We start from the raw sequence: 56984 nt of genomic DNA on the forward strand, positions 1-56984 counted from the left end.
CGCCCACGCAAAACGCTCGGCTGGAAAACTCCAGCCGAGCGTCTGCTAGAACTTGTCTAGTTCAATCGGTGTTGCGACCACCCCTTGAATCCGCCTGATGGATGCCGGGGCCTCAGTTCGTCCTCCTCGTTTCCCAGGGATGCAATGTCGCAGCGGCGCGATACAGTTAGCCGAACCATCGCTCGCCCGCTGTTCTCACGGCGAACGATGGCCATCGATACCGGCAACGACGCACGCAATGGGAATGCATCATGGCGCAGTTGAACACTGAAGCCGTCGCAGCGATCGGCGACGATCCGCGCGAGCACGGCACCGGCCTCAAGCGGGTCATCGGACCGAAGCTGCTCCTGCTCCTCATCATCGGCGACATCATCGGAGCCGGCATCTTCGCCATCACCGGTCGCGTCGCCGGCCAGGTCGGCGGTGTCGCGTGGCTCCCGTTCCTCCTCGCTTTCGTGATCGCAACGCTGACCGCGTTCTCGTACTTGGAGCTCGTGACGAAGTATCCGCAGGCTGCCGGGGCGGCTCTGTACGCGCACAAGGCGTTCCGAGTGCACTTCGTCACCTTCATCATCGCCTTCGCGGTGGCGTCCTCGGGCATCACCAGCGCCGCGACGTCGGCCACGCTGGTCGGCAAGAATCTCCTCATCGGCATGGGGCAGTTCTTCGATGGCGTGCCGCAAGACGCGACGGCGACCATGTTCGCAGCGATCGCCATCATCCTCGTCCTCGCGCTCATCAATCTGCGCGGCGTCGGCGAGAGCGTGAAGTTCAATCTCGTGCTCACGCTGGTGACGATCGCGATCATGGCGGTCATCATCCTCATCGGAATCATTGCGATCGTGCAGGGCAACGGCGACGTCTCGCGTCTCGTCGTCTTCGAGACTCCTGAGGACCGCGGCGCGTTCGCGGCCGTGACGATGGCGACCGCGATCGCCTTCTTCGCGATGGTCGGATTCGAGGACTCGGTGAACCTCGTCGAGGAGTGCAAGAATCCCCAGCGCGACTTCCCCAGAATCATGCTGACGGGCCTCGGCATCTGCGCGATCGTCTACATGCTCGTCGCGGTCACCGTCATCATGGTCATTCCGCCCGGTGACCTGCTCAACCCGAAGAACCCCGACGCCGGCATTCTTCTCGACGTGGTGCGCATCGGCGCGCCGGGTATCCCGGTCGACGCGATCTTCCCCTTCCTGACCGTGTTCGCAGTAGTCAACACGGCGCTCATCAACATGCTCATGGCCAGCCGTCTCCTGTACGGCATGGCCAAGCAGGACGTGTTGCCGAGGGTGCTCAGCAAGGTGCTGCCGAAGCGTCGCTCGCCCTGGGTGGCAATCCTCTTCAGCACACTGCTCGCCGTCGGCCTGGTCGTCTACGTGAACCTGAACTCGGACGACGGAATCGTCGGCGCGCTCGGCGGCACCACCGGCCTCCTACTGCTGTGCGTCTTCGCCGTCGTCAATATCGCGCTCCTGGTGCTGCGACGGGAACCGCGGGTCGAGGGCGGCTTCCGTGCACCGACCCTGATCCCGATCCTCGGCGCTGCACTCTCGCTCTTCCTCGTCGGGCCTTGGGCGAGGAGCGTCGAGGACTGGATCCAGTACGAGATCGCCGGTTTGCTCCTCGCCATCGGGGTCGGGCTGTGGCTCGTCACCTGGGTGGTGACCGCGATCAACCGGAAGCGAAAGCGAGCGCGTCAGGTCTGAGGCAGAAACACTCCGCTCAAGAACTCGGTCAATTCGCCGGTCGCCGTCAGCGGCAGGATCGCCGAGACGTACTGATCGGGTCGCACGACGACGAGGGCGCCATCGCGATTGATGCCGCGCGCGTCGAAGATGTCGTCGCTCGGATGCGCCGCGTAGATCTTCTCGTAGTCCGTCAGCCCGAATGGGCCGGATGCGGGCAGGAAGAGTCGCGAGACCCGAGCGATATCGACGTCGTGATGATGCTGCTGGAACACCGCTTTCACGTCGAACACGGAGTCGAGATCGCCCCCCTGCGGCGTGAAACGGGCAAGCGGTGACTCTGCAGACTCGAGCATCCACTGCGCCCACGCATCGAGGCGCGAACCGTCCGCATCCGCGAACGCGTAGATGCGAAAGCGACCGTCGGCACGGTGGTGGTGGCCGAGGTGCACGTCGACGGCGTCTGCCACGCGAGTCGTGAGCACCGACTTGAAACGCTTGCCGAGCGTGAAGCCGCTCGCCAGATCCTGATGCTCATCTGAACCGGTCAGAACGGAATCGGTGTACTGCGTCATGAATCCGGCCGGGAACTCGGCCGTCTGCACGTAGAACTCGGCGACCTCATCGGGAGAGGCGAACTCCTCGGGCTTTTTCGCCATGAGCGTCGACCACTGATGATCGAAGTCGATGAGGTTCTTCGAGGTCACCCACCGCTCGTCGGAATAGGTCTTCAGCAGCGTCTCCGGGCTGCGGCTCTCGAGCACATAGCCCAGCTTCCAGCCCAGATTCCAGCCGTCCTGCATCGAGACGTTCATCCCCTGACCCGCCTTGGCGCTGTGCGTATGGCAGGCGTCACCCATCAAGAAGACGCGACCCTTTCCGTCGGGCGATGACGCGGCGTCGTCGAAGCGATCCGTGAGCCGGTGCGCCACCTCGTAGACGCTGTGCCAGGGCACGTCGCGCACGTCGATCGTGTACGGGTGCAGAATCGCGTTCGCCCGAGCGATGACGTCTTCGAGCGACGTGCCGCGCACCTGGCCGGCATCGTGCTCATCGGTCTCACCCAGGTCGACGTAGATGCGCGCCAGGTGGTTGCCTTCACGCGGGATGTGGAGAATGCTGCCGGCTGCCGAATGGATGATGCACTTCTTACGGAAGTCAGGGAAGTCGGTCACGGCGAGCACGTCCATGACGCCCCAGGCGTGCAGTGATGACGTGCCGGCGAGCGATCCGCCGATCGAGCGCCGCACCGAGGAGCGCGCGCCGTCCGCCCCGACGACGTACTTGGCTCGCACGACGACGGTCTCCCCCTCGTCGTCACCCGACTTCGCGGCGTTGATCCCGGCGCCGGAGAAGCCGGAGATCTTGCGCAGCGTCACAGTAACCGGGTACTCCCCTTCGCCCGTCACTTCAAGATCGACGAACTCGTAGCCGTAATCGATGTCACCGCGAGCGGGAGCGCGCCGTGCGTACTCCGCGAAGTAGTCGATGACGCGCGCCTGATTGACGATGAGGTGGGGAAACTCGCTGATGCCCTTCGGATCATCGGGCGTGATGGAACTGCGCACGATGTTCGCCGGATTCTCGGGGTCGGGGCTCCAGAAGTCGGTCTCGGTGATCTGGTACGCCTCTTCGGTGATCTGCCGAGCGAAGCCGAACGCTTGGAAGGTTTCCACGCTGCGGGCCTGGATTCCGTCGGCCTGCCCGAGCACGAGTCGCCCGTCGCGGCGCTCCACGACGCGGGTCACCACGTTCGGGAACTGTGCCAGTTGCGCTGCGGTGACGATACCGGCCGGCCCCGATCCCACGATCAGTACGTCGATCTCCTCGGGCAGGTCAACGGGACGGTCGATGCCGACACCTGCCGCCGGAAGGATGCGCGGATCGGTTGAGACGTACCCGTGGTGATGGAACTGCACTGTTTCTCCTCACTGCCCGCAGCCTGCACCGTGGGCAATGTTCAATATATGAACATCAAGTCTGAATACTGCACAGCAAGAATATGTCGAGCATCGCTCGCGCGCAACACGCAAGCATCGAGGAATCCGACAGAATAGGAGCCATGACCCCCGCGAGCGAAGCCGGCACGACCACCGGCACTAACGCCGGTTCCCAGACGCTGTCCCGTGGCCTGCGCGCGCTCGAACTGCTCGCCGAGGCCGAATCGCCCATGTCCATCGCAGATCTCGCAACCGGGCTCGAGGTGCACCGATCGAACGCGTACCGGATCCTGCGCACGCTCGAGCAGCACCGCTTCGTCGCTCGCGATGAGGCGGGTCTGATTCGCCTCGGCCCCAAACTCACCGTGCTCGCCCGCGGGGTCGCGCCGGCGCTGCACACCGCCGCCATGCCCGTGATCACCGAGCTCGCCTATGAACTCGGCATGACGACGTTCGTCACGGTGCTCGACGCTGATGAGGTTGTCACACTGGTGACCGCCGAACCGTCGAACGTCGCCGCGACCATCGCCCGAAACCCCGGAGTGCGCCACCCGCTGCATCGCGGAGCCCCCGGCCACGCCATCGAATCGTCGCTCACCCGGGCTGAGCGGAAGGCCTACCTCGGTGATCCCGAGATGAGCCGAGCCGGCAGCGAAGCGCGACGCAAGGGGTACGCGCTCAGTCGAGCCGAAGTCATCGACGATGTGACCGGCATCGCGGTGCCGCTGCGCATCGCCGGCGAGCCGCCGGCAGCGATCGCAGTCGTGCATTTCAAAGTGCCCGAGACGATCGGCGAGGTGGTCGACGCGCTGCAGGAGGCGGCAGAGCGCATCGCGCAGAGCTACCGGTGATCTGGTAGCCGCTCCTCTCCGCTATCGACACCGCGGCGCCGCTCACTAAGATAGAGGGGTCCAGCTCGGTCGAGGTTCTTCCGGCCCTGCCGGGGAAGGCGCTCGAAAAAGGGGCGCTGCTGCCGGAGCGATGCCGCCCGGCGAGACATACACGGTTCCCTGTATTTCGAGTACTCTCCCGAAGGACCTGTGATGTCTGATACCACCCTGGTGCGCGCGCTCGCGAACGCACTCGCCCCCCATTCCCGACTCATGTTCGGCCTGATGGGCAACGGCAACGCCCATCTCATCGAGCAGCTCGGCGACCTCGGCCTGAAGTACGTCGCCGTGCGCCACGAAGCGGGCACCGTCGCGGCCGCCGATGCCTACACGCGCGTCAGCGGCGAGCTCGCCATCGCCACGACCACGTACGGGGCCGGTTTCACCAACGCGCTCACGGCCCTCGCCGAAGCGGCCCAGGCGCGCACCCCCATGCTCGTCGTCGTCGGCGACGCCCCGAGCACCGGCCCTCGACCGTGGGACGTGGATCAGGAGATGCTGGCGGCGGCCCTCGGTATCCGCACGCACACGCTGTCAGTCACGAACATCTCGCGCACGGTCGAACGCGCTGCGGCCTATGCGCTGCGCGTTCGGCGCCCCGTCGTGCTGGCGATTCCCTACGACCTCGTGAACGCGGAGATCGTCGGGGCGGGCAGGTCGCAGACCGAGGCCGCGTCGACGGGGGCAGTTGCGGCGCCGGGGATCGACCTCGCCGACCCCGCCGTGCTGGCCGCCCTCTCTGCGTCGGTCTCGGGCGTCGAGCCCACCGCAGAGTCGGCGGATCACGGTAGCGGCGGATCCTCTATGGCCTCCTCGTCGATCTCCGCCCCGCACGCCCGCCCAGCGGACCACCAGATCGAGGCCGCCGTCGTCGCCCTCCTCGAAGCCGAGCGCCCCCTCGTCATCGCGGGCCACGGCGCGCATGTGTCAGGAGCATCTGCGGAGCTCGGCCGTATCGCCTCAGCGCTCGGAGCACTGACCTCCTCAACCGCGCTCGGCCGCGGGATCTTCGCCGACGCCGAGTTCGACCTCGGTGTGACCGGCGGATTCGGTCAGCACCGCGCCATGGCGCTCGTTGAGACGGCAGACGTCGTACTCGTCGTCGGAGCGAGCCTGAACCAGTTCACCATGCGGTTCGGCGATCTTTTCGGCGCCGGCACCACCGTGATCCGCGTCGATGCCGAGCAGGTCGCCCCTCCGAAGACGAATCGCCCCATCTCGCATCAGCTGCTGCAGGGCGATGCTCGCGACGTTCTGGACCGGTTGCTCGCGGGAATCGCGGCGGTGCGCGACGTGTCGGGAAGCCCGGCGGGCGGATGGCGCACGATGGTCGCGGGGCTCGAACCGGGAGGCGCACTGCGCGAGCGCAGCACCGGCGTCGCCGACGGGGTGTGTGCCGATGGCAGGCTCGATCCTCGCGCCGTCGCCGCACGCATCGGCGCGCTGCTGCCGGCCGAGCGTCACGTGACCACCGACGGCGGCCATTTTCTCGGCTGGGCGAACATGTACTGGCCGGTCGCCTCGCCCGAGCGGATGATCATGGTCGGCACCGCCTATCAGACCATCGGCCTCGGCTTCTCGACGGTGGCGGGCGTCGCTGCGGCGGTTCCGGGCACGACGACGGTGCTCAGCACCGGCGACGGCGGCGGGCTCATGGCCCTCGCCGACCTCGAGACCGCGATTCGCACCGCGTCCAGCTGCGTCATCGTGGTGTGGAACGACGGCGCGTACGGCGCGGAGGTGCATCTCTACGGCGAGCTCGGCCTCGATCAGGAGCCGATGCTGATCCCCGACGTGGACTTCGCGGGGGTCGCCTCCGCGCTCGGCGCGACGGGGGTACGGGTGCGCACGCTGGCCGACATCGACGCTCTGCGCACGTGGACCGAAGCGGGCGCCTATGGAACGATCCTGCTCGACTGCCGCGTCTCACGCAGCGTCGTCGCCGAGTATCAGCGGGAGATTCAGCGCGTGAACGGCATCGACGTTCCGGCTGAGACCGAATAGGTCGGACGCCAGACGCACGGGGGCCGCCCGCGGCCCCCGGTGCGTGGACTACGGCGCGAGCTCGAAGACGACCTCGCCGGCTACCACCGTGAGCGCGGTGCGGGTCGCGATCACAGCCTCCGTCGGCCCGGTGAACGGATCGCCCGTCGCCACGGCGATGTCGGCGCGCTCGCCCACACTGATGCGTCCGGGAACGTCGAGCACCAGGGATGCGGAACCGCTCGTGTAGGCCGCGAGGCTCTCCGCAAGGGTCAGGGCCTGAGCCGCATCGAGCACCTCCGGGCTCCCGTCGGTCGCAGCAGCGGCCTCGGGCGGGGCCGGGAGCGACCGGTTGACCGCGACGTGCATCGCGAGCCAGGGATCCGGTGGCGATACCGGCCAGTCGGAACCCATCGCCAGATCCGCTCCGCCGTCAGCGAGGGAGCGGAACGGGTACCCGCGGCGCATGCGCTCCTCGCCGATCATCGTCACCACGTACGGGTCGGGTGCGGCCCAGAGCGCCTGCATGTTCGCGGTCAGCCCGAGCGGGCCGAACCGGATCGCATCGTCGGGGTGGATCATCGACAGGTGCGCGACGTGGTGCCTCGGCCCGCTCCCGTTCGCGGCGCGCGCCGCTTCCACCGCGTCGAGCGCCACCCGAATGCCGCGGTCTCCCATGATGTGCAGGTGCAGTGCGAATCCCGCGGCGTCGAGCTGTTGCACGAACGCGCGCACCGCCGCTTCGCTGAAGTGCAGCTCGCCCGCATCGCCGTCGCCCGCGCCATCGCCGTGGGAGCAGTACGGCTCGAGCAGTGCGGCGGTACCGCCGTGCGGCACGCCGTCGATCATGGCCTTTGCCGTCGACGTCGCGAAGCCGGCCGTGGCGTTCTCGGCGCGCAGGCGCACGAAGCGCTCGACCAGGGTGGGCACATCCGCCTCCTCGAGTCCGGGCGCGATCCAGAGGGCACCCGAAACGCGACTCGGCATCGAGCCGTCTCCGATCACGCGCAGGTACGCCGCGGTGCAATCGGCCTTGCCGTTGTACTCCCCGAGAATCGCCTCGTGCCAGCCGGTGATGCCGAGCGACCACAGGTACTGCTGCGCGTTGAGCAGGCCAGCAGCGATCTCGTCGTTCGTGGCCGGCGGGATGACGCGCCCGACGAGCTCGGCAGCGGTCTCGTTCAGGTACCCCGTCGGCGCACCGTCGGCGTCGACCACGATGCGACCGTTGGGCGGCTGCGGCGTCTCGCGCGTCACTCCGGCGAGCTCGAGCGCCCGCGAGTTCACCCACAGCGTGTGATGGCCGGCATCGGAGAGGGCGACGGGGCGATCGGAGACGATCGCATCGAGCATCTGACGCGTGGGCTCTGGAAACAGCTCGTGACTCCACCCGCCACCGGTGATCCAGGCATGAGGATCGGCCCCGGCTGCATCGGCCGCGTCGACTGCCTCGCGGATGAGCGCGAAGGTCTCGTCGGCAGTGCGTGCACTGGTCAAGTCGCAACTCAGCCGCTCGACACCGGCGAAGGCGGCGTGGACGTGCGCGTCAACGAACCCCGGAGTGATCAGGCCGCCTCGCGCGTCCACGATGCGGGTGCCGAGTCCACGCAGCGCGAGCACGCGAGCGTCGTCGCCCACGGCTACGACGCGGTCGCCTCGCACCGCGACGGCGGTGTGGTCGGTTCGCACTCGGCCGTCGAAGACGCGCCCCGATACGATGCACAGGTCTGCGAAGTCGGTCATGTCATCTCGTCTCTGTTGTGCACGCCGCGTCGCGTGCGAATCTTGATCAGTCGTCGAACGGTGCTAGATCAGTCGGAACACGCGAATCACCACATGACCGGGCTCTGGCCGGGCATAGCCCACGAACTGCGACGAGGTGAGCCACTCCAGCGCGGGGTGCTCCGTCTGAAACACGAAGGCGGTGCGGTAGTAGAGCTCCCGCTCGTCGAGCTCCTCGCCGGCTTCGAGTCGCGCGATGCCGGCCTCGTCCGTGCGCCAGGTACCGCGGTTGACCACGTCGATGGCAGCCGTCGTGCCGTCATCGAGCTCGGCCTCGATGACGTACCTCGCGTCGAGGCGCACCGTGAGCCCGTGCCCCGTCCACCAGTCACCGCCGCCCGCGAGAATGCGGCCCCGTAGCCGCGGCCCCGCGAAGGCGCCTCCCGAGATCGGCGCGAAGTGCAGACCTTCTCCGGGCGCCGAGCCGCCGATCGGGAAGGCGTCGTCGACGGCGACGCGCAGTTCGAAGCAGAACTCGAAATCGGGGGTGAGAAGTGCGGAGGTCATGAGCGGCCTTTCGATTCGAAGCGCGCGTCGGTCGACGCGGTTGCGGCGATGGGTCCGGTCATCGTCGGGATCGCCGAGGTACGTCCGAGCCTACGACGCCGTGGGATCCACCCCTCCCGCGGGATCGAATCGAGCAGCAGCCGCGTGTACTCGGCACGGGGCGCGTCGAGCAGTTCCGACGTCGGCCCCGCCTCCTCCACTCGACCGGAGCGCATCACCACAACGCCATCGCAGAGCCGGCGAATCACCGTGAGGTCGTGCGTGATCATGAGGAGCGCGACACCGGTCTCCCGGCGAATCGCATCGAGCAGGGTGAGAATCTCCACCTGCGTGGTGACATCGAGCGCGGAGACCGCCTCGTCGAGCACGAGGATCTCGGGCTCCGCGGCGAGCGCGCGCGCAATCGCGACCCGTTGCCGTTGGCCGCCCGAGAGCGCACGCGGTCTGACATCGAGCAGCGCCGTGTCGAGTCTTGCCTGGCCCGCGAGCTCCCCGATGCGGGCGTCGACGACCGCTTGTGGTGCTCGCTTCTGATGCACGCGGATCGCCTCGGTGAGGCACTGCCGCACGGTCTGCCGTCGATCGAGCGACTGATACGGATCCTGGAACACCATTTGCACCGTTTTCGCTCTCACGCGTCTCGCTGCACCGCCCCGTGCTGGTCGGCTCCAATCGTCGCCACCCACCATCACCGACCCCGCGTCTGCGCGTTCGAGCCCGCAAATGATGCGCGCGGTCGTCGACTTGCCCGATCCCGATTCTCCGACGATGCCCAGGCATCCTCCCGGAGCGAGTTCGAAGGCGACATCTTCGACGGCCACGAACGTCTCCCGGCCTCCGCCCGAGGCGCTGCGCACCTGGAACGTCTTGCGCAGCCCGGCTACCGACAGGATCGGGGCCGCGAGCTCCGCGGCTGCATGTAGCTTCAGCTCCGGCTCCGGCTCCAGCTCCGGCTCCGGCTCCGGCGAGTCGCCTGCCGGCTGGAGCGAGGCGGTCGTGCCGTCGCCGAGCGCGGCCGACATGAGCACCCGCGTGTACTCCTCCCGCGCATCGCGGCGCATGGTCGCGGCATTGAGCGTCTCGACGGTGCGCCCCTGCTGCATGACCGCGACGCGATCGCATACGGCGCCCGCAAGCGCAAGGTCGTGCGTGATGAAGAGGAGCGACAGCTGCCGCTCGCGGCGCAGGTCGCCGATCAGCGCCATGACCTCCTCCTGCGTCGTGACGTCGAGCGCGGTGGTGATCTCGTCGGCGAGCAGAATCTCGGGGTCCATCGCCAGCGTTGCGGCGATCATCACGCGCTGCAGCAGTCCGCCCGAGAGTTCGGCCGGGAACTGCTTGAGCCGTCGCGCGGCGTCGGTGATGCCGACCTCGTCGAGCAGTTCCTGCGCGCGCCGAGTCGCCGCTTCCGGGCTCACGCCGTCGACGGCGACCTGGGCTTCGGTGAGGAAGTCGCCGATGGTGCGCAGCGGGTTGAGGTGGGCGCGGGGCGTCTGGAAGATCATGCCGACGCGCCTCGCCCGCAGGTCTCGAAGCACGGCCGGCGGAGTCGCGGAGATGTCTTGGCCCAGGACACGGATCGTTCCGCCAGTGGTGAAATGCCCCGGAAGCAGGCCTGCGACGGCCCGCACCGACAGCGTCTTCCCCGATCCGGATTCGCCGACGAGTCCGACGGCCTCGCCTGCGCTGATGGTCAGCGTGCAGTCGTGCACGAGCGTGCGGTCGGGGGTGGCGATGGAGAGCCCATCGAGTTCGAGTACGGGAGCGGTCATCGTTCTTTCTCCTCTGCCCAGGTGGTGATGCGCGCGCCGATGACGCTGACGGAGAGCACAGTGACGACGACGAACAGCGCCGGGTAGAGCGCCTGCTCGGGCGCGCCAGCCAGGATGCCGGCCTGGCCGCCTGCGATCATGGAGCCCCAATCGGCGGCGGGCGGCTGCTCGCCGAGCCCGAGGAACGAGATCGCTGCGAGATCGAGCATCGCGTATCCGAAGCCGACGGCCACCTGGGCGGCGATCACCGGGATCAACGCCGGCACGAGGTGCCGGAAGCAGATGGCTGGTCCCGACACTCCTTGCACCCGCAGCGCGGCGATATAGGGTTTGCCGAGTTCGCGAGATGCCGCGGTCTGCGTGAGCCGCGCCACGACCGGCACGTACGCGATCGACAGCGCGATCACGGGAGCCAGCACGCCCTTGCCGAACATCGCCACGGCGAGCACGGCGAGCACCAGCCCGGGGATCGCAAAGATCACGTCGACGATGCGCGCGATCGCACCGCGCAGCACTCCCCCGAACCAGGCGGCCGCGATGGCGAGGGCCGAGCCGAGCACCGTCGACAGCACCACGACCGCAATCGGTGCGATGACGCTCGTACGGGCCCCGGCGAGCACGCGCGACAGGATGTCGCGGCCGACGTCGTCGGTGCCGAACGGGTGTGCGAGCGAACCGATGCCGTTGACGTCGCCGGTGTAGAGTTCGGCGGGATCGTAGGGCGCGATCCACGGACCTGCCAGCGCGGCAAGCGCGACCAGGCCGAAGACGACGAGCGCGCTTCTGAAGAGCCAGTCCTTGCGCGCGACCCGAGTGATGGCTTGCGGGGACCTGCCCCCCGCGAGTTGTGCGACGCTCATGCTGCCCTCCCGGCATTGATGCTGTCGGGGTCGATGAGTGCGCTCACGATGTCGGCGACGGCGTTGAGTACGACGAAGATCGTCACGAGCAGCAGTGAGACCAGCTGCACGACGGGGAGATCCTTGCGAGCGGCGGCCTCAGTCAACAATGAACCGATGCCGCCGAGGCCGAACGCCTGCTCGGCGATCGCGGCGGCGGCGAAGAGCCCGGCGACCGTGGTGCCCGAGATGGCGAGAATCTGCGGCGCCGCGTTGCGGAACACATGGACGCGGAAGATGCGGCCACGCGGGATGCCCCGCACACGAGCCGTCTCGACGTGCTCCGAGTGCAGTTGTGCGACCAGCGAACTGCGCGTCACCCGACTGATGTACGCGATGAAGAGCACCGCGAGCGAGCAGGCGGGCAGGGTCAGATGCCAGAGGCGATCCCAGCCCCCCGATCCTTCGCCGTATACGGGGAACCACCCGAGTGTCTTCGCGAAGATCCAGATGAGCAGGATCGCGACGACGAAGGTGGGCAGCGCCATGCCCAGGGCGGTGAGCAGACCGACCGCTCGATCGACCCGGGGGCCGCGCGTCGCGGCGAGGATGCCCGATCCGACTCCCGCGATGAGAATGATGGCGACGGTGAGCAATACGAGTTGCAGGGTCACGCCGAAGCGCGGAGCCACCAGATTGAGCACGTCGGTCTTGTAGACGAAGGATCGGCCGAAGTCGCCCGAGAAGACCCCGCCGAGCCATTGCAGGTAGCGCGACCAGATCGGATCGTCGAGGTGGTACTCGGCACGGATCTGGACGATGAGTTCCGGGGTGGGCTTCGCCCCACCGGCGAGCGCGGCGATCGGGTCGCCCGGAGTCAGGAGCAGCGCGGCGTAGATCACGACGCTCGCCAGGAAGAGCGTCAGCAGGAGACCGCCGAGCCTCCCCACGAGGGTGCGTATGAGAAGAGAGTTCACGTTGTCATTCCGTTCCGCGCTGCTCCGCCGCCTACTGTCCGCCGAGGTGCAGCGCCCAGGGGCTGCTGTACACGGCGACCGAAGTGGTGATACCGGTGAGATCGTCGTTCACGTAGCTCAGCTGATATGCCCCGGCCAGAGTGACCTGGAGCATGTCGGGCGCGAAGATCTGCTGCGCCGCGACGAACTCCTCAGCCGCGGTCTGCTCGTCCGTCGCAGTGCGCGCCGCCTGCATGTGGGCGGTGACTTCGTCGTTCGCGTAACCGCTCCAATTGAAGACGCCGCCGAGCTCCTCTGGCAGCATGAACAGCGACGGGTAGCCGAGCACTCCGGGGGTCTCGAGGTACCCCTGGGTCGCGACGAAGTCGATTCCCTCGCGAGCGGCGGGGTCGTAGAACATGGCCCCGAAATCGGACGCCTGCATCTCGTTGATCTCGATCTCAATGCCGATCTGCTTCGCGGCGCTCTGCACGATCTGCGCGGTGTTCTTGAACTCGGTCGCGCCGGCGGGCACGGCGAGCACCAGCGGGGCGCTCAGGTCCTCACCGCTCTCGTCGACGAGCTGCTTCGCCGCCTCGAGATCGACTTCGGGCGCCTCGAGCGCGTCGTACCCGGCCTGGTACACGTCTGCGGCCGCCAGCTCGTGGAAGGTGAACGGCGGCACGATCGTGCGCTGGGGCTCCCCGAGCCCGTTCAGCACCGTGTCGATGTACTGCTGCCGGTCGATGGCGAGGCTCAGCGCACGGCGGATCTCGGGATTGGCCGCAGGCCCATCGGGCGTGGCGGGCCCGAAGCTGTACGACGCCGTCGACGGCCCGACGATGAGGCTGCCGGCGCCATCGCCCTCGAAGGCAGCACGCGAGCTCGGGGAGACGTTGAGCGCCCCGTCGATCTCCCCCTGCGTCAGTGCCGTGGCGAGCGTCGACGCGTCCGACACGAAGACGTAGGTGAGGCTCGAGACGAGCGGCGACCCGTTCCAGTAGTCGGGGTTCGCCGTGGTCACGATTTCATTGCCCGGCGTCCAGCCATCAGCGGCGAGCTCGTACGGTCCGGTGCACATGAGTCCGCCGTCGGACGTGCCGAGGTTGTCTCCGGCCTCGGCACCGAAGGCGGCGCTCATGACCGCTCCGCCGCCGCCCGCGAGCGCATCGCGGAATGTGGAGTCGGGCGCGTTGAAGGTGACCGTGACCTCATGGTCTCCCGTCGCCTCGATGCCGTTGACGAGCGCGAAGGCCGCGAACCACTGCGACTCTGGCGAGCGATTGCGCTCGAGGCTGTAGACGACATCTGCCGCAGTGAGAGGCGTGCCGTCCCAGAAGGTCACGTCATCGCGCAGTTCGATGACGAAGGTGGTCGGGTCGGTCCACTCGGCTCGTGTTGCGACGCCGGGCTCGACCGAGAAGTCGGGCTGCAGTGCGAGCAAATTGTCGCACAGGTTCGGGATGATGAGGTTCGCCGAGGAGGCGGGGTCGAGCGTCGCGGGTTCACCCTCGACGATCGACCAGGTGACCGTGTCGACGGGAGCTGTTCCTGCCGATGTCGACGTGACGAGTTCGGCGGTCTCGACGCCAGCCGGGGCTCCGGCAGACGAGCTGTCGCGCGGGGCGCACGCGGTCAGCGCGAGCAGGGCGACGGCGCCGACGGCGGCACCGGTGATCAAGCGGGTACGAAGCATGGTGTGTCCTTTCGATGACGCGAGCGGATCATCGATGATCCGGCGCGGTACTGCGGAGGCAGAAGGGAAGGTTTACTGGAGCACGAAGACGCGGATGCACACCTGCCCCGCGTCGTCGCGAGCGAGTCCGATGAACTGGTGCTCCGCGAGCCAGCGGTGGGCGGGAGCATCGGTCTGGAACACGGGGGCGGTGCGAAAGTAGAGACCCTCGGTCGATTCGGGCAGGTCTTCCCCGGATTCCATACGCGCGATCAGCTCGGGGGTCGCTCTGAAGTAGCCGCGATTGAGCACGTCGATGGCCGCACCGTCGGCGGCGCGGATCAGATACCGCGCTTCGAGCTGCGCGGTTCCGGATCGCGTCACCGCCCAGTCGCCTCCCCCGTTCAGCACCTCGCCCGTGAGGGCGGGACCGTGCACGCTGCCTCCGGTCACCGGCGTGAAGCTGAGCTCCTCATCGACGCCGCGACCGATATGCACGTCGGGGGCGGTCGTCGCACGGATCTCGAATACGAACTCGAGCCGGGGCTCGGGCAGTGCTGCGAGGCGCTGCGGATCGGTTCGTCGCGAGCCTTCTGGGGCGGCGTTCATGCGAGCGCTCCCTTCACGACGGGGAGCTCGATTGCGAGTGCATCGCTTCCCCCGATGATCAGCGCCTGCGTGTTCGGCACGGTCTCGACGCCATCCGTCCACGGGTCGCGGCCCGTTCCGGGCTGCGGCAGGAACTCGGGGTAGTCGCTGCTCGAGACGTGCACACGGAGACGGTGCCCCGATCGAAGCCGATAGCCGATGTGCCCGAGATCGATCTCGAGCGTCGCAGAGTCGCGCGCTTCGTGCAGCTGCTGCTGGCCGCGTGCGATGCGCACGGCCGTGCCGTCGGGAGCCACATCGAGCACGCGCACGAAGCAATCCATGATGGGGCCGGTCGACCGTACTCGGACGCGAGCGCCGACCGGGCCGGCGAGTTCGACGTCTTCCGGCTGCTCCGGCCCGGTGAATACGAGTACGTCGCCGCGCTCGCCCAGCGGCGCCTCGTCGGGAAGGTACAAGAGGTAGGAGAACGCGTCGGGAGCCGTCGACGGCACGAGGTCCTCCGGGTCGTGCATCCACGTGCGCTCGCGGGCCTCGACTGGTTGCTCGGGCGAGAGCCCGCCCTCGACGGTCGCGTAGCGCGTCACGCTCCGCGATCCTGCAGGAGGCCACGCCGGCTCAGTGCGCTCCTCGGCCGTTCCGGCGAGTTGCCAGGTGACCCGGGGAATGTCGACGATCGATCCTTCGCCTCGCACGAACACCTCGAAGAACGCGAGCGCTGGATCGAGGGTGCGCGGCAGAATGGCGCGGATCTGCTGCTCGGTGCGCTCTGCCACACGGTCGCCTTCGGCCTCCACGAACTGATAGCTCTCGTGATCGATCGCCTCGATGCGCAGATAGTGGTGCGCATCCCAAGCAGGAAATTGCTTGATCTCCTCGACGTCGGCCCACGAGAGCGGAGCGCAATTGTCCCACCAGCCGATTGTGTGGAGCACCGGCACGGACCGCCCGGCGAACGCACTGCCGTTCGGGAATCGCGGCAGCGTGACGGGATGCGGCACCCACTGATCGTAGGATCGCGACCGCGCGCCAGCCCACTCCTGGAACGCCTCGGCCTGCGCTTCGAAATCGCGACGGGACCAGTCGGGTTCCCAGAGGAACGTGTCGCTGCCGTGGAAGTGCGTGAGGGGGTACAGGTTCGTAATACCCATCTCGACGGCGCGCACTCGGGTTCCCAGGTCACGGTGCACGGGTTCGCCGAGACCCGTACCGGTGACGCGCGGCGCGATCGCCCTGAGCGCGGGGTGCCCGCTCGCAGCGGCAGCCCACTGCGTGTAGCCGTAATAGCTGTCGCCCCACATGGCCACACGACCGTTGGACCAGGCCTGAGCGACGATCCAGTCGAGCGTGTCCTCGCCGTCGCGCACCTCATTCACGAACAGCAGCGCCTCGCCTTCGGAGCGAAACTTGCCCCGCACGTCTTGCGCGACGACGCGGTACCCGTGCTGCAGGAAGTACTCGGCGACGAGCGGGATGAACGTGTACTCGCCGTTCTTGTCGTACGGCAGGCGGATCAGGATGGTGTCGCCCGGCGAGTCGTCCCTGGTACCGTCGCCCGCGGACGGGAGGTAGACGTCTGTGGCGAGGTGCACACCGTCACGGGTGCGCACGCGCTCCTCTCGAGCGAGTTCGCTCACGGGGGCTGCGCCCAGGCGTTGGTAGTCGGCCATGTCACTCCTTTGAGACGGGTCGAAATCTGCTCTCGCATGAGCGAATTCGGGGGCCAGCGGGTGCCGGTGAGAACAATGTACGATCGAGCTCGATAAATAGTCAAGTCTGACTAGACAATTTTTGCGAACACGAAATACTCGCTAGTCTTCGGGAGTACGACCCGCACCCGTCGCCAGTGGAGAGGATTCTTGAATGGCACGCCCCTCAGTCGCCGACGCCCGCCGCGAGCAGATCATCGAAGCGACCCTCACCACGATGGCGCAGCACGGAATCAGCGGAACCACGCTCGACCGCATTGCCGATACCGCGGGGATGTCTCGCGGTCACGTGCGACATTTCGTCGGCAATCGGGATCGCCTGCTGCTCGACGCCGCGCGCGCCTTCTACGTCGCACCAGCAGTGATTCCCCCCGAGATCGATTCGCTCAAACCCGCCCTCGACTACCTCTTCGGCGAGGAGTTCGCGAGTTCGAGCGCCGACAACGCCATCGTGCTCGCCTTCGTCGAGCTCGCCCGATCGTCGGAAGACATCGCAGCGGTGCTCGCCGAGGCCTACGGGTCTGCACGTGAACGGCTGCTCGCCTTCATCGCCGCGGCGTACCCCGATTCCCCCCACGCACAGCACGAGGTCGCCGCGCAGGGAGTGATCTCCACCGCTCTCGGCAATGTGTTCATCGGCGATTTCGACCGTGAGCCGCGGCGCACGGCACGCTCCCGCAAGGCGGTCGACGCACTGCTCAGCTCGCTGCGGGGGTGAGCGAGGGGCGCGGGAGCGGGGCACGAGCGGGAGCCACCCAGCGGCACGTCCATTGACCAGGCGCGCGAACACGGCAAAGGTGTATTCTCTCGAGCAACGCTGCGAAACACAGAACAGTACGGCCGATGCAGGAACGTCATCGGCTCATGATCGCAGCGTCGAACATAGCCGCCAGGGGTGTCGGAGGGATGACGGATGACCACTGCACATGCGCAGCACAGCTTTGGCCAGCGCTTGCCGCATCAGGAAGCCCACGATCTGCGAACCTTTCGCAGCCTCGTGGCGTCGTCATTCGTTCCACTTCGCGTGTCGAGCGAATCTCAGCGCCCCTTCGCAGCACGTATCGCCTCCGCAAACGCTGATGACGTCGTCTTCACCGAGGTGGCCGCTCGCCCACATCTCGTCGAGCGCACCTCCGAAACGATCGCCGACGGCGGCAGCGGCTACTACAAGGTGAGTCTGCTGCTCACAGGAAGCAGCATTCTGGTGCAGGACGGGCGCGAAGTGGTCATGCGCCCGGGAGACCTCTCGGTCTACGACACCTCACGGCCGTACTCGCTGCTCTTCGGTGAAGACTTCCGCAATCTCATCATGATGTTCCCGAAGGATCGGGTCGACCTTCCCATCCCGTTCACCGAGCAGCTCACCGCGGTATCGCTCGGGCGGGAGCACCGAGGGCTCGCACCCGTCGTCACCGCATTCCTCTCTCAGTTCCCCGCGCAGCTCACGAGCCTCGATGATCGCGTGCGCGCCAAGCTCGCACACACCAGCCTCGACCTCATCGGCACCCTCTTCTCGAGTATTCTCGATGCCGATCCCGCGCAGCGCGATCCGCACCAGCTCCTGCTTCAGAAGATCACCGCGCACATTGAGCTGCACCTCGGCGATCCTGCCCTCTCGCCCAACAGCATCGCGGCGGCGCACTACATCTCAACGCGCCATCTGCACTCGCTCTTTCGCGAAGCCGACACCACGGTGTCCACCTGGATTCGCGAACGTCGCCTGGATCGCTGCCGTGCCGATCTGCTGGATCCGGTGCTGCAGGATCGCACGGTATCGACCATTGCGGCGCGCTGGGGCTTCACCGACGCCGCCCACTTCAGCCGCATCTTTAAGGCGGCATTCAGCGTCTCGCCGAGCGAGCTGCGCCGCGCATAGCGCTGAGTTCAACGGATTCGCAATCAGGTTCGGAACCCGGATCTTCGCAGCGCGACGGTGTGCCCCGATCGTCAACGGCACTGCTTCGCCAGACAAGCAGCTGCCCCCGCCCCCGCATACCCTGGACCCACTGACCGGACTCGAAGTGGAGGATCCATGAACACCTACGACAGCCTGCTTGCAGCCATCACACCCGCTGGCGGCGAGACGCGCGAGGTCTTCGACCCGGCGACGGGAGAACGCATCGGCACCGCTCCCGTTGAGGGGCTCGACGACCTGCATGCGGCGATCGATCGCGCGGAAGCGGCGCAACCCGCCTGGGCCGCGCTCCCCGATGCGGAGCGCCAGGCGATCCTGCACCGTGCCGCCGACGCCATCGAAGCATCGTCGGAGGCGCTCGCCGAGCTGCTCTCGCGGGAACAGGGCAAGCCGCTCAACGGCCCGAATGCCCGGTTCGAGGTCGGCGGCTGCGTCGCGTGGACGCGCGCTGCGGCGGATACCCCACTGCCCGTCGAGGTCATCATCGACGACGAGTCGGGCTACGCCGAGATGCACTACCGCCCGCTCGGTGTCGTCGGCGCCATCTCCCCCTGGAACTGGCCGATGATGATCTCGATCTGGCAGATCGCTCCGTCGCTGCGCATGGGTAACACCGTCGTCATCAAGCCAGCCGAGACGACCTCGCTCTCGGTACTCGCTCTGGTTGCGGTCATGAACCAGGTGCTGCCCGAGGGCGTGCTGAACATCGTCGCCGGGCCCGGGCGCACTGTGGGCGACGCGCTCACCCGCAGCCCGAAGATCAGCAAGATCATGTTCACCGGCTCAACGCCGGTGGGCAAGCGCATCATCGAGGCCTCCGCTGCGAACGTCGCGCGGCTCACGCTCGAACTCGGCGGCAACGACGCGGGCATCGTGCTGCCCGACGTGGATCCCGCGGCCATCGCCGAAGATCTCTTCTGGGGTGCATTCATCAACACCGGCCAGACGTGCGCTGCGCTCAAGCGCCTCTACGTGCACGACTCCGTATACGACGCGGTGGTCGACGAACTCGCGAAGTTCGCAGCGAACGTGCCCATGGGCGTCGGGCTCGACGAGCAGAACGTGCTCGGGCCGCTGCAGAATCGCGCGCAGTTCGAGGAGGTCGATCGCCTGGTCGAGTCGGCGAAGGCGTCGGGTGCTCGCGTGGTGCTCGGTGGCGAGCCGGATCGCGATGCCGTCGGCAACTTCTACCCGACCACGCTCATCGCCGATATCGACCCGCACAACGACCTCGTGGTCGAGGAGCAGTTCGGGCCGGCCCTCCCGATCATCCGCTACTCCGATCTCGACGAGGTCGTGAAGCTGGCGAATGAACTCGAGTTCGGGCTCGGCTCGTCGGTGTGGTCGTCGGATCGAGCGCGGGCGCTCGAGGTCGCCGCTCGCATGCAGGCCGGCACCACGTGGATCAACTCGCACGGCGGTCTGCACCCCATGATCCCGTTCGGCGGCGCCAAGCAGTCGGGCTACGGGCGCGAGTTCGGCGTCGCCGGCCTGAAGGCCGTCGCCGAGCCCCACGTCATCAGCGGCTGACGAGGCCGCACCGTAAGACGAAGCGGGCGGGGATCCGTGTGGATCCCCGCCCGCTTCTCATATCAGACCGCTACAAGCTGATCACCAGCGCGGCTTGCGCTTGCCGTCGGCACGGCCCGCGCCGCCGTCACGGTTTCCACCGTAACCGCCATCGCGCCCGCCGCGATCGTCGCGGTTGCCACCGTAGCCGCCTCCCGAGCGTCCGCCGCGGTCATCGCGGTTCCCACCGTAGCCGCCGCCCGAGCGTCCACCGCGGTCATCGCGGTTCCCACCGTAGCCGCCGTCGCGCCCGCCGCGATCGTCGCGGTTCCCGCCGTAGCCGCCACCCGAGGAGCGTCCACCGCGGTCGTCACGGTTTCCGCCGTACCCACCGCCATAGCCGCCTCCAGAACGCGCGCCGCGGTCATCTCGGTCGTACCCGCCGCGTCCACCGCGGTCGTACCCGCCGCGGCCACCGCGATCGTCGCGACCACCACGGCCACCTCGGTCGTCGAAGCCTTTGCCGCGCGGGCTCGGGCCATTGTCTTCGCGGAGCTGGATCGACTTGCCGCCGATCTGCGTGTCTTCCAGCCGAGCCACGGTCTCAGCCGAGAGCTTCGCCGGGAGCTCGACGAGCGAGAAGTCGTCGCGCACCTGGATGCGTCCGAAGTCGTCGCGGGTCAGCCCGCCCTCGTTCGCGATCGCGCCGATGATCTGGCCCGGCTGCACGTTCTGGCGGCGCCCGACCTCGATGCGGTACATGCGCAGGTCGTCGCGGCGCTCGCGCGGCCCGCGATCCTCACGGCCGGGACGGTCGCCTCGACCGCTCCCCGAATCCTCGAGGAACTTCGCGGCCTGCTTGCGGTCGCGCTCGAACTTGCGGTCATCGTCTTCGGTCAGCAGCAGCGGGGTCTTCCCCTGAGCGACGACCGCGAGCGCAGCTGCGACGTCGGTCTCAGGTACGTCGTGGTGGCGCACGTAGTGGGAGATGATGTCGCGGAACCCGTCGATGCGGCGGGTCTCGCCGAGCGCCGCGGTGATGGCGTCGTCGAAGCGCGACAGTCGCGTTGCGTTCACCTCGTCGATCTGCGGCAACGGCATCTGCGTGAGCGGCTGCTTGGTCGCCTTCTCGATCGCCTTGAGCAGGCGCTGTTCGCGCGGGGTCACGAAGCTGATCGCATCGCCGGTGCGACCGGCGCGGCCCGTGCGGCCGATGCGGTGCACGTACGACTCGGTGTCGATCGGCAGGTCGTAGTTGATGACGTGGCTGATGCGCTCGACGTCGAGGCCGCGAGCGGCGACGTCGGTGGCGACCAGAATGTCGAGCTTGCCGTCCTTCAACGCCTGCACCGTGCGCTCGCGCTGCGCCTGCTGGATGTCGCCGTTGATGGCGGCGGCGGAGTACCCGCGGGCGCGCAGTTTCTCGGCGACCTGCTCGGAGTCGCCGCGGGTGCGCGTGAAGACGATCATCCCGTCGAAGTCTTCGACCTCGAGGATGCGGGTCAGCGCATCGAGCTTCTGCGTGTACGAGACCACGTTGTAGCGCTGCGTGATGCTCGAGCTCGTCTGCGTCTTGCCCGCGATCTTGATCTCGCGCGGGTCGTTGAGGTACTGCTGCGAGATGCGGCGGATCGCAGCGGGCATCGTCGCGGAGAAGAGGGCGACCTGCTTCTCCTTCGGGGTGTCGGCGAGGATCGTCTCGACGTCCTCTGCGAAGCCCATCTTGAGCATCTCGTCGGCCTCGTCGAGCACGAGGTACTTGATCTGGGTCAGGTCGAGCGAACCCCGCTTGAGGTGGTCCATGATGCGGCCGGGGGTGCCGACGACGATATCCACGCCGCGACGCAGGGCTGACAGCTGCTGGCCGTAGGCCTGGCCGCCGTAGACGGGGAGGAGGTGGACTTCGGGCAGGTGCGTGGCATAGCTCTCGAACGCCTCGCACACCTGGAGCGCGAGTTCACGAGTAGGTGCGAGTACGAGGGCCTGGGGAACGCCCTGGCCGGGGGTGATACGGGAGAGGATCGGAAGTGCGAAGGCAGCGGTCTTACCGGTGCCGGTCTGCGCGAGGCCGACCACATCTGCTCCCTCGAGGAGGGTGGGGATCGTGGCGGCTTGAATTGCAGAGGGCGTTTCGTATCCCACATCCGTCACTGCGCGGAGAACCTCGGGTGCAAGACCCAGGTCGGCGAAGGTAGTGCGCTCGCCCTCGGATTCGGTGGGGGCGGCGTTTTCGGAAGAGGTCATCATACTATTCTACCGCCTTTACGCGTCGATGGAGTGACGCCGCTCATGCGACACGGATCGGGCGCCGAAACGCTACCGCGGGTTCACCTGACTCCTCGACTGACACCCCTGGCGCGAATGCCGCGAGATCGTATACGATTTAGAGCACACGCCAGACAACGGAGGTCACGTGCTCGAGCAGACGCAGATTGCAGCCATCGCAGACGAACTGGTGCAGGCGGACAAGGATCGCGCGATCCTCCCCCGACTCACCGCCCGCTACCCCGACATGGTGATCGAGGATTCGTACGCCATCCAGAAGGAGTGGTCCGACCGCCGCATCGCTGCAGGCGCGCGCCTCGTGGGCCACAAGATCGGCCTCACCTCGAAGGTGATGCAGGTCGCCACCGGCATTTCCGAGCCCGACTACGGGGTGATTCACGACGACATGGTGCACGAATCGGGCGCCGTCATCGAGTTCGACCGGTTCTCGAACGTGCGCATCGAGGTGGAGCTGGCCTTCGTGCTCGCCAAGCCCCTCTCGGGGCCGAACGTGAACCTGTTCGATGTGCTCGACGCCACGGCCTACGTCGTACCGGCGCTCGAGATCCTCAATTCGCACCTCGAGCTCGAAGGGCGCACGATCGTCGACACCATCAGCGATAACGCGGCGATGGGCGCCATGGTGCTCGGCGGCCGCCCCGTGCAGGTCGACGAGATCGATCTCACCTGGGCGAAGGCGCTGCTCTACCGCAACGAAGGGATCGAAGACTCGGGGGTCGCCGGAGCCGTGCTCGGTCACCCCGCACTCGGCGTGGCGTGGCTCGCGAACAAGCTCGCACAGCACGGGCAGACGCTCGAGGCCGGCGAGATCATTCTCGCGGGCTCGTTCACCAAGCCGATGTGGGTGGAGCGCGGAGACACCGTGCACGCCGATTACCACGAGCTGGGGTCGGTCACATGCCGCTTCATCTGAACCTCCCCGACACGCTGCGGGATCGCATTGCGGCGTCCGACCGCGCCCTCATCGGCCTGTGGGCGTCGGCCAGCAGCCCGGTGACCGCCGAGATCGTGGCGGGCAGCGGCTGCGATTGGGTGCTTCTCGACGCGGAGCACTCCCCCAACGGGCTCGAATCCGTGCTCGCGCAGCTGCACGCGATGTCGGCCTACCCCGCCACACCCCTCGTGCGCGTGCCGTACGGCGACCCCGTCACGATCAAGCAGTTTCTCGACCTCGGTACGCAGAATCTGCTGGTGCCGATGGTCGACTCGGCCGAGCAGGCCGAAGAGATCGTGCGCGCAGTGCGCTACCCGCCGCGCGGCGTGCGGGGGGTCGGCTCCGCGCTCGCGCGTTCGGCTCGGTGGAACCGCGTCGATGAGTACCTCATCCGTGCCGACGAGACCCTCAGCCTGACGGTGCAGATCGAATCGGCAGCGGCGGTCGCAGATGCGGAGCGCATCCTCGCCGTCGACGGGATCGATGCGATTTTCGTCGGCCCGTCCGACCTCGCCGCTTCCATGGGCCTGCTCGGACAGCAGAATCACCCTGACGTCGTTGACGCCGTGCTCCGCACGATCGACCTCGCCGTCGCCGCCGGTACACCTGTCGGCGTGAACGCCTTCGTTCCCGCCGACGCCGAGCGGTACATCGCCGCTGGTGCATCGTTCGTCGCCGTCGGAGCCGACGTCGCCATCCTCGCGCGTCAGACGGAGGCGCTGGTCGCACGCTTCGCAGGGAACGAACAGGTGAAGCGCGCGTCGTACTGACGCGTGTGCATCCGCGCCTGCACCGGCACCCACGGCGCATCGCTTGGCAAGAGCAATAAGATCGTATACGATTTCAAATACAACGTAGAAGCGAGGTCACGATGACGTTCGGAAACGCAGAACTGGGTATCGACACCCCCGGCAAGATCATCGCCGTACACCTCAACTATCCATCGCGTATCGCGCAGCGCGGCCGCACTCCGAAACACCCCTCGTACTTCGTGAAGCCCGCGTCATCGCTCGCGCCGACGGGAGGCGTTGTCGAGCGGCCTGCGGGCACCGAGCTCCTCGCCTTCGAAGGCGAGATCGCACTCGTGATCGGCGAGCCGGCTCGGCATGTATCGCCCGAGACCGGGTGGCAGCACGTCGCCGCCGTCACCGCGGCGAATGATCTCGGACTCTACGACCTGCGCGCAGCCGATAAGGGCTCGAACCTGCGCAACAAGGGCGGGGACGGCTTCACCCCGATCGGACCGAAGGCCATTCCCACCGACGGCATCGGGCAAGACGCATGGCGGGTGCGCACCTGGGTCAACGGCGAACTCGTGCAAGACGATACGAGCGACACCCTCGCGTTTCCGTTCGGGCAGCTCGTCGCCGATCTCTCGCAGCACCTCACGCTCGAGACCGGCGATGTGATCCTGACCGGCACGCCCGCCGGCTCTTCCGTCGTCGTGCCCGGCGATGTGGTCGAGGTCGAGGTCGATGCGCCGAACGCTCCGGGCGCCCCGAGCACCGGCCGACTCCTCACCACGGTGACGCAGGGCACGACCCCCTTCGGAGACTTCGGCTCGAAGCCTCAGGTCGACGACCTGCAGCGCATCGAAGCCTGGGGCAGCGAGGAGGAGCACGCTGCAGCCGTCGCGACCGGACGAGCGACACCGCTCTCCGCGCCGCTCGCAGGCGAAGGCGAGGCGTCGGCCCCGCAGTCACCGCTCACCGATGAAATTCGCGCCCAGCTCGACGGCGTTGCCGTGGCCACCGTTTCGGCCGCCCTGCGCAAGCGCGGGTACGTCGACATCTTCATCGACGGAGTGCACCCGAACCACGAGGGCGACACGATCCTCGGTACCGCAAAGACTCTCCGCTTCGTCCCGTTCCGCCCCGACCTCTTCGCGGCGCACGGCGGCGGGTTCAACGCGCAGAAGCGCGCGTTCGACACGGTGAACCCGGGTGAGGTGCTGGTCGTCGAGGCCCGCGGAGTTCCCGAGACCGGCACGGTCGGCGACGTGCTCGCGCTCCGCGCTCAGGTGCGCGGCGCCGCGGGTATCGTGACCGACGGCGGCGTCCGCGACTTCGCAGCCGTGCAGCAGTTCGACATTCCCGTGTTCTCGCAGGGAGCGCACCCGAGCGTGCTCGGTCGCCGGCACGTTCCGTGGGAGGTCGACGTGACGATCGGCTGCGGCGGAGCAGCGGTGCAGCCGGGCGACATCATCATGGGCGACCGCGACGGCGTGATCGTGATCCCGCCGTCGCTGCTCGCGGAAGTGGCGGCTGAGGCTGCCGCACAAGAGGAGGCTGACGCCTGGGTGGCCGAACAGGTCGCCGGCGGTGCGCCCGTCGACGGCTTGTTCCCCATGAACGCAGAGTGGCGCGCCAAGTACGAGGCCTCGCGCGCTTCCGGCGAGCAGGGCTGATCATGGGCGCGGAATCCAAGTCCGAGCAGGCATACCGCCTCATCCGTTCGCGCATCGACAGCGGTCAGTACGTGCCCGGATACCGGCTGGTACTGGCGCCCATCGCGGCCGAGCTGAAAATGTCGGTGGTGCCCGTGCGTGAGGCGATCCGGCGCCTGGAAGCCGAGCAGCTCGTCACCTTCGAGCGCAACGTGGGGGCGCAAGTCGCGCTCATCAAGGAGACGGAGTATCTGCACACGATGCAGACGCTCGCGCTCGTCGAAGGATCGGCGACCGGTCTCGCGGCTCCCGACATCACGGCCGACCAGATCAAGCGCGCTCGCGCCGTCAACGACCGCATGCGCGAGACGCTGACGGGCGCCTTCGATCCGCAGCACTTCACGGCGCTCAACCTCGAATTCCACAGCGTGCTCTTCGAGGCCTGCCCGAACCCCCACATTCTCGACCTCGTGCACCGCGGCTGGAATCGCATGAACGTACTGCGCAATTCGTCGTTCAGCTTCGTGCCGGCCCGCGCGACGGAGTCCGTCGACGAGCATGAGCAGCTGCTCCAGCTCATCGAACGCAGGGCGACACCGCTCGAGATCGAACTCGCCGCGCGCGCGCATCGCACCGGCACCCTGGACGCGGTGCTCGCCTACACCGAAGAGCACCACCACCATCAGCACCACATGGAGGAAACCGCATGACGCATCAGAAGCCCGCAGGGCTCCCCGACCGCATCCGCCACTTCATCGACGGCGAGTTCGTCGACTCCGTGGGCGGCGAGACGTTCGACGTGCTCGATCCCGTCACCAACGAGAACTACATTCAGGCAGCCGCCGGGCAGCAGGCCGACATCGATCTCGCCGTCGCCGCGGCGAAGCGCGCGTTCCAGGAGGGCCCCTGGCCGAAGCTCCTGCCCCGCGAGCGCTCGCGCGTGCTGCACAAGATCGCCGACATCGTCGAATCCCGCGACGCGCAGCTCGCCGAGCTCGAGAGTTTCGACTCGGGTCTGCCGATCACGCAGGCGAAGGGCCAGGCGCGACGGGCGGCCGAGAACTTCCGGTTCTTCGCCGACCTCATCGTCGCCCAGCACGACGACACCTTCAAGGTTCCGGGCCGCCAGATCAACTACGTGAACCGCAAGCCCATCGGCGTCGCGGGCCTCATCACGCCGTGGAACACGCCGTTCATGCTCGAGTCGTGGAAGCTCGGCCCGGCTCTGGCGACGGGCAACACCGTTGTGCTCAAGCCAGCCGAGTTCACGCCGCTCTCGGCGTCGCTGTGGGCCGAGATCTTCCGCGAGGCCGGCGTGCCCGACGGCGTCTTCAACCTCGTCAACGGCCTCGGGGAGGAGGCCGGCGATGCGCTGGTGAAGCACCCCGATGTGCCGCTCATCTCGTTCACGGGAGAGAGCAGCACGGGATCGCTGATCTTCGGCAACGCAGCCCCGTTCCTCAAGGGCCTCTCCATGGAGCTCGGCGGCAAGAGCCCTGCAGTCGTGTTCGCAGACGCGGATCTCGAAGCCGCACTCGACGCGACCGTGTTCGGCGTCTTCAGCCTGAACGGCGAGCGCTGCACCGCGGGCAGCCGGATCCTCGTGCAGCGGGATATCTACGACGAGTTCGTGGAGCGCTACGCCGAGCGCGCCAAGAACGTGGTCGTGGGCCTGCCGTCCGACCCTGCGACGGAGGTCGGAGCGCTCGTGCACCCCGAGCACTACGACAAGGTGATGAGCTACGTCGAGATCGGCAAGGACGAGGCCCGGCTGGTCGCCGGCGGCGGGCGACCTGACGGCTTCCCCACCGGCAACTACGTTGCCCCGACCGTGTTCGCCGACGTCTCACCCGACGCGCGCATCTTCCAGGAGGAGATCTTCGGGCCGGTCGTCGCGATCACGCCGTTCGACACCGACGAGGAGGCGCTCGAGCTTGCCAACAACACGAAGTACGGTCTCGCGGCGTACATCTGGACCTCGAACCTGAAGCGCGCGCACAACTTCTCGCAGTCGGTGGACGCGGGCATGGTGTGGCTCAACTCGAATAACGTCCGCGACCTGCGCACCCCGTTCGGCGGCGTGAAGGCCTCGGGTCTCGGACATGAGGGCGGCTACCGCTCCATCGATTTCTACACCGACCAGCAGGCCGTGCACATCACGCTCAACGAAGCGCACTCGCCCAAATTCGGCGTCGTCGCTCCGTAACCGGCCGGTCGCTAGGGAATCGCAAGGAGGCACACCATGGCAAAACTGAATGAAGAAGACAAGCAGTCCGCGGGATTCTGGGTGACGAAGGAGGCTCCGATCATCTCGGAGAATCCGATCGCAACCCCGACGTCACCCGCACCCGACATCCTGCGCTGCGCGTACATGGAGCTCATCGTCACCGACCTCGCCGCATCGCGCGAATTCTACGTCGATGTTCTCGGGCTCTACGTGACGACCGAGGACGACGAGGCGATCTACCTCCGTTCCACCGAGGAGTTCATCCACCACAACCTCGTGCTGCGCAAGGGACCGGTCGCCGCGGTCGCCGCGTTCTCCTACCGCGTGCGCACTCCTGAGGATCTGGACCTGGCCGTCGCCTTCTACGAGGAGCTCGGCTGCGAGGTGCGTCGCAACCCGAACGGCTTCGTACGAGGCATCGGCGACTCGGTGCGCGTGGTCGACCCGCTCGGGTTCCCCTACGAGTTCTTCCATCAGACCGAGCACACGGAGCGCATGTCGTGGCGCTACGACCTGCACGTGCCCGGCGAACTCGTCAGGCTCGACCACTTCAACCAGATCACGCCCGATGTGCCGCGCGCGGTGGGATTCATGCAGAATCTCGGCTTCCGCGTCACCGAGGACATCCAGGACAACGAGGGCACCGTCTACGCGGCATGGATGCGCCGCAAGCCGACCGTCCACGATACGGCGATGACGGGCGGTGACGGGCCGCGCATGCACCACGTCTGCTTCGCGACCCACGAGAAGCACAACATCCTGGCGATCTGCGACAAGCTCGGCGCGCTGCGCAAGTCGGACAGCATCGAGCGCGGCCCGGGCCGCCACGGCGTCTCGAACGCGTTCTACCTCTACCTGCGCGATCCCGACGGCCACCGGGTCGAGGTGTATACCCAGGACTACTACACCGGCGATCCAGACAACCCCGTCGTCACCTGGGATGTGCACGACAATCAGCGCCGCGATTGGTGGGGCAACCCCGTCGTGCCGTCGTGGTACACCGACGGGTCGCTCGTGCTCGATCTCGACGGCAATCCGCAGCCAGTCGTCGCGCGTACCGATAGCTCAGAGATGGCCGTGACCATCGGCGCCGACGGGTTCTCGTACACCCGCGACAGCGAGGGCGAGAAGGGCTTCAAACTCGGCAACACCCTCTGAGTTCTGATGCAGGATCCGGGCCGGGGCGCAGTGCGCCCCGGCCCGTCGCCGTTTCCGACCCCACACATGTCGCCGACTATCCATCTGGACAGCCTTGCGCGCATGTCCAGGTCCCCTGCGCTCCACGCATAGCCCCTCTCGCCCCGCGCTTCTTAGACTCGTCAGCGCAGCGGGCTGTCGTATCTCGCCCCCGCACCGGCAATGCCGCCATTTGTGAGAGGAAGTACCCCGATGAGCGCACCGAGCACCGCGCCCCGGTCCGAGACCACCACCGCTGAGCACGACCCGGGCCTGAGCCGCCGCACCCTCGGGGTCCCCGCGATCACCCTGATGATCATCGCGGCCTCCGCTCCGCTCACCGTCATCGCGGGCGGAGTCACAACCTCCTTCGCGGTCACCGAGTCGCTCGGGGTTCCGCTCGGGTTCCTGCTGATCGCCGTGATCCTCACCGTCTTCGCCGTGGGCTACACCGCGATGGGGCGTCACATCACGAATGCTGGTGCGTTCTACGCCTACATCTCGCAGGGCCTCGCGCGTCCGCTCGGCGTCGGCGCCTCCCTGATCGCGCTCGTCTCCTACAACGCCATGCAGGTCGGCATCTACGGCCTCTTCGGCTTCCAGCTCTCCATGTTCCTCGAGGCGAAGTTCGGATTCGCGTCGCCGTGGTGGGTATGGATCCTGCTCTGCATCGTCGTGGTCGGCGTACTCGGCGTGAACCGAGTCGATCTCTCGGCCAAAGTGCTCGGCGTGCTCGTCGGGCTCGAGTTCCTCGTCGTCATCATCTTCGACATCGTCTCGTTCGGGGCCGCCCCGGAGGGCGCCTCCGCAGCCGCGCTCGACCCCACCGCGCTCTTCGGGCCGGCACTCGGCATCATCCTGGTCTTCGGCGTTGCCGCCTTCATGGGCTTCGAAGGTGCAGCAATCTACGGCGAAGAGGCGAAGGATCCGAAGCGCACCGTGCCCCGCGCGACCTACGCCGCGATCGCCATCATCGGCATCTTCTACGCGTTCAGCGCGTGGGCCTTCTCGGTCGGCATCGGCCCCTCGGCGATCGTCGGCTCTTCCCAGGAGTTCGGCCCCGACCTCATGTTCGTGTTCATGACCGATCAGACCGGAGTGATCGTCTCCGACATCATGACGCTCTTGTTCCTGACCAGCCTCTTCGCCTCACTGCAGGCGTTCCACAATGCGGTCGCCCGCTACTTCTTCTCACTCGGTCGCGAAGGCGTGCTGCCCGCATGGTTCGCACGCACCTCGCGAGCCGGCGCTCCCTGGGCGGGATCCGTCGCGCAGACCGTCATCGCCGTCATCGTCGTCATCGCGTTCGTTCTCGGCGGCGAGGTCTTCGGAGGTGCCGCAGAACTCGGCGACTCCGCGTTCCTCTTCCCCGTGCTCACCATGTTCACGTGGCTCACGAACACGGGAGCCATGGGCCTCGTGCTCCTCATGGCGATCACCGCCATCGCGGTGATCGGCTACTTCGCCCGTGATCGCCGCGGGCTCAGCATCTGGGTCACCGTCATCGCGCCAGCGGTGTCAGGCGCAGCGCTGCTGTGGGTCTTCGTCATGATTCTGCAGAACTTCCCTCTGATGCTCGGCCAGACCGAGCCCGACGCGACGACGTTCCTCCTGCCCGGCATCGTCTTCGCCGCCGCCATCATCGGGATCGTGTGGGCGCTCGTCATGCGCTCGCGTTCGCCGCAGCAGTACGCGCAGATCGGCCACGGCACCGAGCCGGGCGCGTACGGCACGAAGCTCGTGGACGTTGTACCGGAGTAGGCCAGTTCGCGCCCCTCGCCGTCTCAGCTCTCCGCGTCGTCGTCGAACCGACGCACCTCCTGCGGGCAGCGGCACGCCGCGGCGAAACGCGCAGCCCACTCGAGCGCGACGTCGCGTGACGGAGCCTCGATCACGGTGAACCCTCCGGCGAGGGGGCGGGCCTGGGGGTAGGCCCCCGGCAGCACGGTTCCGTCTGCGTCGACCCTCACGGGCGCGACCGCTGCATCGATGCCTCCGCCGAACACCCACACTCCGGCAGATTTGGCCTCGCGCACGACCGCGTGAGAGTCGGCGACGACCTGCGGGAACTCAGCCGCTGACACCACCATCGCGTCGCTCGGAAACGAGATCAGGTACTTGGACATGGCGGCCTCCTCGGTGCAGTGACAGCCCCATTCCACCACTCCGCGCACGAAAAAGCCCCGGGTTGCGTTCGCACTGGTGTGCAGGTGCAATCCGGGGCCACCCCTCGCTGCGCTCCGTGGGCTGGCGCTGCGCGCCACCGCGGCGTGCGAAAACGCGATGCGTTTTCTTACGCCGCCACCCCTCGCTGCGCTCCGTGGGCTGGCGCTACGCGCCACCGCGGCGTGCGAAAACGCGATGCGTTTTCTTACGCCGCCACCCCTCGCTGCGCTCCGTAGGCTGGCGCTACGCGCCACCGCGGCGTGCGAAAACGCGATGCGTTTTCTTACGCCGCGCCCTCAAACATGGAGGTGACGGAGCCGTCCTCGAAGACCTCGTGAATCGCCTTCGCGAGGAGCGGCGCGATCGACAGCACCGTCAGCTTGTCGAAGCGCTTCTCGGCAGGCACTGGAAGCGTGTCGGTCACCACGACCTGGTCGATGAACTCCTGCGAGAGGTGCTCGATCGCACGCCCGGAGAAGATGGCGTGGGTGCAGGCGATCGTCACCCCGCGGGCGCCGTTCGCCTTGAGCGCCTCGGCCGCCTTCGCGATCGTGCCGCCCGTGTCGATCATGTCGTCGACGACCACGCACCAGCGATCCTTCACGGTACCGACGATCTCGTGCACCGATACCTGGTTCGGCACCAGCGGATCGCGCCGCTTGTGAATGATCGCGAGTGGCGCATCGAGCTTGTCGCTCCACACGTCGGCGACACGCACGCGACCCATGTCGGGAGAGACGACCGTCAGATCGTCGCGAGCGATCGTCTTGCGGAAGTGCTCGAGCAGCACGGGCATCGCGAAGAGGTGGTCGACGGGGCCGTCGAAGAAACCCTGAATCTGCGGAGCGTGCAGATCGACCGACATGATGCGGTCGGCGCCCGCGGCCTTGAACAGGTCGGCGACGAGGCGCGCCGAAATCGGCTCACGGCCGCGCCCCTTCTTGTCCTGGCGCGAATAGGGGTAGAAGGGCGCCACAACGGTGATGCGCTTCGCCGAGGCTCGCTTCAGCGCGTCGACCATGATGAGCTGCTCCATGAGCCACTCGTTGATGGGGAACGTGTGCGACTGCAGCACGAATGCGTCAGACCCTCGCACGCTCTCGTCGAACCGAGCGTAGAGCTCCCCATTCGCGAACGTACGCGAATCGGTCGGCACGAGTTCGGCGCCGAGTTCCGCAGCGACCTGCTCGGCCAGCTCGGGATACGCCCGGCCCGTGATCAGGACGAGCTTCTTCTGCCCGGCCATCTCGATTGTGCTCATCCCTGCGTGCTCCTCATCGGTGCTGACATACCTGATAAACCTCGGTTACTTCTCGTTCTTTCCAGCACGCTCCGCCGCCTCCGCGGTGCTCGTACCGGCGCGGTTCTCCGCGACCCAACCCTCGATATTGCGCTGAGGGGAGACATTCATCGCCAACGAGCCGGCCGGAACGTTCTTGCGCACGACCGTGCCGGCCGCCGTGTACGTGCCGTCCTCAATGGTAACGGGTGCGATCAGCACGTTCTTCGAGCCGACCCGCACACCATCGCCCACCACGGTCTGGTGCTTCTGCACGCCGTCGTAGTTCGCGAAGATGCTGCCGGCGCCGATGTTGCTGTCGGTGCCGATCGTCGCATCGCCGACGTAGCTGAGGTGAGGCACCTTGCTGCCATCGCCGATCTTCGCGTTCTTGGTCTCGACGAACGCTCCGATCTTTCCGCCTGCGCCGAGTTCCGTGCCGGGGCGGATGTACGAGAAGGGTCCCACGGTCACGCCGGCTGAGAAGACCGCGAGCGTTGCCTCACTGCGGCGAATGCGGGCGTCCGCCCCCACTTCGCAGTCGACGAGTGTCGAGTCCGGCCCGATGACGGCGCCGGTGGCGATCGATGTCGCACCCTGCAGATAGGTTCCGGGAAGGATCTCGACGTCCGGTTCGATGGAGACGTCGGCGTCGATCCACGTCGTCGTCGGATCCTGAATCGTCACGCCCGCACGCTGATGCGCGCGCACAATACGCGCGTTGAGCTCTCGCCCCGCTTCAGCGAGTTGCGCTCGATCGTTCACACCGGCGATCGTCCAGGGATCGTCGGTCGCCACGGCCTCGACATCGCCGCCCGTGACGAGAATGCGCGCCGCGGCATCCGTGAGGTATTTCTCACCCTGCGCGTTGTTCGTATCGATGCTCGCAAGCGCGGTCTGCAGCGATCGGCGCGAGAAGACGTAGATGCCGCCGTTGATCTCGGTGATGCGACGCTGTTCGTCGTCGGCGTCCTTCTCCTCGACGATGCCGAGCACTGCGCCGCGGTCATCGCGCAGGATCCGCCCGAGGCCGGTGGGGTTGTCGAAGACGGCGGAGAGCAGCGTCATCGCGCGGCCGCCGCTCAGGTGCCCTTTCACGAGCCCCTCGAGCGTCGGGGTATCGATGAGCGGGGCGTCGCCCGAGAGCACGACGACGGAGCCGTCGAAATCCTCAGGGAGTGCGGCGAGCGCCTGCTCCACCGCGCGGCCCGTGCCCGGCACCTCATCCTGATCGACGATCACCGTGTCAGGCGCGTGCTCGAGGATGGCTGCTGAGACGCGATCCCGCTCGTGGCGGACCACGGCCACGACCCGGTTCGGATCCAAACCCGCTGCAGCATCGAGAACGTGCGCGATCAGCGACCGTCCCCCGATGCGGTGCAGCACCTTCGGCAACGCCGACTTCATGCGCGTTCCCTGACCCGCTGCGAGAATGACGACTGCGAGGTGCTCTGCCATGGTGTCCTTTCGTCGGCGACAGCCCGAAGCGATGCTTCGTTCCATCGCTCCCCACACACAGAGTAGCTGCGCTACCCCGACATTGACGGCGCTCGTAAGCGCCGCGCGGAGCGACGACCCGAAGCGATGCTTCGTTCCATCGCTCCCCACACACAGAGTAGCTGCGCTACCCCGACGTTGACGGCGCTCGTAAGCGCCGCGCGGAGCGACGACCCGAAGCGATGCTTCGTTCCATCGCTCCGCCCCCAGGACTCGAACCTGGACCTAACAGCTCCAAAGGCTGTCGTGCTGCCATTACACCAAGGCGGACCGCGCCGATTTCGGCACGCGTACTAGTCTGCCACGGCTCCGCGCCCCGTCGCACCACGTCAGGTCGCGAACCACGGGCCGCTGGCTCGATAATGGAGGGATGAAGCACGAAGACGAGGTCGACCGGATCATTGCGGACTGGGAATCAGCGCGCCCGGATCTCGATTTCGCTCCCCTCGCGATCTTTTCCCGCATGTGGCGCGTGACCAAGCACATCGATCGCGCGCGAGCACAGGCCTTCGAACGGTCGGGCCTCATGTCATGGGAGTTCGACGTGCTCGCGGCGCTGCGACGCAGCGGCGAACCGTTTCGCCAGAGCCCGAAGCTGCTCGGCCAGCAGACGATGGTGTCGAGCGGCACGATGACCAATCGCATCGACCGGATGGCCGAACGTGATCTGGTGCGCCGGCTCACCGACCCGAACGACGGCCGCGGGGTGCTCGTCGAGATGATGCCCCGCGGGCTCACGCTCGTCGACGCCGCGATCACGCGACTCACCGATTCGGAGGAGCGTCTGCTGAGCGGCATTCCGAAATCAGAGCGCGATCGCCTCGGGGTGCTGCTGCGCCGACTCGCCCTGAGCGTCGACCGCTACGTCCCGCTCTCGGAGCCGCTCGACGAGGCCGAGAGCGACGTCGTCTGAGCTGACGCCCCGAGCGACCGCCGTTAGGCGACGCGATCCTCGGGGAGGGCGGGAGTCGACGTCGGTGCGACGCGGAGCGTGCCGCTGCCGCCCGCTTCGAACGCTGCGGCATAGCCGAGCAACTCGGGATCGGAGTACGCCCGACCCGCGAACGTGACGCCGATCGGCATCCCGATGTCGTCCATCATGCCCATCGCCGTCGTCACCGTCGGAATGCCGAGGTGCCGCAGGGCGTAGTTGCCGTTCGAGAAGAAGACGCCGTTCGCCCAGGCCTGATCCGCCGCTGCCTGATCAATATCGGCATTCCACGCTCCCACGTCGGCGTTGGCCGGAAACACCACGCCGTCGAAGCGCTGCTCGTGCAGCCACGCCTCGAAGAGCCGCTCGCGGAGCTGCACGAGTGCACGCAGCCCGTCGGCGAAGTCGCCGCGGTCGCGTGGATCGGAGATGCCCTGCTGCGCCATCGCCACGGTTGCGCGGTACCGGTTCTCGTAGTCTTCGACCTCTTCGTATCGGTCGGGCAGCGCTCCGGGCGGTTGGGGGAAGATCGTGTCCGGATCCACCGCGCCCAGGTTTGGAATGCTCGGGTCGCCATTGGCTCTGAGGAAGTCGTCCCACCCGAACGCCAGGAAGTGGTTGAACTCCGTGTCCATCCACCCATCCGGCAGCACGCCGAGCGCGCCGACGTTCTCCTGACCGGGTCGATCGCCCTCGTACTGCTCGATGAGCGGGAAGTCGGTGACGACGACCTCCGCTCCCAGCGCCTCGAGCCGTTCGCGCGCCTCGGCGAAACGCTCGAGCACCGACGGGCGCACCTCGATGGGGAAGTTGGGATCCTCGCCCAGGTACATGGCCGGCACCGCGAAGCGCTTCCCACGCAGGGCATCGGGGTCGCGCAGGTCGAGGTAGCTCGCCGGTCGGTGCTCGCTCGGGCTCGGCAAGTCGACGACCTGCTGATTGCGCCAGAAATCTCCGCGAGTATTCGCGTCGTCGTGCACGAGCACGTCGAGCACCCGCAGCATGTCGGGCATCGATCGGGTGTGCGGCACCACCACGTCGCGCGCGGGGAAGAGCGGCCAGTTGCCGCGAATACTGAGCACACCCCATGAGGGGGTGTAGGCGCAGAGGCCATTGTTCGACGCGGGGCTGCGGCCCGAAGAGACCGTCTCCTCCCCCATGCCGAACATGGCCAGGTTCGCCGCAGTCGAAACGCCAGACCCATTTGATGACCCCGAGGCGTACGCTGCCGCAAGGAACTTCGGGTTGTAGGGGCTCTCGGCCCTCCCGTACACGCCGCGCTGCATCCCGCCATCCGCCATCGGAGGCATATTGGTCTTGCCGATGAGCACTGCCCCGGCCTCCCGCAGCTGCGCCACGGTGAATGCGTCCCACTGGGCGATGAGGTGCTCGAAGGCGGGCGACCCGGCCGCGACGCTGAGCCCCTCGACCATGTAGGAGTCCTTGACGGTGAATGGCACTCCCTCGAGGGCGCGTGCGAGGCCCTCGCGCCAACGGCGATCGGACTCGGCGGCGTCGCGCAGCGCGTCGGGATTGGTGACGACGACCGCGTTCAGGCCGTCGACCCCGCGATCGTAGGCGTCGATGCGAGCGAGGTAGCGTTCGGTCAACCAGGTGCTCGTGATCTCTCCGCGGTGAAGCGCTTCGAGCACCTCTGAGATCGAGGCCTCGACGAGCTCGAAGGGTCTGGTCGCTTCGTTCATGAACATCCTCGATTTCTGCACCGCGTTGCGGAGCTCACCCTTGTCGGCGCCTCGGTGAGCGCCTATCCTGAAAACAGTTTCAGTTGCCAGAGCGCCCGTGTCAAGTGGGCTCGCGATCCGAGGGAGTCGATGTGTCGAACGATGCTCGAGAGCGCATCCTCAGCGCATGCGAGCAGACGATTGCTCGCGCAGGCATCCGGGGATTCCGCATGCAGGATGTCGCGAGCGCCGCAGGCGTCTCAATCGGCCTGCTCGCTTATCACTTCGGCGACCGCGACGGGTTACTGCAAGCAGCCCTCGACCATGTCACAGCACGGGCAGAGGATCGCGCACACCTCTCCGCTGACGCCACGACGGCTTCGGCGCGGCTCTCTGCACTGCTCTGCTCCGAGTTCGGGCAGGCGCCCGAGATCCGTGCGGGATCGATCGCGTGGAACGAGCTGCGCGCCCTCGCCGTGTTCGAGCCCGCGCAGGCCGCGGCGGTGGCGCGCTCGACAGCGACGTGGCAGCGCTCGGTGCACGGGCTCGTCGCCGAGGCGGTGCAGGATCGCGGAATCGATCTCGACCCGGCCGCTGCAGCGCTGATGCTCACCGCCCTCGTGGAGGGGCTCTCGGGTCGCTGGCTGACCCGACAGCTCACCGCGGAGGAGGCGCAGCAGTCGGTGCGAGAGGCGCTGAGCGCGCTAGGGCTGTAGCCGAGGGCGCAGGTCGTGGTTCGTTCATGCGGCGTCGGGTGCCGAATCGCGTTTTCGCGCGGCTATCGGCGCCCGGCGGTGAGCCCCTCGAGGATCTCCCCCAACCACCCCACTGCCGCAGGCATCGGCCCGCGTCGAGTCACGAAAGACACTCGTCGCTCCCCGAGATCCTGTTTCGCCGGGCGCAGGACAACGTCGAAATCGGCATCGACCGCGGCACTCGTGGTGAGCGCGCAGCCGAGCCCCTCGGCGACCAGTCCATGGATCATGTACAGATCATCCGTGCGCATGAGCTCGCGCATGGGAATACCCAGCGACTGATATACGCGGCGCAGCACTCGATCTGAGGCCTCATCATCGCTCCGGCTGCAGACCCAGGCGGTATCGGCGAGGTCAGCGAAGTCGAGTTCTTCACGCTCAGCCAACGGGCTGCCTTTCGCGAGGAGCACCCGGTACGGCTCGGAGAAGAGCGAACGCTGCATCAGGTCAGTACCGACGAAGCCAGGTTCGGTGGACACATGATAGATGAGTCCGGCGTGCACTTCGCCCGCGCGCACCAGCCTCACGACCTGAGTAGGCTCCGCTTCGACGACCTCGACGCGCACCGAGCTCCGCTGGCGCAACTCGGCGATCGCCGCGGGTATGAGCCGCGATCCCATCGATGAGAAGGTTCCCACTCGCAGCGTCACGGCCCCCGCGTCGCGCAGCTCGATCACTGACCGCTCCGCGCGATCGATCCGGGTGAGCACCTGCACTACCTCGTCGGCGAACAGCACCCCGAGCTCGGTCAGCCGCGCCCCGTTTCGATCGCGCAGTACGAGCTCCGCTCCAAGGTGCGCTTCGAGCGCACGCAGGTGATGCGTCACCGTCGGTACGCCGTAGCGAAGCGCGTCAGCGGCACGCGTCAGACTGCCGTGCTCGCGCACGGCGAGGAGCACACGGAACTGCTGAAGGTTCATCACCTGATACACACTATGTCACTCAGTGCGAATGCTTGATATTCCGCAGGGGTGCAGCCTTGCCTATGGTGAGGGGCGTGCTCGATTCCCTCCACCGCGATCGCGCGGTCGCCTCTACAGCAGCCCGCCAGCAGGAGACGCCGTACGTCGACGCGCTCCGCTCCCTCGCCCAGCAGGACTGGCAGCGTCTGCACGTGCCAGCGCACCACGGGGTTGTGGAGAACGCCCCCGGTGTCGCAGCGCTCGTCGGCGCCGATGCCATGCGCATCGATTTCCCGGTGCTCTTCAGCGGTGTCGATCAGGAGACTTGGCACCTCACCACCCCTGGCCGAGTCACCCCACTGATGCGCGCTCAGCAGCTCGCGGCCGAGGCGTGGGGAGCCAGCCGCACGTGGTTCGTCACGAACGGCGCATCCGGGGGCAACCATGTGGCGACGACGGTGGCGCGCGGCTTGGGTGTCGAGGTCGTCATGCAGCGGAGCGTGCACTCGAGCGTCATCGACGGCGCGACGCACGTCGGGCTCGACCCGCACTTCGTGCAGGGTTCCGTCGACGCCGGGCTCGGCGCTTCGCACGGCGTCACCGCCGCACAGGTCGCTGAAGCGCTTGCCGAGCATCCCGACAGCGCATCGGTCTACATCGTGTCGCCGAGCTATTTCGGCGCCGTCGCCGACATCTCCGCGATCGCTCGTGTCGCGCACGACCACGGCGTCCCGCTCATCGTCGACGAGGCATGGGGGTCCCACTTCGGCATGCACCCCGATCTGCCGGCCAACGCCGCGCGTCTCGGTGCCGACCTCGTGATCTCCAGCACGCACAAAGCGGCGGGATCGCTCACGCAATCCGCGATGCTGCACCTCGGCCACGGTCCGCACGCGCAGGACCTCGAATCGCTCGTCGATCGCGTCGTGCGCTCCTTCCAGTCGACGTCGAGCAGCGCGCTCCTGCTCGCCTCGCTCGACGAGGCGCGCAGGCACATCGCCACGCGCCCCGATCTCGTCGGATGCGCGATCGACTCCGCGCAAGCGATCCGCACGGCCGTGCGTGCCGATCGCCGCTACCGCGATGCGACGCCGGACGTGCTTGCACGACCGGACGCCATCGCGAACGATCCGCTCAAGATCGCCATCGACACCCGCGGCGCCGGGATCACAGGCGGGGATGCGCAACACCTGCTGCTGCGCGACCACCGGGTCTACTGCGAACTCTCCACTCCCTCCGCGCTGCTCGCACTCGTCGGAGCGACGTCTGCCATCGATGTCGACCGCTTCCTCACCGCACTGCAAGCGCTTCCCGAGGCCGATGCGGAGCCGGAGCGGCCCATCGCCCTCCCGTCGCAGTGCGAGCGCGCCATGGGCCTGGGCGAGGCCTTCTTCAGCGGCGTCGAAGTCGTTTCGGCAACGGATGCCGTCGGCCGCGTCTCCGCAGATGCACTCGCGGCGTACCCACCCGGTGTGCCGAACGTGCTCCCGGGAGAGGTGCTCTCTGCTGAGGTCGTCTCCTTCTTGCGCGCCACCTCGGCCAGCCCGGCCGGGTACGTGCGCGGCGCGGCCGATCCTGCCCTCGACGTGTTTCGTGTCGTCGCCTGACAACGAACTTTCTCCGGTATCCCCATCCGCATCGAGGAAGTCGATGCGATCCCGCACACATAGGAGTGTCATGACCACCACCGAAACCCATTCCTCGAAGGATCAGGGCGGAAGCGCCGCCGCCGAAGAACCCGACGGAGGAATGAAGCGCGGCCTCAAGAACCGCCACCTGCAGCTCATCGCGATCGGCGGCTCGATCGGCACCGGGCTCTTCCTCGGCTCCGGCAAGCTCATCAGCGTCTCCGGCCCCGCGATCATCTTCGTCTACTTGGTCATCGGCTTCTTCGTCTTCTTCATCATGCGCGCCCTCGGCGAGCTGCTGCTCTCGAACCTGCACTACAAGACCTTCGGCGATATCGCGAAAGACATGCTCGGCCCGTGGGCCGGGTTCTTCGTCTCCTGGAACTACTGGTTCTCCTGGGTCATCGCATGCGTCGCGGACATCGTCGCGATCACGGCGTACGTGCAGTGGTTCAACCCCAATATCCCGACCTGGGTGCCAGCCCTCATCACCGCCGCGGTGCTCACCCTTCTGAACCTGCAGCCGGTGAAGATCTTCGGCGAGACCGAGTTCTGGTTCGCGATCATCAAGATCGTCGCAATTCTCGGGCTCATCGTCGTCGGCATCATTCTCATGGCGACCCATTTCCAGTCCCCTGACGGCACGACGGCCTCGATCAGCAACCTGTGGACGCACGGCGGGATATTCCCGATGGGCATCAGCGGCTTCGTGCTCGGGTTCCAGATGGGCATCTTCTCATTCATCGGCGTCGAGCTCGTGGGCACGGCGGCTGCTGAGACCCAGAACCCACGCAAGACGCTGCCCAAAGCGATCAATTCGATCGTCATTCGCATCTTGATCTTCTACATCGGAGCGCTTGCCGTGATCATGGCGGTCACGCCATGGGACGAAATCGCGCCCGACAAGAGTCCGTTCGTCGCGACCCTCGCCACCGCCGGATTCGGCCTCGCAGCGGTGGTGATCCAGCTGGTCGTGCTCACCTCGGCCGCCTCGAGTGCGAATTCGGGCCTCTACTCGGGCACGCGCATGCTGTTCGGCCTCGCGAAAGACGGACATGCACCGTCGAAGTTCGCGATGACCGACAGCCGTGGCGTGCCGAAGCGCTCGGTCTTCTTCACCTGCATATTCCTCTTCGCGGCGATTCCGTTGCTCTTCGCGGGCGACGGAGTCATCGCAGCATTCACCTTCGTGTCGTCGATGTGCGCGACGCTGATTCTCTTCACCTGGGGATCTATCGTGGTGAGCTACATCGTGTATCGCAGACGACACCCGGAGCGCCACGCCGCCTCCGGATTCAAGATGCCGCTATCGCGGGTGGCCCCTTGGCTCGTGCTCGTGTTCTTCGTCTTCATCGCTGGGACGCTGCTCTACGGCGATGACACACGCCCGTCGATTCTGGCGGCTCCGATCTGGTTCGCGCTCCTCACGGCGCTCTGGCAGGTGCGCAAGCGACGCCTGATTCGGGAGGGGCGACCACTCACGGGCGCAATACCCACCACACCGCACCCACTCGACGCGGAGTGAGAGACTCCGTAAACGCGGTATCGGCACTCACGGTATCGGCGCTCACCGCCATCCTCAGGCGAATGCGGAGATCCCCGTGATGTCGCGACCGATGATGAGGGCCTGTACCGTCTCGGTGCCCTCGTACGTGTGCAGGGCCTCGATGTCGGCGAAGTGGCGGGCGACGCGATTCTCGAGCAAAATGCCGTTGCCGCCCAGCAGATCGCGAGCGTTCCGCGCCAAGTCGCGGGCGGTGCGCGTGGCGGTGTACTTACCCAGGGAGGCTCCGGGACCTGAAAGCTCGCCGCGTTCCTCCGCTCGGGTGAGCTGCATGAGCAGCGTCTGCAGCGAAGTCAGTGCGCTCAACATCTCGGTGAGGCGCGATTGCACGATCTGCGAGGCGGCGAGCGGACGCCCGAACTGCACACGCTGCTTCGCATAGTGCACCGCCGACTCGTAGACGGCGACCGCGTGCCCGAGCGCCGACCAGGCGACGCCGAGCCGCGTCGCCTGCAGCACACGAGCCGTGTCCTTGAAGCTATTGGCGCCGGGCATGCGCGCGCTCGCGGGCACACGCACGCCGTCGAGCTCGATGTGCGCCTGCCAGATGGCGCGCAGTGATACCTTGCCCTCGATCGTCCTGGCGCGATACCCCTCGGCGTCTTGCGGCACCAAGAATCCCTGCACCTGCCCATCGTCGCCACGCGCCCAGACGACCGAGATGTGGCCCACGCTGCCCGATCCGATCCACTTCTTGTGTCCGGTGATCACGTATTCGTCGCCATCGGACTCGGCGCTCGTCTCCAAGCTGACGGAGTCCGAGCCGTGGGTGGGCTCGGTGAGCGCGAAGGCTCCGAGTTCGCGGCCACGAGCGAGCGGTTCACTCCAACGCTCGCGCTGCTCATCCGAACCGCAGTAGGCGATCGACCGCAACGCGAGGCCGCCCTGCACGCCGGCGATCGTCGCGATCGAACCATCGCCGCGCGCCAGCTCCATCATCGTCAGACTCGCCGCGAGCAAACTCTGCTCAGGGAAACCGGGAACATCGATGCCGTCGCGCAACAGATCGAGCTCACCGAGCCGGAGCGCGAGATCGAGCGGGTACTCGGCCCGATCCCAGATGCCGGCGATGACGGGTCGCACTTCCTCTTGCACAAACGCCCGGGCGCGGTCGCGGTAGGCGCGGTCATCACTGGAGATCCCGCGGAAGACCCCGGCAACATCCGGATCGAGCGGCTCCCAGAGCGCGTATTCCGGTTCTGCGGTTCCCTGGCTGACGACCGGCTTCGTATTCGACATCCGTTCCTTCCCGCGACGGCACCTGCCGACGCATGTGCCCTTGAGCATGCCTGAGACTCGGTGTCACGTCAAGTCACTCTCCTTACGAAATTCACACTCCTTCTTCCGCATGGAAAGAGAATCTTTCATGGAACGCAGTCCCATCCACGCCTCGTTGTGCTAGTTTCGGGGCATGTCAGTGCACGCGCCGGGAACCGCGCCCGAGAGCTCGACCGCGGCTATCCGCCACCTCGCCGAGCGCGGCTACGAGGCGACCACCGCAGAGGACCTGGCCGCAGCGGTCGGGATGAGCCGAAGCACGTTCTTCCGTCGCTTCGGCAGCAAAGACGATGTCGTCTTCGCCGATCACGACCATGCGCTCGCTCGGCTCGAGACCGCGCTCGAAGACACCACGCTCGCCCCCGCAGACGCGCTCGTCTCGGCGACGGCAGACGTGTTGCGGCTCCTGCTCAGGGATCCCGATGCGGCGCGGCTGCGATTCGAACTCATGCGACTCACTCCTGCGCTTCGAGACCGCGAGCTCGTCATCACCCACCGGTACGAGCGCGTATTCACCCGGTATATTCGCGAGGTGCAGCAGCCCGGAACCCCCGCCTGGGTCGCGTCGACGCTCGGTGCGTCACTCGTGGCCGCGCACAATGCCGCGCTCCGCGCATGGCTCCGCGGACGCGTCACCGATGCCGCAGCAGCCCTGGCCGGAGATCTGCGGCAACTGACGTCGCTTTATGCGCGCTGGCTCACGAACGACCACGACGGCACTGAACGACGCGTGCTGGTCGCGGTCTACGAGACGGCAGGTTCGCCCGAGTCGGTGCTCGCTGCCGTCGCCGAACAGCTGCGACAGTGACCGGCACCTTGCGCGCGTAGCTCGAACATGCGCGTCAGGCCTCCCACCGGTATCGCCCACCACGCGCGGCAAACTCCTCATCAACCGCTGCTCGCAGACCAGCGTCTGCGAGATAGTCGATCGCTACAGATCCGAGCGCTGCCGCGGCGTCCGCCATCACGGCGAACGCCGCCGGCTGCACGGTCCAATCGGCGAACGCGGCGTTGTGAGGATGCACGGTGTCGGGCCCGCCGAGACCGATCGAGGGCTGAATTGCGGGGACGAACTGCGTCACATTCCCCATGTCGGTCGATGGCCCGGCAGCCGCGGGAACGGCCGGTGATGGCGGTGTCTCGCGCCCACGCTCGCCGAGTGCCTGGGACCAGCGACGCATGAGCTCGACGTTCGGTTCGAGCGGCAGGTAGGGCGGCACCGGATCAAGCTCGATCTCGGCCACCGTGCCCGTGGCGAGCGCCGCTCCCTCCAGCGCATCGACCACGCGGTCTGTAAGCACCCGCAGCGTATCGATCTCACCGGATCGCACGTAGAAGAGCGCGGCAGCGCTCTCGGGAACGACATTGGGCGCCGCCCCGCCGTCAGTGATGATGCCATGCACGCGATCGATGGGCAGGATGTGCTGGCGCAGTTGCGCCACTGATTGATAGGCGGTGACCACGGCGTCGAGCGCGTTGAGCCCGAGCCAGGGTTGACCGGCAGCGTGGGCGGCTCGACCGCGATAGGTCACCGCCACGCGGCGCACGCCGGTGGTGCGTTCCCCCCAGATCGGTGAGACTCGAGAGCCCGCCGCGGGGTGCACCATGGCCGCTGCGTGGATCTCGTCGAACCCGCCCGCGCGAAGAATGTGCTCTTTGCCTCCCCCATTCTCCTCCGCGGGGGTGCCGATCAGCAACAGCGTCGCTCCGAGGCGTTGAGCGATCGGCGCGGCGCTCACGAACGCCCCCACCGCGATGCCTGCGATCAGGTTATGCCCGCAGGCGTGGCCGATGCCCGGCAACGCATCGTATTCTGCGAGGATCGCGAAGTGGGGTCCGTTGCCTGATCCTACGCGGGCCAGCAGAGCGGTTTCGAGCCCATAGACGCCGACCTCTGGTGTGACACCGTGCGCCTCCAGCACCTCCGCGACGGCGCGCACCGAACGGTGCTCGGCAAAGCCCACCTCGGGTGCTGCGTACAGCCTCGCCGCAAGGGCGTCGAGTTCGGAGCGCATCGCGTCGACCGACCGCGACACCTGCGCATGGGCGTCGACACCCGCTCCGACGAAGCGCGAAGGCCCGTCTTTCGGCGGCGTCGGCGGCACCTGCGAGCGGCGCTGGTACTCGATGTAGGCGTCGTGCACTGTGGGCGCAGCATTTCGGTTCATCTTTCGCGCCTCAGAACTCGACAACGCCGCCGTCGGCGCGACGAAGCTCGAGCCGGTACCTCGCCTGCGGCCCGACGACCAGTTCGGCGGCTCCGTCGCCCAAGTCGAGCGCGGCGAGCGCGTGCGACAGGGCAGCGGGCTCGGGCTCTTCGCGCACGAACGAAACGAGTTCGATCGTCGGCAGTTCGCCAGTGCCGGGTTGCGCGGTGGCGCCCCAATCGATCAGGAAGGGAACGTCGAGGCGATCCATTGCGGCGCCGGTGAGACGCCATGCGAGCAGCTCTCCCGAGGGGGTGCGACGCGACAGCTCCCAGACGTCTCCGGGATCGAACCCGCGAGCGCGAGCGCCGGCAACGGTGGCGTCGATATCACTGGGGTGCACGGCATAGGTCTGCACTCGCGGCTCAGAGAGCGTATCGATGGCGAACGTCGTCGGAGGCGCGGCTTCGGCGCGATCCGGATCAGGGCCGATGAGCTCGATGTACTGCGGACCTCGCTCCCCGGCGACGGTCAGCGCAACGAGCGCGTTCGCGGTGCCCGTGGGGTGCGCACCGCCGTATGCAGCGGTGACGCCGGTGCGCTGGGTGAACCAGTCGACGAGCGCCGGAAGATCGGGCCCGGCGATGACGATGTGGTCGAGAAGACGCGGGATGCTCATGGCGAGAGTCCACCACATACGAGCAGCGCGCGTGACGGAGGCCGTCACACTCCGTCACGCGCACGACACCGGTTCAGTGCCCGCGGGCGATCCACTCGTCGAGGTGCGGGGCCTCATCGCCGATCGTCGTCGTGTCTCCGTGTCCCGTGTGCACCACGGTCTCAGTCGGCAGCGTCAGCAGTTTCCCGCGGATCGACTCGATGATCAACGGGAAGTCGCTGAAGGAACGGCCGGTCGCACCGGGTCCACCCTGGAACAGGGTGTCTCCCGTGAACACCGCATCGAGCTGAGGCGCGGTGAACGAGGTCGATCCTGGCGAGTGACCGGGCGTGTGCAGGGCCGTCAGTTCGACGCCCGCGACCGAGAACACGTCGCCGTCCGCGATCTGCGCATCGGGGGCCGACTCGTACACGGTCTCCCACAGCATTGCGTCGGCTGGGTGCAGATGCAGCGGCGCCTGGAGTCGATCGGCCGTCTCGCGTGCTGCACGGATGTGGTCATCGTGCCCGTGCGTGAGCAGGATCGCAACAGTGCGGCGTTCGCCGACGGCCTCCGCCACGGCCTCCGCACTGTGCGCAGGATCGATGACGATCACCTCGGAATCGTCGCCGACGATCCAGACGTTGTTGTCGACGTCCCAGGTGCCGCCATCGAGCGAGAACGTGCCGCTCGTGACCAGGCGTTCGATGCGCGCGGCCATCAGAGCACCACCACCGAGCGCAGCACGGTGCCCTCGTGCATCCGATCGAACGCGGCCTCGACGTCGCCGAGGCCGATGCGCTCGGTCACGAACCCGTCGAGGTCGAGGCGCCCGAGCTTGTACTGTTCGATGAGCATCGAGAAATCGCGGCTCGGCAGGCAGTCGCCGTACCACGACGACTTCAGCGATCCGCCTCGACCGAAGACGTCGAGCAGCGGCAGTTCCAGCTGCATCTCGGGCGTCGGCACCCCCACGAGCACGACGCGCCCGGCGAGGTCACGCGCGTAGAAGGCCTGCGTGTAGGTCTCGGGCCGGCCGACCGCATCGATCACCACGTCGGCGCCGAACCCCTCGGTCAGCGCGCGAATCGCCTCGACCGGGTCTTCAGAGCGTGAGTTGACCGTGTGCGTCGCCCCGAAGCGTTTTGCCTGCTCGAGCTTCGCGTCGTCAATGTCGACCGCGATGATCGTGGTCGCACCTGCCAGCTGGGCGCCCGCGATGGCTGCGGTGCCCACGCCACCGCACCCGATCACCGCGACCGACTCGCCGCGCTGCACGCCACCGGTGTTGATCGCGGCGCCGATGCCCGCCATCACTCCGCAGCCGAGCAGTCCGACCGCCGCCGCATCGGATTCCTCATCGATCTTCGTGCACTGCCCGGCGGCGACGAGTGTCTTCTCGATGAACGCTCCAATGCCGAGCGCGGGTGAGAGCTCCGTGCCGTCCTCAAGCGTCATCTTCTGCTTCGCGTTATGCGTGTCGAAGCAGTACTGCGGCTGCCCCTTCGCGCAGGCGCGACACTGCCCGCACACGGCGCGCCAGTTCAGGATGACGCGATCCCCCACCGCGACCTCGGTGACGCCCTCGCCGACGGCTGCGACGCGTCCCGTCGCCTCGTGGCCGAGCAGGAACGGGAACTCGTCGTTGATGCCGCCGAGCTTGTAGTGCAGGTCGGTGTGGCACACGCCACTGGTGAGAATGTCGACGACGGCCTCGCCCGGGCCCGGGTCGGGCACGATCACCGTCTCAATGGTGACCGGGGCGTCCTTCTCTCGCACGACGACGCCTTGCACTCGGTAAGCCATGTGGGTTCCTTTCACGGGGATCTCGGGAGCTTGCGCGCCCGCGCACTCGATCGCTGCGCGGGCCCTTCCTCCAGGCTACCGAGTGCCGCCGACACTCGCCTCGCGAATTCAGCCGATTTCCTCCACGCCGCACCACTCGGCGATGAACAGTGCCATCGACTGCGTGCACCGACGCATCGATTCAATGCTGACGCGCTCATCGAATCCGTGGATGTTCTCGGATACCGGCCCGTACACGAGCGTCGGCGTATTGCCGTAGTTCACGAACACGCGACCATCGAGGTAGCCCGGGGTCGTGAAACTGGTGAGCTCGCGGCCGAATGCAGCGCGATGCGTGCGTTCGAGTGTCGCTTCTGCGTCACTGCCCGGCTCGAGCACATACCCCTCGGCGTAGAAGCCGTCGGGGGTCACCTTCACGTCGAACGGTCGGCGATCCTCGGCTCCCGACGCGGCCTCGCGCACGCACTGCTCGACCGCGGCGTGCGCATCGGCAGCGGTCATGCCGGGGTACAGCGCCACCCGAAGCCGGAGCTCGCACCATGCGGGCACGCTCGAGGGCCAGTCGCCACCTCGGATACCGCCGATGTTGAAGTTGATCGGGTGATCGAGGTCTTCGAAGTACGGGTGCTGCGCCTGCTCGGCGTTCCACGCCTGCTCCAGCTCGCGGAGCGCGCCGATCACCTCGTAGGCCGCGTCAATCGCGTTGAAGCCGTTCGCCATCTCGCGCGGATGGGTCGGCTCGCCGCTCACCCGGATGGTGCACCACAGCACCCCGACGTTTGCGCGCACGAGCGCGTCCTCCTCGGGTTCCGAGATGATGACGGCGTCGGCCTCGTAACCGCGCAGCAGCGCTGCGAGCGAGCCGTTGCCGGTGCACTCCTCCTCGACGACCGACTGCAGGTGCACGCGGGCCGTGGGAGCCAGGCCGGCGCGGCGCAGCGCGTCGAACGCGAACAGGTTCGCGATGAGCCCGGCCTTCATGTCTCCGGCGCCGCGACCGTACATCCACCCGTCGCGCACCTCCGCATCCCAGGGCGAGCGCGACCACTGAGCCTCTGGCCCCTCTGGCACGACGTCGATGTGCCCGTTCAGAATCAGCGATCGGCCGGCCTCCCGTGCAGGAGTGTAGGTGCCGACGACATTCGTCATCCCCGAGTAGTCGACGGTCGACGGCCCGTATCCCGGGTGCGCTTCGAGCTCGGGCGAACCGATCGTCCACCGATCTATTTCGAGACCGAGCGCTGCCATGCGCCCCTCGATGAGGTCTTGCGCGGCTTCTTCATCGGCGCGCAGCGAGGGAGCCGAGACCAGGTCCGCCGTCGCGCGCACCTGCTCGTCGAACGCGGCGTCGACGGCGTCGAGAATTCGCTGGGTCTGCGTGGTCGAGATCATGGGTGCCTCCGAATCCGATGTGGTCGCCGGCGGCGCGCGGGTCGCCGGGCGCGGGTGATCCCGCATGCTCCGAGGCTATGGCGGGATCAGCAGTCAGCATGTGTCGGATCGCCTCCGCTTGCCGACGGTTCGTGTGCAATCGGACACCGTTCACGGCGCGTTCAGAGGTCGAGGATCACCATCGCGATCGCGGCGTCGCGCGGCACGGTGACGTCGAGGCCACTGAGGTCTTGGAAGGCGCGCAACCGCTTGAGCACGGTGTTTCGGTGGAAGAAGAGTTCCTCCGCCGTGCGCTGCATCGAGCCCGTCCGAATGAAGGTGCGCAGGGTGACCGCGAGGCGCTCTCGCTCGGATTCGGGAAGCGCGTCGAACGCTCCGGTCAGTTCGTGAGTGAATCCGTCGAGCCGTTCGAGCATCGTCTCGCGAGCGATCGAGGCGAACCCGTCGCGCAGCCGGCACACCGTCCCCTCGTCGGCTCGCTCGGCGAGATCACTGGCGATGAGTGCGGCGCTCCCCACGCGATCGAGGCCGCGCACGCGCGCGAGGTATCCCCCGGTCAGCTCAGGATCGGCGTCGACCCAGTCGACCGGCCCCCGTCTCGGCCGCAGCAGCACCGTGGTGAGCCCGTCTTCGAAGACCTGCCCGCCGCTGTCGAGCACCTCGCGCGCTAACCGCTCCGCGTCATGCGTTGTGGCGAGCATCTCGTACTCTGCCGCCGGGGCCAGTCGCAGCATGTGCGCGATCGCGGTCAGCTCTTCGCCTTCGGCCTGGCCGGAGAAGAGGCGGGCACGTGCGCGTTCTTTCGCCGTGCGATGCTGGTGCGCCATCGACTCCGATTCTTCCAGAAACGCGCGTTGCACCTCGGTGGCATATCTTTCGACGACATCGAGCACCTGCTCACCGTGGGCGAGCAGGACATCGGTCAGATCGGGCTGAGCTGCGCGCTCGAGACCGCGCCACAGCACTCGGAAGTTGATGCGCACCGCCTCCATGAAGCGCTCGACGCGCACCCCCTGCCGGGCTCGTCGAAGGCCGAGCGCCTCCGCGAACGCCGAGGGCTCCTCCGCGCCGGCGTCGCCGGCAAGCCGCGACGCGAACAGCGCGAAGGCGTTGCGCGCCGTGCGCTCGATATCGTCTGCGGCGACGAGATCACCGACGTAGCCGTCATGGGTACTCAGCTCCGTCAAGAAGTCGTCGAGCAGCCTCGGAGTATCCGCGCGCACGCGATCGATGAGCTGAAGCCAACGCGGATCGTGCATGACTCCATTGTGCGGCAGCGCGGCGCGCTACGGAGTACTGGATCGTTCACGGGCGCGGGTTACAGTGGGGCGGGGGCCGCTGCCGCACGGCCGGCGAGGAGGGACACGATGAGCGTCGCACGCGAAATGCACATGGCCAACAGCTTCGACCCGGGAAGCGCAGCCGATCTCACGCCAGCCGACGCGCAGCTCGTCGCGCGGCGAACCCGCGCGATGGGCGCCGCCTACCGGCTCTTCTACGATCGGCCGGTGCACTTCGTGCGCGGCGAGGGCGTGTGGCTCTACGACGCCGAGGGCAACGCGTTCCTCGACGCGTACAACAACGTGCCGGTGGTCGGTCACGCGAACCCGATCGTGCAGCAGCGCGTGGCTGCGCAGCTCGGCAGACTCAACACGCACACCCGATATCTGGGCGACGAGGTCGTCGCCTATGCCGAACGCCTCACCGGGCTCCTGGGGCACGGTCTCGAGCAGGCCGTCTTCGTCTGCACCGGCAGCGAGGCCGTCGACCTCGCGCTGCGCGTCGCCCGGCACGTGACGGGTCGCCGGGGCATCATCGCGACGGCGCACGCCTACCACGGCACGACCGCGGCGGCGGCGGCCATCTCACCGAGCCTCGGCCCGAACAATCCGATACCCGACGATGTCGAACTCATCGCAGCGCCCGATCTCGCCCGGGAGTCCCCCGATCAGGCTGCGGCCGCGTTCGCCGTGCGCGTGCGCGAGGCGGCGGATGCGCTGCGATCGCGCGGCCACGAGCCTGCCGGGCTCATCGTCGACTCGATTCTCTCGAGCGACGGACTGCAGGGAACGGCGCCCGGATTGCTGCGCGACGCGGCGACGGAGATCCGCGCGCAGGGCGGCCTCTACATCGCGGACGAGGTGCAGACCGGGTTCGGGCGCACCGGCGCCTGGTGGGGCTTTCCGCAGCACGATGTCGCCCCCGACCTCGCCGTCGCCGGCAAGCCCATGGGCAACGGCCTGCCCATCGCCGCACTCTTCTCCCGCCCCGAGCTCCTCGATCGCTTCGGCGCCGACATGCGGTTCTTCAACACGTTCGGCGGCAATCACGTGAGCGTCGCCGCTGGCCAGGCCGTGCTTGACGAGATCACCGAGCGAGACCTGATCGCGCGTGCGGCGACGCTCGGCGCACGCATGCTCTCAGAGCTGCGCGGGATCGCTCTGGCCCATGCCAGCGTCGGCGCCGTGCGCGGATCCGGCTTGTTCTTCGCGCTCGAGGTGGTGGACGACGAGGGCGTGGCGGATCCAACTCTCGCAGCCGCCGTGGTCAATCGCATGCGAGCTGATCGCGTGCTCATCAGCGCATCGGGGCCGCACGCCAACGTGCTCAAGATTCGGCCTCCGCTCGTCTTCGGCGACGAGCACGCACCTCGGCTGCTGGAGTCGCTCGCGGGCGCGCTCTCGCGCTAGTGCGCCTCGCCCGTCTCAGCGCCTCGGGAGGGGCTCTGCGGAGAAGCGCGCTGCGGCCTCCGCGGGTGCGACGCGGAGCAGCTGCTCGAGCGCCGGCCAGGTGGCGGCCATGCGCGCCTCGGCGTAGGCGCGGTTGCCCTTACGGCCCCGGTGCGTCCACGTGCTCGCGTTCACCGCGAGTCGGGCGACGGCGAGCGGGTACAGCACTTCGATCTCCTCAGCCGTGAGCGAGCAGTGCGCGGCGTAGCCCGACACGACATCGGCGAAGGCCGCGAACGCGTCGCCCTGGCGCAGCGCCGCATAAGCCGCTGCAACGGCGAGCTCGGCGATCCGCACGGTCTCGACAGCATCGTTGAAGTCGACGATGCCCACAATGCTGACGGTGCCGTCCTGACGCCGCTCCGCGAGCAGATTGAAGTCGTGGAGGTCCTGGTGCACGACGGCTCGCGGGAGCGTCGAGAGCATCGGCTCGATGACGTCGAAACGGCGGAGGGCTTTCTCCAGCAGCGCTCGACGTGCCGGGTCGACGACCGCATCCCAGGTGCTTCTGATCGAATCGCCCGCGCGGTCAGCCATCCAGTGGTGCAGATTCTGGCCGTCGTGTCGTTCCACGAGCGGGTGAAGACTGCGCGGAACCTCGGCGGCGAGCGCTCCGAGACTCCGGCGGCATGCCGCGTCGGTGCCGCCGAGTTCGGCGACGCTGGTGCCAGCGACCCAGCTCGTCACCCGCGCACGAAGCGCGCGGCCGTCCCTTGCGACGAACGGCTTCGCGACCGACCCGTCTGCAGCGCGCTGCAAGACCGGGGTCGCGACCGGGAGGGGGCGCTCCTCGAGCTGTTCGAGCACGGCGTTCTGCCAAGCGAAGGTCGCCTCGTCGAGAGGCGTGGGCGAGAGCCGCACGAACCGGGCGCCCCCGTCTGCAAGGGTCGCTCGATAATTGATGTCGAGTTCGCCGCCGAGCCGCTGCCAGTGCGCGACCTCGACGTCGAAGTGCTCATCGAGCACTGCGGCGAGCGCGCGCTCGTCAGCGGCCGGGAGCGGATCGAGAACGTGCATCGAGGAGCCGCCTACTCCAGCACGCCTGACAGCTCCAGCCACCGTTCTTCGAGGGCCGCGACCTCGTCTTCGAGCGCAGTGATCTTCGTCATCTCCGCGTTCAACGTCGTGTAATCGCCCTGGTCCATCGTCGCGAGGCCCGTGCGCGCCTTCGCGGCATCGCGCTGCAACCGCTCCATCTTGCGCTCGACGGCCGACAACTCCTTCTCGGCTGCACGCCGCTCCGCGCCCCCGAGCGCCGGCTTGGGTGCGGCTCCGGCTCCCTGAGACGCGGTGCTCCCCTTCGATTGCGATGCCGATCCAGACGACGACGCCGCCGACCCCGACTGCTCCTGGCTGCGGAGTTCGAGGTACTGGTCGACACCGCCCGGCAGGTGCCGCAGGTGCCGGTCGAGAATGGCGTACTGCTGATCGGTGACGCGCTCCAAGAAGTACCGGTCGTGCGACACGACGATGAGGGTGCCGGGCCACGAGTCGAGCAGATCCTCCATCGCGGCCAGCATGTCGGTGTCGAGGTCGTTCGTCGGCTCATCGAGAATGAGCACGTTGGGCTGGTTCAGGAGGATCAGCAGGAGCTGCAGTCGGCGCTTCTGTCCACCCGACAGATCTTTGACGGGCGTTGACAGCTGCGCGCTCGTGAAGCCCATGCGCTCGAGCAGCTGACCGGGCGTGAGGTCTTGCGCCTTCGATCCGCTGCCGACCGTGAAGCTCGTGCGCAGGCCGTCGATCACCTTGCGCACCGGGTCCTGCAGATGCTCCTCGAGCTCGTCGAGACGCTGGGTGAGGGTCGCCACCTGCACGGTCTTGCCGCGCTTGACGCGCCCCGATGTCGGCTCGACAGTGCCCGAGATCAGCCCGAGCAGCGTCGATTTGCCCGCTCCGTTCACGCCGAGTATTCCCGTGCGCTCACCCGGGGCGAGCAGCCAGTCGACGTCCTCGATGATCACCCTGCCGTCGTAGGCGACTCCCGCTTCGACGAGGTTGACCACCTCTTTGCCGAGGCGGGCGACGGCCATGGACTGCAACGACACGCGATCCCGGATCTCGGGAACGTCTGCGATCAACTCGTTCGCCGCGTCGATGCGGAACTTCGGCTTCGACGTGCGAGCAGGCGCACCCCGGCGCAGCCAGGCGAGCTCCTTGCGCGCGAGATTCTGCCGCTTCTGCTCGATGGTCGCCGCCTGCCGGTCGCGCTCGACGCGCTGCAGGATGTACGCGGCGTACCCGCCCTCGAACGGTTCGACGATACGGTCGTGCACCTCCCAAGTCATGTTGCAGACCTCGTCCAGGAACCACCGATCGTGCGTGACGACCAGCAGCGCGCCCTGCCCCTTCGGCCAGCGACGCTTGAGGTGGTTCGCCAGCCAGGCGATGCCCTCGACGTCGAGGTGGTTCGTCGGCTCGTCGAGGAAGACGATGTCGTACTGCTGCACGAGCAGCCGAGCCAGTGCCACACGGCGGCGCTGACCGCCGGAGAGCGCGTCGAGTGGCGCCTCCCAGTCGAGATCTGAGACGAGGCCGGCGATCACCTCGCGCGCCTGGGGATCGCTCGCCCACTCGTACTCCTCGCGGTCGCCGACGACGGTGCGACCGACCGTCTCGCCCGGCTCGAACACGTCGGCCTGATCGAGCACGCCGATCGTCGTGCCGCCGCGCAGCGTCACCTTGCCGCCGTCGGGCTCGCGCCGACCCGCGAGCATCATCAGCAGGCTCGATTTGCCGTCGCCGTTACGACCGACGATGCCGATGCGGTCGCCCTCGGCGACGCCGAGCGTCACCGAATCGAACACGGTCTTGGTCGGTACTTCGAGGTGCAGGGCCTCGGCTCCCAGTAGATGCGCCATATTCCCCCCAGCGTAGTCGCGCTGCGGGTCTCTCACTACACTGACGATGTCGCGGTCGCGCGATACATCGACTCCGATCCGCACTGCGGATCCAGGCAGGGAAGGCCGCCGGTGACATCCAGGTTCTCACGCACCGCGTTGCGAGTGCTGTTCGGTGCTGCTGCCGTCGCGCTGGGAGCGGCGCTGATCTTCGCCCCCGTCACCGTGCACGGCATCGCGATCATCACTGGCACCGGACTCATGGCGGTAGGTGTCGGGGGGTTCTTCCGATCTGCTTCCCCGTGGCTCCAGCGGCTGGTTGGAGCCGTACTCATCGCGGTGGGAGCGCTCATGGCGCTCTGGCCCGATGCCGGGGCGCCCTGGCTCGCATTTCTCGTGGGCGCCGCCCTCATCGTGCACGGCGCGGTCGCACTGTTCAGCGCGATCACGGGCCGCGGTGTCGCCCCTCGAGACGCCCGTGCAGCCTCGGCGATCATGGCCGCGGCAGCGATCGTGCTCGGCGTCGTCGCGCTCTCGTGGCCGGTGCTCACGCTCACAATGTTCAGGCTCGGTCTCGCACTGTGGCTCATCGCGGCAGGCCTGCACGCCGTTTGGGACGCAGTGCTGCCGCGCCGCGCCGCGCGAGGCGACGGGAACACGACGCCCCCGTCGAGAGCCCCGCACAGCTCACGGGCCCCTCGGCTACGCCGGTGGGCGAGAACACTGGGTGCAATTGCGTCTCTCGCGGCTGCAGCTCTGCTCGCGTGGGGCAGCGGAACGGTGCTCGGCGGGTCGCCGATGCCGCAGCCAGGCGCCTTCTACACTGCCCCGGCGCAGGTGCCGAAGGAGCCCGGGCAGCTGATCAGGTCAGAGCCGCTCACGACGGGCGTGCCATCGGGCGCCCGCGCCTGGAAGATCCTCTACACGACGACGCACCCCGACGGCACTCCCACTGTCTCGAGCGGCACCGTGATCGCCCCGGCCGATCCGCCGGCCGGCCCGTTGCCGCTGCTCAGCGTCGCGCACGGCACCACCGGTGTGGTCGCCCAGTGTGCGCCGTCGATGAGCGCCGCCCCGTTCTCCGACGGCGCGGGGACCGCCCTCGCCGAGATGGTGACCGAGCACGGCTGGCTCGCCGTCACCTCCGACTACGTCGGCCTCGGCACGCATGGCGTGCACCCCTATCTCGTCGGCGACGCTGAGGCGCGCAACGTGCTCGACGCCTCCCGCGCAGTGCAGCAGCTCGATGCGGTCACAACGACCACCGACACCGTCGTCTGGGGACACTCGCAGGGCGGGCAGGGCGCGCTCTGGACCGGGCAGATCGCCGAAGACTACGCGCCCGAACTCACGGTGCGGGGTGTCGCGGCCTTCGCCCCGGCCGCAGATCTCTACGGTCTCGCGGAGGTCGACAAGAACGACGCGGCCGGCAAGACCGTCTCGGCGTACATCGCGACGACGTGGGCGCGACTCTACCCCGAACTCGATCTGAAATCGCAGCTCACCCCGGGCTCTCAGGGCCCGGTCGAGCGCATCCGCTCACTGTGCTTCAACGGCAACGACGTACTCGCGGCGATCCTCCGCGGCTCGCAGATTCCGAACCAGATCTTCCCCGACAGCGCATTGAACGGCGAGTTCGGCGATCGTTTGAAAGCGCAGTCGCCGATGGGTCCGTTCCCCGCTCCGGTGATGGTCGCTCAGGGCCGGGCCGATCCGCTCGTGCGCCCTGAGATGCAGCGCGACTGGGTCTCCGGGCGATGCAAGGCTGGCGTCGAGATCGACTACCGCACCTTCCCCGGTCTGAGCCACAACACGCTCGTCGCGGCCGACTCCCCGCTCACCCCGCAGATCGTGCAGTGGACGCTCGACCGCTGGGACGGCAAGCCAGCCACTCCGAACTGCGACGACCTTCCGGCCTCAACGCCCGATGCAGAGCAGTCGCCCGGATAACCGGAGCAGCGAAGCGCCTCGAACTATGCCGCGCAGCACGACCCTCCGCAGCAGGATCCGCCCGACTCGCTGTCGCCCAGCAGGTTCAGGATCTCCCGTGTCTCGGCGTCGGCGAACGACGCAGCGCCATCGAGGCCGGCCTGCGGGTCGAATCCGGGCGCATCGGTAGCGGTTTCGGTGGTGGTATCGGTGCGGTGCTGATCAGTCATCTGGTGCTCCTTCGGAATGGGTTCGAGTTTAGACGGCGTCGGCGGGCGCATCATCGCGTCGAAAGCCGAGCACCTGCTCGAAGACGTTCGAGAACGCGTCGGTCGATTGCGCACCAGAGACCCCGTATTGCCCATCGAGCAGGAAGAACGGCACACCGTTGATGCCGAGCTGCCGTGCACGCGCGATATCGCGCTGCACCGCTTCGCCGTATGCTTCGTCGTCGAGCGCGGCGCGCACCTCGTCGGGGTCGAGTCCGGCTTCGGCGCCGAGCCGCGCGAGCGCATCGGCGTCAGACATGTTCTCTCCCTCCGCGAAGTACGCGCGGAACAGGCGCTCCTGCACCTCCGCCTGCACGCCGCGATCCTTCGCGAGGTGCAGCACGCGGTGAGCGCGCTGCGTGTTCGCGTGGCGCACGCCGTGGAAGTCGAACGCAACGCCCTCCGATGCGCCGAGCTCCGTCATCTGCCCGAGCATCTGCTCGACCTGGTCGGCCGGCATGCCCTTGTGGCGCACCAGGAAATCGATCTCACTTCCGGCAAAGTCGAGCGGCGTATCGGGAGCGAGCTCAAAACTGTGGCTCTCGACCTCGAACACGACGTCAGGGCGCTGCTCTTGAAAGGCCAGTAGCGCGGACTCGAAGCGGTGCTTGCCGAGGTAGCACCAAGGGCATGCGATGTCTGACCAGATATCGACGCGGATCGTCTCGCCCGCGGGCAGTGTTTCATTCACACACGGTGCAGCGCCGAGCGGGCCACCGCTATTCCCGTGCAGGATCAGCCGACCGCAGAGC

General features: G+C 67.5%; 46 protein-coding genes and 1 tRNA gene. 20 read left to right on the forward strand and 27 right to left on the reverse strand.

Annotated features, from left to right (window positions below; genetic code table 11):
• Positions 1 to 251 precede the first annotated feature (251 nt).
• A complete protein-coding gene (locus AB0O71_RS04895; protein ID WP_363742730.1) occupies positions 252 to 1706 on the forward strand; it encodes an APC family permease in 1455 nt (484 codons plus the stop codon).
• Here the strand turns inward: AB0O71_RS04895 and AB0O71_RS04900 are convergent.
• Positions 1697 to 3604 carry an FAD-dependent monooxygenase gene (locus AB0O71_RS04900; protein ID WP_363742732.1) on the reverse strand — a complete coding sequence of 636 codons (1908 nt, stop codon included), beginning with the start codon at positions 3602 to 3604 and terminating at the stop codon, positions 1697 to 1699. The genes AB0O71_RS04895 and AB0O71_RS04900 overlap by 10 nt on opposite strands.
• 143 nt (positions 3605 to 3747) lie before the next feature.
• On the opposite strand from AB0O71_RS04900, the gene AB0O71_RS04905 reads away from it, so the two are divergent.
• Both AB0O71_RS04905 and AB0O71_RS04910 read left to right on the forward strand, forming a co-directional pair.
• On the forward strand, positions 3748 to 4476 hold the full coding sequence (locus AB0O71_RS04905) for an IclR family transcriptional regulator (RefSeq protein WP_363742734.1): 729 nt from the start codon (positions 3748 to 3750) through the stop codon (positions 4474 to 4476).
• A 192-nt stretch (positions 4477 to 4668) separates the two neighbouring features.
• Positions 4669 to 6519, forward strand: coding sequence for a thiamine pyrophosphate-binding protein (locus tag AB0O71_RS04910; protein WP_363742736.1), 1851 nt, complete (start codon positions 4669 to 4671; stop codon positions 6517 to 6519).
• A 48-nt stretch (positions 6520 to 6567) separates the two neighbouring features.
• On the opposite strand, the gene AB0O71_RS04915 is transcribed toward AB0O71_RS04910, so the two are convergent.
• The 8 genes from AB0O71_RS04915 to AB0O71_RS04950 all read right to left on the reverse strand — a co-directional run bounded on the left by AB0O71_RS04915 (position 6568) and on the right by AB0O71_RS04950 (position 16308).
• Positions 6568 to 8241: an amidohydrolase gene (locus AB0O71_RS04915; protein ID WP_363742738.1), complete on the reverse strand. Its 1674-nt coding sequence runs from the start codon at positions 8239 to 8241 to the stop codon at positions 6568 to 6570.
• A 63-nt stretch (positions 8242 to 8304) separates the two neighbouring features.
• Positions 8305 to 8787: a DUF3237 domain-containing protein gene (locus AB0O71_RS04920; RefSeq protein WP_363742740.1), complete on the reverse strand. Its 483-nt coding sequence runs from the start codon at positions 8785 to 8787 to the stop codon at positions 8305 to 8307.
• Positions 8784 to 10559, reverse strand: a complete 1776-nt coding sequence (locus AB0O71_RS04925; RefSeq protein WP_363742742.1) for an ABC transporter ATP-binding protein — start codon at positions 10557 to 10559, stop codon at positions 8784 to 8786. The genes AB0O71_RS04920 and AB0O71_RS04925 overlap by 4 nt, the downstream gene beginning before the upstream one ends.
• Positions 10556 to 11419: an ABC transporter permease gene (locus AB0O71_RS04930; RefSeq protein ID WP_363742745.1), complete on the reverse strand. Its 864-nt coding sequence runs from the start codon at positions 11417 to 11419 to the stop codon at positions 10556 to 10558. Before AB0O71_RS04930 ends, AB0O71_RS04925 begins: the two co-directional genes overlap by 4 nt.
• On the reverse strand, positions 11416 to 12375 hold the full coding sequence (locus AB0O71_RS04935) for an ABC transporter permease (RefSeq protein ID WP_363742747.1): 960 nt from the start codon (positions 12373 to 12375) through the stop codon (positions 11416 to 11418). Before AB0O71_RS04935 ends, AB0O71_RS04930 begins: the two co-directional genes overlap by 4 nt.
• Before the next feature lie 31 nt (positions 12376 to 12406).
• Complete coding sequence (locus AB0O71_RS04940) at positions 12407 to 14050, reverse strand: ABC transporter substrate-binding protein (RefSeq protein WP_363742750.1); 1644 nt, start codon at positions 14048 to 14050, stop codon at positions 12407 to 12409.
• A gap of 72 nt (positions 14051 to 14122) precedes the next feature.
• A complete protein-coding gene (locus AB0O71_RS04945; RefSeq protein WP_363742752.1) occupies positions 14123 to 14638 on the reverse strand; it encodes a DUF3237 domain-containing protein in 516 nt (171 codons plus the stop codon).
• Positions 14635 to 16308, reverse strand: a complete 1674-nt coding sequence (locus AB0O71_RS04950) for a CocE/NonD family hydrolase (RefSeq protein WP_363742755.1) — start codon at positions 16306 to 16308, stop codon at positions 14635 to 14637. The genes AB0O71_RS04945 and AB0O71_RS04950 overlap by 4 nt, the downstream gene beginning before the upstream one ends.
• A 193-nt stretch (positions 16309 to 16501) precedes the next feature.
• Here AB0O71_RS04950 and AB0O71_RS04955 point away from each other — a divergent pair, with 193 nt between their 5' ends.
• The 3 genes from AB0O71_RS04955 (at position 16502) to AB0O71_RS04965 (ending at position 19792) form a co-directional block, all read left to right on the forward strand.
• Positions 16502 to 17065 (forward strand): TetR family transcriptional regulator, encoded by a 564-nt coding sequence (locus tag AB0O71_RS04955; protein ID WP_363742757.1) that lies wholly within the window; start codon positions 16502 to 16504, stop codon positions 17063 to 17065.
• Between the two features lie 195 nt (positions 17066 to 17260).
• The gene (locus tag AB0O71_RS04960; protein ID WP_346057319.1) at positions 17261 to 18223 is read left to right on the forward strand and encodes a helix-turn-helix domain-containing protein; all 963 of its coding nucleotides are present in this window, start codon (positions 17261 to 17263) and stop codon (positions 18221 to 18223) included.
• A 156-nt stretch (positions 18224 to 18379) separates the two neighbouring features.
• Positions 18380 to 19792, forward strand: coding sequence for an aldehyde dehydrogenase family protein (locus AB0O71_RS04965; protein WP_363742760.1), 1413 nt, complete (start codon positions 18380 to 18382; stop codon positions 19790 to 19792).
• A gap of 81 nt (positions 19793 to 19873) precedes the next feature.
• On the opposite strand, the gene AB0O71_RS04970 is transcribed toward AB0O71_RS04965, so the two are convergent.
• Positions 19874 to 22015 carry a DEAD/DEAH box helicase gene (locus AB0O71_RS04970; protein WP_363742762.1) on the reverse strand — a complete coding sequence of 714 codons (2142 nt, stop codon included), beginning with the start codon at positions 22013 to 22015 and terminating at the stop codon, positions 19874 to 19876.
• A gap of 169 nt (positions 22016 to 22184) precedes the next feature.
• On the opposite strand from AB0O71_RS04970, the gene AB0O71_RS04975 reads away from it, so the two are divergent.
• The 7 genes from AB0O71_RS04975 (at position 22185) to AB0O71_RS05005 (ending at position 30541) form a co-directional block, all read left to right on the forward strand.
• On the forward strand, positions 22185 to 22970 hold the full coding sequence (locus AB0O71_RS04975) for a fumarylacetoacetate hydrolase family protein (RefSeq protein ID WP_363742764.1): 786 nt from the start codon (positions 22185 to 22187) through the stop codon (positions 22968 to 22970).
• A complete protein-coding gene (locus AB0O71_RS04980; protein WP_363742766.1) occupies positions 22955 to 23761 on the forward strand; it encodes an HpcH/HpaI aldolase/citrate lyase family protein in 807 nt (268 codons plus the stop codon). Before AB0O71_RS04975 ends, AB0O71_RS04980 begins: the two co-directional genes overlap by 16 nt.
• 101 nt (positions 23762 to 23862) lie before the next feature.
• Positions 23863 to 25398 carry a fumarylacetoacetate hydrolase family protein gene (locus AB0O71_RS04985; RefSeq protein WP_363742768.1) on the forward strand — a complete coding sequence of 512 codons (1536 nt, stop codon included), beginning with the start codon at positions 23863 to 23865 and terminating at the stop codon, positions 25396 to 25398.
• A 2-nt stretch (positions 25399 to 25400) separates the two neighbouring features.
• Positions 25401 to 26087, forward strand: coding sequence for a GntR family transcriptional regulator (locus AB0O71_RS04990; RefSeq protein ID WP_363742770.1), 687 nt, complete (start codon positions 25401 to 25403; stop codon positions 26085 to 26087).
• Entirely contained in the window at positions 26084 to 27583 is a 1500-nt protein-coding gene (hpaE, locus tag AB0O71_RS04995) for a 5-carboxymethyl-2-hydroxymuconate semialdehyde dehydrogenase (RefSeq protein ID WP_363742772.1), read from the forward strand. Before AB0O71_RS04990 ends, hpaE begins: the two co-directional genes overlap by 4 nt.
• A 36-nt stretch (positions 27584 to 27619) precedes the next feature.
• Positions 27620 to 28762: a 3,4-dihydroxyphenylacetate 2,3-dioxygenase gene (gene hpaD, locus AB0O71_RS05000; RefSeq protein WP_363742775.1), complete on the forward strand. Its 1143-nt coding sequence runs from the start codon at positions 27620 to 27622 to the stop codon at positions 28760 to 28762.
• 231 nt (positions 28763 to 28993) lie between these two features.
• Positions 28994 to 30541 carry an APC family permease gene (locus tag AB0O71_RS05005; protein WP_363742777.1) on the forward strand — a complete coding sequence of 516 codons (1548 nt, stop codon included), beginning with the start codon at positions 28994 to 28996 and terminating at the stop codon, positions 30539 to 30541.
• Between the two features lie 23 nt (positions 30542 to 30564).
• On the opposite strand, the gene AB0O71_RS05010 is transcribed toward AB0O71_RS05005, so the two are convergent.
• The 4 genes from AB0O71_RS05010 to AB0O71_RS05025 form a co-directional block, all read right to left on the reverse strand.
• Entirely contained in the window at positions 30565 to 30906 is a 342-nt protein-coding gene (locus AB0O71_RS05010) for a transcription initiation protein (protein WP_363742780.1), read from the reverse strand.
• A 323-nt stretch (positions 30907 to 31229) separates the two neighbouring features.
• Entirely contained in the window at positions 31230 to 32207 is a 978-nt protein-coding gene (locus AB0O71_RS05015; protein ID WP_200331679.1) for a ribose-phosphate diphosphokinase, read from the reverse strand.
• 45 nt (positions 32208 to 32252) lie between these two features.
• Positions 32253 to 33683, reverse strand: coding sequence for a bifunctional UDP-N-acetylglucosamine diphosphorylase/glucosamine-1-phosphate N-acetyltransferase GlmU (glmU, locus tag AB0O71_RS05020; RefSeq protein WP_363742783.1), 1431 nt, complete (start codon positions 33681 to 33683; stop codon positions 32253 to 32255).
• Positions 33684 to 33920: 237 nt separating this feature from the next.
• Positions 33921 to 33992, reverse strand: a tRNA-Gln gene (locus AB0O71_RS05025).
• A gap of 100 nt (positions 33993 to 34092) precedes the next feature.
• Here AB0O71_RS05025 and AB0O71_RS05030 point away from each other — a divergent pair.
• A complete protein-coding gene (locus tag AB0O71_RS05030) occupies positions 34093 to 34635 on the forward strand; it encodes a MarR family transcriptional regulator (protein ID WP_363742785.1) in 543 nt (180 codons plus the stop codon).
• A gap of 23 nt (positions 34636 to 34658) precedes the next feature.
• On the opposite strand, the gene AB0O71_RS05035 is transcribed toward AB0O71_RS05030, so the two are convergent.
• A complete protein-coding gene (locus AB0O71_RS05035) occupies positions 34659 to 36356 on the reverse strand; it encodes an amidase (RefSeq protein ID WP_363742787.1) in 1698 nt (565 codons plus the stop codon).
• Positions 36357 to 36487: 131 nt separating this feature from the next.
• On the opposite strand from AB0O71_RS05035, the gene AB0O71_RS05040 reads away from it, so the two are divergent.
• A complete protein-coding gene (locus AB0O71_RS05040) occupies positions 36488 to 37051 on the forward strand; it encodes a TetR/AcrR family transcriptional regulator (protein ID WP_363742789.1) in 564 nt (187 codons plus the stop codon).
• Between the two features lie 62 nt (positions 37052 to 37113).
• Here the strand turns inward: AB0O71_RS05040 and AB0O71_RS05045 are convergent, their stop codons facing one another.
• On the reverse strand, positions 37114 to 38010 hold the full coding sequence (locus AB0O71_RS05045; protein ID WP_363742792.1) for a LysR family transcriptional regulator: 897 nt from the start codon (positions 38008 to 38010) through the stop codon (positions 37114 to 37116).
• A gap of 77 nt (positions 38011 to 38087) precedes the next feature.
• Between AB0O71_RS05045 and AB0O71_RS05050 the strand changes: the two genes are divergently transcribed.
• Both AB0O71_RS05050 and AB0O71_RS05055 read left to right on the forward strand, forming a co-directional pair.
• Complete coding sequence (locus AB0O71_RS05050) at positions 38088 to 39599, forward strand: aminotransferase class I/II-fold pyridoxal phosphate-dependent enzyme (RefSeq protein ID WP_363742794.1); 1512 nt, start codon at positions 38088 to 38090, stop codon at positions 39597 to 39599.
• Positions 39600 to 39669: 70 nt separating this feature from the next.
• Positions 39670 to 41145, forward strand: coding sequence for an amino acid permease (locus AB0O71_RS05055; RefSeq protein ID WP_363742796.1), 1476 nt, complete (start codon positions 39670 to 39672; stop codon positions 41143 to 41145).
• A gap of 54 nt (positions 41146 to 41199) precedes the next feature.
• Here the strand turns inward: AB0O71_RS05055 and AB0O71_RS05060 are convergent, their stop codons facing one another.
• A complete protein-coding gene (locus AB0O71_RS05060; protein ID WP_363742798.1) occupies positions 41200 to 42423 on the reverse strand; it encodes an acyl-CoA dehydrogenase family protein in 1224 nt (407 codons plus the stop codon).
• 172 nt (positions 42424 to 42595) lie between these two features.
• On the opposite strand from AB0O71_RS05060, the gene AB0O71_RS05065 reads away from it, so the two are divergent.
• Positions 42596 to 43270: a helix-turn-helix domain-containing protein gene (locus tag AB0O71_RS05065; RefSeq protein ID WP_363742800.1), complete on the forward strand. Its 675-nt coding sequence runs from the start codon at positions 42596 to 42598 to the stop codon at positions 43268 to 43270.
• A 34-nt stretch (positions 43271 to 43304) separates the two neighbouring features.
• On the opposite strand, the gene AB0O71_RS05070 is transcribed toward AB0O71_RS05065, so the two are convergent.
• From AB0O71_RS05070 to AB0O71_RS05095, 6 genes are all read right to left on the reverse strand, one after another.
• The gene (locus tag AB0O71_RS05070) at positions 43305 to 44630 is read right to left on the reverse strand and encodes an amidohydrolase (protein ID WP_363742803.1); all 1326 of its coding nucleotides are present in this window, start codon (positions 44628 to 44630) and stop codon (positions 43305 to 43307) included.
• Between the two features lie 10 nt (positions 44631 to 44640).
• Positions 44641 to 45288: a VOC family protein gene (locus tag AB0O71_RS05075; protein WP_363742805.1), complete on the reverse strand. Its 648-nt coding sequence runs from the start codon at positions 45286 to 45288 to the stop codon at positions 44641 to 44643.
• 73 nt (positions 45289 to 45361) lie between these two features.
• Positions 45362 to 45988 carry an MBL fold metallo-hydrolase gene (locus tag AB0O71_RS05080; RefSeq protein ID WP_363742808.1) on the reverse strand — a complete coding sequence of 209 codons (627 nt, stop codon included), beginning with the start codon at positions 45986 to 45988 and terminating at the stop codon, positions 45362 to 45364.
• The gene (locus tag AB0O71_RS05085) at positions 45988 to 47073 is read right to left on the reverse strand and encodes an S-(hydroxymethyl)mycothiol dehydrogenase (RefSeq protein ID WP_363742810.1); all 1086 of its coding nucleotides are present in this window, start codon (positions 47071 to 47073) and stop codon (positions 45988 to 45990) included. Before AB0O71_RS05085 ends, AB0O71_RS05080 begins: the two co-directional genes overlap by 1 nt.
• A 108-nt stretch (positions 47074 to 47181) precedes the next feature.
• Positions 47182 to 48465 (reverse strand): ArgE/DapE family deacylase, encoded by a 1284-nt coding sequence (locus tag AB0O71_RS05090; RefSeq protein WP_363742813.1) that lies wholly within the window; start codon positions 48463 to 48465, stop codon positions 47182 to 47184.
• Positions 48466 to 48626: 161 nt separating this feature from the next.
• Positions 48627 to 49724: a helix-turn-helix domain-containing protein gene (locus AB0O71_RS05095; protein ID WP_363742815.1), complete on the reverse strand. Its 1098-nt coding sequence runs from the start codon at positions 49722 to 49724 to the stop codon at positions 48627 to 48629.
• A 108-nt stretch (positions 49725 to 49832) separates the two neighbouring features.
• Between AB0O71_RS05095 and AB0O71_RS05100 the strand changes: the two genes are divergently transcribed.
• Entirely contained in the window at positions 49833 to 51155 is a 1323-nt protein-coding gene (locus AB0O71_RS05100) for an aspartate aminotransferase family protein (RefSeq protein WP_363742817.1), read from the forward strand.
• Positions 51156 to 51170: 15 nt separating this feature from the next.
• Here the strand turns inward: AB0O71_RS05100 and AB0O71_RS05105 are convergent, their stop codons facing one another.
• Complete coding sequence (locus AB0O71_RS05105) at positions 51171 to 52211, reverse strand: phosphotransferase (protein ID WP_363742819.1); 1041 nt, start codon at positions 52209 to 52211, stop codon at positions 51171 to 51173.
• An 11-nt stretch (positions 52212 to 52222) separates the two neighbouring features.
• A complete protein-coding gene (locus AB0O71_RS05110) occupies positions 52223 to 54055 on the reverse strand; it encodes an ABC-F family ATP-binding cassette domain-containing protein (RefSeq protein ID WP_363742822.1) in 1833 nt (610 codons plus the stop codon).
• Positions 54056 to 54166: 111 nt separating this feature from the next.
• Between AB0O71_RS05110 and AB0O71_RS05115 the strand changes: the two genes are divergently transcribed.
• Positions 54167 to 55984 carry a lipase family protein gene (locus AB0O71_RS05115; RefSeq protein WP_363742824.1) on the forward strand — a complete coding sequence of 606 codons (1818 nt, stop codon included), beginning with the start codon at positions 54167 to 54169 and terminating at the stop codon, positions 55982 to 55984.
• A 23-nt stretch (positions 55985 to 56007) separates the two neighbouring features.
• Here the strand turns inward: AB0O71_RS05115 and AB0O71_RS05120 are convergent, their stop codons facing one another.
• The gene (locus AB0O71_RS05120) at positions 56008 to 56193 is read right to left on the reverse strand and encodes a hypothetical protein (RefSeq protein WP_363742827.1); all 186 of its coding nucleotides are present in this window, start codon (positions 56191 to 56193) and stop codon (positions 56008 to 56010) included.
• Between the two features lie 28 nt (positions 56194 to 56221).
• Positions 56222 to 56923 carry a DsbA family oxidoreductase gene (locus tag AB0O71_RS05125; RefSeq protein WP_363742830.1) on the reverse strand — a complete coding sequence of 234 codons (702 nt, stop codon included), beginning with the start codon at positions 56921 to 56923 and terminating at the stop codon, positions 56222 to 56224.
• Positions 56924 to 56984 lie beyond the last annotated feature (61 nt).

The organism is Leucobacter sp. NPDC077196 (assembly GCF_040687075.1).
Taxonomy (GTDB): Bacteria; Actinomycetota; Actinomycetes; order Actinomycetales; family Microbacteriaceae; genus Leucobacter.

What these genes read in the sequence shown, in the direction of transcription:
- AB0O71_RS04895 (WP_363742730.1), top strand. Translation starts at nt 252, where the DNA reads ATGGCGCAGTTGAACACTGAAGCCGTCGCAGCGATCGGCGACGATCCG.
- AB0O71_RS04905 (WP_363742734.1), top strand. Translation starts at nt 3,748, where the DNA reads ATGACCCCCGCGAGCGAAGCCGGCACGACCACCGGCACTAACGCCGGT.
- AB0O71_RS04910 (WP_363742736.1), top strand. Translation starts at nt 4,669, where the DNA reads ATGTCTGATACCACCCTGGTGCGCGCGCTCGCGAACGCACTCGCCCCC.
- AB0O71_RS04915 (WP_363742738.1), bottom strand. Translation starts at nt 8,241, where the DNA reads ATGACCGACTTCGCAGACCTGTGCATCGTATCGGGGCGCGTCTTCGAC.
- AB0O71_RS04920 (WP_363742740.1), bottom strand. Translation starts at nt 8,787, where the DNA reads ATGACCTCCGCACTTCTCACCCCCGATTTCGAGTTCTGCTTCGAACTG.
- AB0O71_RS04925 (WP_363742742.1), bottom strand. Translation starts at nt 10,559, where the DNA reads ATGACCGCTCCCGTACTCGAACTCGATGGGCTCTCCATCGCCACCCCC.
- AB0O71_RS04930 (WP_363742745.1), bottom strand. Translation starts at nt 11,419, where the DNA reads ATGAGCGTCGCACAACTCGCGGGGGGCAGGTCCCCGCAAGCCATCACT.
- AB0O71_RS04940 (WP_363742750.1), bottom strand. Translation starts at nt 14,050, where the DNA reads ATGCTTCGTACCCGCTTGATCACCGGTGCCGCCGTCGGCGCCGTCGCC.
- AB0O71_RS04945 (WP_363742752.1), bottom strand. Translation starts at nt 14,638, where the DNA reads ATGAACGCCGCCCCAGAAGGCTCGCGACGAACCGATCCGCAGCGCCTC.
- AB0O71_RS04950 (WP_363742755.1), bottom strand. Translation starts at nt 16,308, where the DNA reads ATGGCCGACTACCAACGCCTGGGCGCAGCCCCCGTGAGCGAACTCGCT.
- AB0O71_RS04955 (WP_363742757.1), top strand. Translation starts at nt 16,502, where the DNA reads ATGGCACGCCCCTCAGTCGCCGACGCCCGCCGCGAGCAGATCATCGAA.
- AB0O71_RS04960 (WP_346057319.1), top strand. Translation starts at nt 17,261, where the DNA reads ATGACCACTGCACATGCGCAGCACAGCTTTGGCCAGCGCTTGCCGCAT.
- AB0O71_RS04965 (WP_363742760.1), top strand. Translation starts at nt 18,380, where the DNA reads ATGAACACCTACGACAGCCTGCTTGCAGCCATCACACCCGCTGGCGGC.
- AB0O71_RS04970 (WP_363742762.1), bottom strand. Translation starts at nt 22,015, where the DNA reads ATGACCTCTTCCGAAAACGCCGCCCCCACCGAATCCGAGGGCGAGCGC.
- AB0O71_RS04980 (WP_363742766.1), top strand. Translation starts at nt 22,955, where the DNA reads ATGCCGCTTCATCTGAACCTCCCCGACACGCTGCGGGATCGCATTGCG.
- AB0O71_RS04985 (WP_363742768.1), top strand. Translation starts at nt 23,863, where the DNA reads ATGACGTTCGGAAACGCAGAACTGGGTATCGACACCCCCGGCAAGATC.
- AB0O71_RS04990 (WP_363742770.1), top strand. Translation starts at nt 25,401, where the DNA reads ATGGGCGCGGAATCCAAGTCCGAGCAGGCATACCGCCTCATCCGTTCG.
- hpaE (WP_363742772.1), top strand. Translation starts at nt 26,084, where the DNA reads ATGACGCATCAGAAGCCCGCAGGGCTCCCCGACCGCATCCGCCACTTC.
- hpaD (WP_363742775.1), top strand. Translation starts at nt 27,620, where the DNA reads ATGGCAAAACTGAATGAAGAAGACAAGCAGTCCGCGGGATTCTGGGTG.
- AB0O71_RS05005 (WP_363742777.1), top strand. Translation starts at nt 28,994, where the DNA reads ATGAGCGCACCGAGCACCGCGCCCCGGTCCGAGACCACCACCGCTGAG.
- AB0O71_RS05010 (WP_363742780.1), bottom strand. Translation starts at nt 30,906, where the DNA reads ATGTCCAAGTACCTGATCTCGTTTCCGAGCGACGCGATGGTGGTGTCA.
- AB0O71_RS05015 (WP_200331679.1), bottom strand. Translation starts at nt 32,207, where the DNA reads ATGAGCACAATCGAGATGGCCGGGCAGAAGAAGCTCGTCCTGATCACG.
- glmU (WP_363742783.1), bottom strand. Translation starts at nt 33,683, where the DNA reads ATGGCAGAGCACCTCGCAGTCGTCATTCTCGCAGCGGGTCAGGGAACG.
- AB0O71_RS05030 (WP_363742785.1), top strand. Translation starts at nt 34,093, where the DNA reads ATGAAGCACGAAGACGAGGTCGACCGGATCATTGCGGACTGGGAATCA.
- AB0O71_RS05035 (WP_363742787.1), bottom strand. Translation starts at nt 36,356, where the DNA reads ATGAACGAAGCGACCAGACCCTTCGAGCTCGTCGAGGCCTCGATCTCA.
- AB0O71_RS05045 (WP_363742792.1), bottom strand. Translation starts at nt 38,010, where the DNA reads ATGAACCTTCAGCAGTTCCGTGTGCTCCTCGCCGTGCGCGAGCACGGC.
- AB0O71_RS05055 (WP_363742796.1), top strand. Translation starts at nt 39,670, where the DNA reads ATGACCACCACCGAAACCCATTCCTCGAAGGATCAGGGCGGAAGCGCC.
- AB0O71_RS05060 (WP_363742798.1), bottom strand. Translation starts at nt 42,423, where the DNA reads ATGTCGAATACGAAGCCGGTCGTCAGCCAGGGAACCGCAGAACCGGAA.
- AB0O71_RS05065 (WP_363742800.1), top strand. Translation starts at nt 42,596, where the DNA reads ATGTCAGTGCACGCGCCGGGAACCGCGCCCGAGAGCTCGACCGCGGCT.
- AB0O71_RS05070 (WP_363742803.1), bottom strand. Translation starts at nt 44,630, where the DNA reads ATGAACCGAAATGCTGCGCCCACAGTGCACGACGCCTACATCGAGTAC.
- AB0O71_RS05075 (WP_363742805.1), bottom strand. Translation starts at nt 45,288, where the DNA reads ATGAGCATCCCGCGTCTTCTCGACCACATCGTCATCGCCGGGCCCGAT.
- AB0O71_RS05080 (WP_363742808.1), bottom strand. Translation starts at nt 45,988, where the DNA reads ATGGCCGCGCGCATCGAACGCCTGGTCACGAGCGGCACGTTCTCGCTC.
- AB0O71_RS05085 (WP_363742810.1), bottom strand. Translation starts at nt 47,073, where the DNA reads ATGGCTTACCGAGTGCAAGGCGTCGTCGTGCGAGAGAAGGACGCCCCG.
- AB0O71_RS05090 (WP_363742813.1), bottom strand. Translation starts at nt 48,465, where the DNA reads ATGATCTCGACCACGCAGACCCAGCGAATTCTCGACGCCGTCGACGCC.
- AB0O71_RS05095 (WP_363742815.1), bottom strand. Translation starts at nt 49,724, where the DNA reads ATGCACGATCCGCGTTGGCTTCAGCTCATCGATCGCGTGCGCGCGGAT.
- AB0O71_RS05100 (WP_363742817.1), top strand. Translation starts at nt 49,833, where the DNA reads ATGAGCGTCGCACGCGAAATGCACATGGCCAACAGCTTCGACCCGGGA.
- AB0O71_RS05105 (WP_363742819.1), bottom strand. Translation starts at nt 52,211, where the DNA reads ATGCACGTTCTCGATCCGCTCCCGGCCGCTGACGAGCGCGCGCTCGCC.
- AB0O71_RS05110 (WP_363742822.1), bottom strand. Translation starts at nt 54,055, where the DNA reads ATGGCGCATCTACTGGGAGCCGAGGCCCTGCACCTCGAAGTACCGACC.
- AB0O71_RS05120 (WP_363742827.1), bottom strand. Translation starts at nt 56,193, where the DNA reads ATGACTGATCAGCACCGCACCGATACCACCACCGAAACCGCTACCGAT.